This is a genomic window from Bacillus sp. EB106-04-02-XG92 (assembly GCF_058791995.1).
The window spans coordinates 109,848-167,518 of record NZ_JBYTEA010000007.1 but is presented as its reverse complement, the minus strand read 5'-3'; the positions used below and the strand labels follow the sequence as shown (position 1 = coordinate 167,518).

Sequence of the window (57,671 nt, the reverse complement as noted above, 5' to 3'; positions counted from 1 at the left end):
CTCTAAAACGATAGTAAGGCGTTCTAACGTATCATCTAACATATGCGGTGCTGCTCGTAATGACCATACAACTGATGAGAACACTGTCATGCCAACGTACACTGCATATAATTTCCAGAATTCCTCTGGTATTCGACCATTAAAATATCCTTCTATTTGTCCGATTGAGTATGGGATACTAATATCCCTTGCAAATAGTGCAATTTTCACGAAATCATGAAGTGGATCGCCCCAGTCGTAGCCATTAAAATCAACAACACCTACATATTTCCCATCACGTACAATTATATTTTCTAAATGAAAATCATCGTGTTGAAATCGATTTGGGCGATTCTTTAAATATATGTCATTTTCATCTATAAACTTCATGATTTTATCATCATTTTTTACTTTTATTCCACATGTTTTATATGCCTCTACATATTTTTGATGCTTTTTCATTGCTCTTTCATACCATGGAAGTATATCATTAGGAGCTTCATATGTATGCATTTTTGCTAAATCTTTTCCTGCCTCTATACCAATTTCATATTGTTCTTTTGGTGAATACATAGGCAATAGCTTCTTCGCATCTTCCCCTTCTATATATGAGAAAATACTATATACACCTTCTTCTTTCAATATACCTATTTCAATCGGCTTTTGTGCCTGTACGTTACGTTTTACCATTTCATTTAAAATTTGAAATTCTATCTTCCTTCTTTCATACTCTTGTAAATCGCCAATCCGTAACAAATATTTTTCATTATCAATTGTCGTAACTATATATTTCTTATCAGGTGAGAAACCTTTAGAAATTTCTTCAATATTAACTGCATCTTTTACTATTTGTATATTGTTTTGCCATGCTGTCATTGTTTTCATTTTTATTCCCCTTACATTTCTGCATTTGGTGTATAGGCAACTTCTACAATAAATCCATTCGGATCGTAAAAATCAATCGTATAGTAACCTTCCGAATAATGATTCATTTCAATTGGACCACGTATTACCTTCACTTTCGTACTAGAAAGAAAATCTGCTACTTCATCAACTACTTCTCTATGAATAGCTTGATAACAAATATGTCTAGGCCCTAACGTCCTTACGATTTCCTCATCTACTTCTTTAAAGTATATTTCACTTTCTCCTGTGCTATATGCTACTTCATTTAACTTTCTCCATCCAATTATTGAAAATAACATATCATAAAAAGAAATGGACTCCTCTAAATTCGCTACCCAAAATTCAATATGATGAATACCTACTCGAAGTGTATTCATATTAAGAATACGCCCCTTGTACTACTTGCACAATTTCCATCGGTGTATTTACCATATAATCTGGTGCATCTTTTTTCACTGTTTCAATGACATCATACCCCCAAGATACCCATATTACATTCACCCCAGCCTTTTTACACGCTGCTACGTCTCGCTGTTCGTCACCGACGTATAACATATCTTTCTCAGTTATTTTTTTCGATTTTAAAAATCTTTTTATCATTTTATCTTTACCGAACAAATTTTTAGAACAATATACTTCTTGTATATTTTCTATATCATTATTGTGTAAAAATGCCCGAATATGCTCTTCTGAGTTCGATGATATGACTGCAATTCCGTAGCCTTTTTTATGTAACTCATCTAATACATCCTTCATCCCATGGAACAAAATAAGATCTTTTATGGCAGGTTGATACAATTTATAAAACTCTAGTGCTAATATCGGTAGTTTATACAATGGTATATCGAGTTGTTTACATCTCTCTGGCATCGTTAATTTACGTAAATACTCAATTTCTTCTTCCCTTACCATTTTATATCCGTTCTTTTCAGCAATTTGATTATAAATTGGTACAAATATATTTTGTGAATCTACTAATGTGCCATCAAAGTCAAAAACAATATATTTTTGCATTCCCATACTCCCTTTTCTTCTTTTTTCTAAACCTATCTTATTCAACACCGTAGTTGTCTTACCCTTCTATACACATAAAAAAAGAACAAGATTTTCTCTTGTTCTTTTTAAGAAAGCCACTTTGGTGGTACATTCGTATTCCAATAAATATTCCCTAACTCATAGTGTCCAGAGTACCCATCATCAAAACGGTGATAGTGGAAATTAAAATAGTAACCATCTTGCGGTGGATGATCTCTCCTTACATGAAATCGCAATAAGTCATTTCCTGATTTCGTGTCATAAACGTGAAAGATTTTTTCATTATTCCCACCAGCTGGTTTTTGGGAAATCGCTAATGATTGTAGTGAATCTTCTGGTACATCATTGGCAAGCTCAGCAATTGCCTCTTCAATTTTCGGTAATATTACATCTTTAAATTCATCTTCAATTACTGGACCAATTTTAGTCCCAAACTTTTGCATCGACTGCTTCTCTGCTTCTTGCATTGCATACGTAATAAAAGTATCGGTGGTTAACCTGTCATTCGTTTCTTCATATGTATAGGACGTACTCTCCAAATTTTGTTGCCCAGCTGTGCTCGTAGGCTTGTCCGCAGCTTTGGCATTATCAAGCAATATGGAAGGAGGCGTCACTAAACCAAATGTAAATACGGTAATTAAGGCGACTAAGGTTTTTCTAAACCAATTTGGCATGTATGTTCCCTCCCCTTTCACTCATTATATTTTATATAACAGTTGTTTCTTCTATTATACAAAATGATTGTAATTTTTGCACTTTACAATTTTGTTAACGTTCACATATTTTTCACTTGAATATGAAATTGTAAGATTTCATACAATAAAATACAACAACAATGAGGAGGCGATCATATGTCTTTAGATGTCATGTATTCCGCCGCAAGCATACTCGTTTTAGCATACTTTCTTTATCAATGTGTGACAGATTAGAAAAAGAGCCATTTTCCGGCTCTTTTTTTATGGTAAAAATACAACCCAACCAATCCATACTATAAAAATAATCCCGGCAATTGCAGCTGGTACTAAATAAAAATGAGAAAGGATAACCAACCCATATAAAAGGATTACTGGAAGTAATAAATATCGATCTGTCTTCCATCTTAACAATAGTAATTTTCCTTCATCACAATATAAATGAAGAAACATTTTTTTCGTAAATTCATTCCAATAGTCGCGCGCATAACGGGAAATTGCAACTAAAGCAAATGCAAGAATGATAGCGGCAATCCACTTCGGACTCATAATAATACTTACAGTACTTATACATACAATTTGAATATAAAATATTCGTGCACTACTTGTACGGAAAAATTCTTTTAAAAAGGATTCAACAATACGAGAATCCTTTTTCTTCCCTAAAAACTTTTTAGAACGCGGAAACATCCACGGTTTTTTATTCGAACTACTCGGTTTAGCTGAATGACCACCAACTTGCATAATCCCACTCGTCCAGCGCATACTTTCTTCTTTCTCTTTCGCAACTTCTTTAAAAAAACAATTTTTATAACTCAATTTTTCTTTTATCAATACGATAATTAGAAAAACTGCTAGACCGATACATAGTATAGAATACAATGGATTTTTATAAATAAGAAACAAACTCAATCCGAAAAAGGATAGACTTATAGAAAATATTACATTTTTTATAATCCATAGTAGCCATCGTTTCCCCACACGTACATGAATAAATCTCGTTAATAACGACAACAGAAATCGAAATACAGTAAAGAATAGCCAAAATAATACTACTTGTATCTTCGTCAATCCAATACTTTTCATCAATACTGGTAACATCGCAACAACAACTACTACATTCGTTATTGCTATTCGAATAAACGTATATGTCATGCCATACTGGATTAATTTTTGCATGTGAGCGGGATACGAAATTAAAAATAAACTATCCGCTTGCTCAAAAAATGAGCGAACTCCTCTTCCATATGTAATCACATAAAATACGAGTAGACCTAATCCGAAATAAACAGTCTCTCCCATCGATAATTCTTCCGTCCATAGTGAACGATAATAAATCCCCATAAATATAAATGCTGGAATAATAATATATAGCGCAACTGTCCAATCCGTTATAGAACTTATGGACTTCCATTTGCGCCCCAGTTCATGACGCAATCTTTTATAAAATTGTTGTTTAATCATGTTGTTCACGCCTTACAATTACATCAAAACAGTCTAATAATGAACTCCCTGGCATTTCTGCTAACTTTTGGATTGCTTCTAAATGTCCATCTGCGACTAATGTACCTTGTGAAATAAGTAAAAATCTCTCACAAATTCTTTCAGCTGTGTCTAATACGTGCGTACAAAGTAATATACCTGCACCACGATCTTTTTCTTTATATAAATAACTTAAAAACTCTTTCGTAGCTACTGGATCTAAACCGATAAAAGGTTCATCAATGATATAAAAATCTGGTTCAGTTAAAAAAGCCAAAATGAGCATCGATTTTTGTTTCATACCTTTTGAAAACTTTGATAAATAATCATGTTTATGTTTATCCATTCGAAACATATGTAATAACTCGTCCGCTTTCCTTTCCCAGCTTCCTACTTCGTTCTCGCGAGCAGCCATTAATAATTCAATATGTTCCCAGAGCGTCAAATAATCATAATAAGTTGGATGTTCGGGCACGTATGCATACGGATTTTTCTTTTCACCAAATGATATTTCACCATTCACATTTACAAGTAACCCAAGCATCGTTTTAATCGTTGTACTTTTCCCGGCACCATTTGCGCCAATAAGAGCAACTAATTCGCCTTGCTCAATCGAAAAGGCAATATCATGAATTGTTTTTTCATCTATTTCATATCCAGCAGAACGGATATTTACTTCTAACATACATTCCCCTTCTTTCCATTTCCAATACAAACTAGGAAAAGAATAATATATAACTATCTATATATCATTATAAAATATTTATTTTCATAGCAGGAATAAATATTTTTTAACAGAATACTTAATGTTTGATTACATTTAATTGGAGTGGATAATATGTCTTTTCAAATTCGTGAAGCTACGATAGACGATATAGATGCACTTTGCTCTTTAACAACAGAACTAAAAGGTTCCTCTATTTCGTATGAAGATATGAACAGCCGATTACAATTCGTACAAATGAGTCCTTTTGATTTTTTATATGTTTATGAAGAAGAAGACACTATATGTGGATTACTTGGGTTTCGTATACGTGAAAATTTAGAAGATGTAACTCGTTATGGGGAAATTTCAATTATTAGCGTTGATTCTACAATACGACGGAAAGGCATTGGGCAAGTATTAATGGATTACGCAGAGCAATTAGCAAAGAAGCATAATTGTATCGGCACATGGCTAGTCAGTGGAACAAAAAGATTAGAAGCACATCCTTTTTACAAAAAATTAGGATATGAAGTGAATGGATATCGATTTGTAAAACATTTTTAAACTACTTATAAATGGAAAGGACTAAAAATATGACAAACATCGAAGCTATTTTTATTGATCGTGACGGTACAATTGGTGGTGACACTACAATACATTATCCGGGATCTTTTACATTATTTCCGTTTACAAAAGCAGCTCTGCAAAAACTAAAAGCTCAAAATATAAAAATTTTCTCTTTCACAAATCAGCCAGGTATCGCAGATGGGATAGCGACTGTTGCTGATTTTGCACAAGAATTAAAAGGCTTCGGCTTTGATGATATATACGTATGTCCTCACAAACACGGTGATGGTTGTGAATGCCGTAAACCAAGTACAGGTATGCTGCTACAAGCAGCAGAAAAACATGGGCTTGATTTAACAAAATGCGCTGTAATTGGTGATCGCTGGACTGATATCGTTGCAGGAGCAACTGTACATGCGACGACGATATTAGTTCAAACAGGCGCTGGACATGACGCTTTACATACGTACCGAGACAAATGGGCACATATTGAGCCAAACTACATTGCAGAAAACTTTGAAGATGCTACAAATTGGGTTTTAAATCAACTATAATCATATAAAAAGAGACGTTTTCATTGTGAAAACGTCTCTTTTTATATGATTTTTTAAAACGTTAATTCATAATGGAAATAACGATTATCTCTCAAATATCCATTTTCAGCATATAATCGCTGTGCTGATAAATTATCGATCTCTGTTTGTAATTTTACACCCTTTGCACCATTTTCTAAGGCAAATTCTTTAGCCGCTTCTAATAATTTTTTTCCTGTTCCTGCCCCGCGCTTAGTAGCTTGTACAAACAGATCATTTAAAATCCATAATTCTTTCATCGAAATGGAAGAAAATGATGGATATAATTGTGTGAAGCCTATATATTCACCGTCTTCAACTGCTACGAAAATAACGGATTCTTTTCTCTCGATTCGATTTCGCAAAAATACTTTTGCTCCGTCTATATCGGAATCTTGTCTATAAAACATACGATAGTTATTAAAAACTGATGCTAGTCCATCTAAATCTGCAAGTGTTGCCTCATATATTCTCATTTTACTCCATTCCCCTTCCAATACTGTTTCATTATATCCGTTGCCCATTTAGGCTGTACAATTTCTTCTTTCGGCATAAACTCTTTCATTACCGGCTTTATATCCAATATAGGGGTGCCATCAATAGCATCTAACCCCTCAACAATAATTGATTTACCTTCTCTTTTGATCACCTTTACAATTGTTGCTCCTATGCGATTTGGACGATTTTTCCCGCGCTGTGCAAAAATCCCTACTTTAGGATAATCATTATTATTTCTAGGATGTCTAGCAAAATATTGAATTTGTTCATCCGTTACTTTATGAAAATAAAAAACAACTTCAATATGAGAAAAATCTTCAATCCCTTGTATACTTTCTTCTGTATACATTTCAGTTAAAGTAATATAGGATCCTACTTCTCCCCACTCATCATCTTTTATTTCCTTTCTTTCATTATGTACAAATGCGATTGGTTGAACTGAAAACATACGCATTCCCCCTTAAATGTAACCACTTACATTATAAAATATTTTCTGAATGTTTTCCACATACACGAACTAAGTTACATAATATAATTATAATCTATTTCGTAAAGCGAAATTAACTGCTTCAACTGCATGTATATGAGTTGTGTCAAATATTGGAACTAATACGTCTTCTTGCTTTATTAATAATCCTATTTCTGTACAACCTAATATGATCCCTTGGGCCCCTTCTTGTACTAGACCTTCTATTACTCTTTTATAATACTCCCTAGATTGAGGTGTTACCTTTCCTAAACACAATTCTGTATATATTACTTCGTTTATCTTTTCTCTATCCTTTTTTGATGGAATCATTACATTTATATGATTTTCTTCTATGCGTAACTTATAGAAATCTTGCTCCATTGTATATTTAGTTCCAAGCAAACCAACCGTTTGAATGTCTTTCCTTTTCATTTCTTTCGCTGTTGCATCAGCGATATGTAAAACTGGAATATGTATATTCTCCTTTATTTTCTCAACTACTTTATGCATTGTATTCGTGCAAATAATTATAAAATCCGCTCCACCGCTCTGTAACGCGTATGCTGCATTCCCTAATACTTCTCCTGCGCCATTCCAATCTCCGTTAGACTGGAATCGTTCAATCTCTTCAAAGTCCACACTATAAATCATACATTTTGCTGAATGTAATCCTCCTAATCTCTCTTTTATTTCTTCATTTACGATCCGATAATATTCAGACGTTGATTCCCAACTCATACCACCAATTAAACCTATTGTTTTCATAAAAACATACACCTACCTCACACTATTTTTTAGCTAATTAAAACATTTTATTATATATATTATACATAATAAAACAAGACTTTACGTTTAAAATATAAAGTCTTGTTTTAACTATTTCCAAGGGAATTTTATAAGAATATTCTGAAATTAATTATCTAATGTTTTTATAGAATCTTCATATTGATAATGAAAACATTCTCGATATAACTGTTTAATTTTATCATATGATGGCACACGTGGATTATTTGCTGGACTTCCACTTTCAATTGCATCAGACGCCATTTTAGAAATAGCTTTTTCAAACTCAACCTCACCAATTCCGTATTCTTTTAAGTTTGGGATACGAAGATCAAAACAAAGTTTTTTTATTTCCCTCAGCGTGTAGTCGGCTACTTCATCATCACAATAGGAATACATATCTTTATTGAAACAACGTCCAATTTCCGCTAGTCTTTTTACTGCACTCACTTTTGTATATTCTAAAACTGTAGGTAATAGTATCGCATTTGATATACCATGTGGTACATGAAATAACGCTCCTACTGGTCTTGACATTCCATGAACTAATGTAACAGATGCATTTGAAAATGCGATTCCAGCTTGTAAGGATGCTATCATCATCGCTTCTCTTGCCTCCATATTCTCTCCGTCTTCATATGCAATACGTAAATATTTCATAATACTTTCAATGGCGGAAAGAGCTAGTACATCTGTAAGTGATTGTGAAACTCTAGAAATATATGCTTCGACTGCATGACATAAAGCATCTATCCCTGTTGCTGCTGTAATATGAGGTGGTACCGAACGCGTTAAAATTGGGTCAATAATCGCTACTTGTGGGGTAAAACTTGGATGTTTCATCATCATTTTTACATGTGTTCGTTTATTCGTAATTACTGCTACACTTGTTACTTCCGACCCAGTACCAGAAGTTGTTGGGATTGCAATAAGTGGTAGCGGATCATTGTCTATTTCCATATCCTTTTGGACATAATCTTCCACTTCTCCACCATTAGTATATAACACCGCGACTGCTTTCGCTGCATCGATACAACTTCCACCACCAATACCGATAATAAAATCACACTTTCTTTCTTTACAAATAGTTAACGCTTCTAACACGTGTATATTGGTAGGCTCAGCATTTACTTTATTATATGTAATAACTGTAATACCTTTCGTATTTAGTTGTTGTATACACCTCTCAACATATCCTAACTCCTCCATAATTGTATCCGTAACTATAAACGCTCTTTTCCCCAACTTCTTAGATTGTTCCCCCAGCTTTTCAAGCGAATTTCTTCCATATAATACAGACTTCGGCATACGAAACTCAGCAACTTCTTGCAAGTACTCCACCCCTTCTTACCCTAATTAATATTTTAGTTTATAAAATATCGACTTAATAAATTCCTGTTACTGTATAGAATGCAATAACTAAAAATACAGCAACCGTTTTCAAAACAGTAATTGCAAATATATCTTTATATGACTGTTTATGTGTTAAACCTGTAACTGTAAGAATAGTAATAATTGCTCCGTTATGTGGTAATGTATCCATTCCTCCTGATGCCATTGACACGATACGATGCATTACTTCTAATGGAATATCGAATTGATTGGCCGCTGCAATAAACTTATCTCCCATCGCACTTAAAACAATCCCCATTCCTCCTGATGCAGAACCTGTAATTCCAGCTAAAATATTCGTCGTGACTGCTCCATTCACAAGAGGATTTGTGAATGTGGCAGAAATACCATCTCTCATAATCGCAAATCCTGGAAGTGCTGCGATGACACCACCAAATCCAAACTCAGCTCCTGTATTCATCGTTGCAAGTAGCGCTCCACCAATACTTGTATTTAATCCAGCTTGAAATCCTGTTACTACACGTTTCCAATATAATAATAACGTTGTTACTATACCTATAATAAGTGCCAATTCTACTGACCAGATTCCAACTACTGCACTTAATTCTACTTTTCCAAATGATTTCATACCAATAGCTGAAAAATCAAAACCATTTGGATACCACTTCGGTATCATAATAGTAAAAACTTTATTCATTACACCTACTAAAATAAGTGGTATAAAAGCAATCACTTGCTGTGCTCTTGTAATTTCAATATTTTTAACCAGCGGCATATCTTTTTGTTCTGCTTGTAAAGAAGCTGCCATTTCCGTATTCCCATCGTTAAAACCAAAATATCCTTCTCCTGCTGCTTTCGCCTTCTTACGTCTATTCTCTAAATATAGTAATCCTAACGTAAGTACAAAAATTGCCCCTACAATACCAAGTATCGGCGCAGCATAAATGTCTGTTTTAAAAAACGTTGTAGGTATTACGTTTTGGATTTGTGGTGATCCAGGTAGCGCATCCATCGTAAACGTGACCGCTCCAAGAACGATTGTTCCAGGAATTAAACGTTTTGGAATATTCGCTTGTCGAAACAACTTAGCTGCGAACGGATATACAGCAAACACTACTACATAAACACTAACACCACTATACGTTAAGATAGCACCCATTAATACAATCGCTAATATTGTACGTTTTTCACCAACTAACTCTATAATTGTCTTTGCAATCGAATCTGCAATTCCTGACATTTCTACTACTTTTCCAAAAATTGCCCCAAGTAAAAATACAGGAAAATACAGTTTAATAAAACCTACCATTTTCTCCATAAAAATATTCGAAAAGAAAGGTAATACAAAACTAGGCTCTGTCAAAAATACTGCAAATAATGCAAATATCGGTGCAAATAAAATAACAGAAAATCCTTTATACGCTACAAACATAAGTAAACTAAGTGCTAATAATATAATAACTAGCTCCAATTATACCCCTCCTTTAAACTGAAAATTCAAACTTTTATTGATATAGTTCTACTAATCTTTTATTTCTGACATCCCTCCTCTAATTCATACAAATTTTTCATGCTAAAAATGTCTAATTATAAGTATTCGATTACATATGAAAAATCCCTTTAAACATAAACGATTTCATTGTCATACGTTATAAAGGGATTTTCAGTCTCTATATTTACTTCTTTATCAAACTATTTTCTACCAAGAAATAATGTAATTCTTTTACATCATTTACTATATGAGTCGCACCAACTTCAGTCAATTCTGTTTCACTACCATAACCGTATAAAACACCAATTGAAGCAATCTCATTATAATTCGCACCGATTATATCATGCTTTCTATCTCCAATCATAACAATTCCTTCTTTATTAAGTTCTTCATTTGTTTGTAAAATATGAGCAATGATCTCTTCTTTCTTTATTCTTGTACCATCTAAATTACTTCCAACGATATCTTCAAAATAATTCGTTAATTGAAAATGATCTAGTACTTGTTTTGCAAATACAGTAGGTTTTGAAGTTGCTATAAATAAACGATTTCCGGTATTTTTTAATTGTTGTAAAAGATTTGGAATACCATCGTATACATTATTTTCTAACAATCCACGCTGCTTTAAATACTCACGAAAATAAAAAACCGCTCGTTCAACTTCTCCTTCCCCCATATTATATCTCTCTATGAATGATTGCTGAATCGGTGGTCCAATAAATGAATCTAACTCTCTTATATGTAATTCTTCAATCCCAACCTTTTTTAATGCATACAGTACTGAATTAATAATCCCTTCTTTCGGATCAGTCAATGTTCCATCTAGATCAAATAGAAATGTTGTATACATGTTTTCTTCCCCCACTTATTCCACTGTATATATAGCATTATTTCCCATATCTTTATTATACCATCATTATTCTTTTTTCTGAAAATTCCTTTTCCTTTGTCACATACTTTCAGTTACAAAAAATGATATATATGATAAAGTAAAAAAGTTACAATTATTTTAATAGAAATCGGTGAAACAAATGTCTATTACATTAATATTTATTATGGCCTTTACAATTATAATTCACGCAGTCGAAACAAGTTCTTATAGTATTCGATTAGCAGGGGTTCGTTTGAAAAAGATCGCTGTTGCATTATCTGTCGTAGGAATGGTATTGCTTATTTCAAGAACATCAAACTTACTACAAGCCTTTTTAATAGGTGGCATTGTCGATGATGCAAAACTAGATTCTTCTATTAATTTAGAGCATATTATACGACTTGTACTATTATCTGCCTCTATCGGTACATTACTTGCGATTATACTGTATCCAACTTTAACAAAACTATTTGGATACGTCATACAAAACTTTGAAACAGACGGTTCTTTCATTCGAATGATGAAAACGAATAACATTCAAAAATTAAAGTATACAAAAAAATATGTACGCTTCCCAAAATTAGAAATGATTCATAGACTGCGTATCGGTGGTATTCCAAAACGTATTATGATTATTAACATGTTTGCTACTGCTATTTATACAGCTGGTGTTCTTTCTGCCCTTTACGCTTCATTTCTAAATCCAGACTATGCAACAAACGCAAGTACAGCTTCTGGTCTAGTAAATGGTTTTGCTACAATTTTATTAACCGTACTACTCGATCCACGCATCGCTCTTTTAACAGAGCGTGCTTTACAATCAGAGAATGGTGCTGAGTCTATGAGTAAAATGTACGGTTGGCTAATGATTTCTAGACTTTTCGGTACGTTATTAGCTCAACTACTATTTGTACCAGGTGCTTACTGGATTTTATGGATTATTGAACTACTACATTAATTTACTAGAAAGGTGAATGTATCAATGAATATACAAACAGAGCAAGATATAATTCGCTTAATAGAAAACGATGAATGGATGATGAATGTATTACAAATGGCAAAATCACTACAACTACCTGATTGGTGGATTTGTGCCGGGTTTGTCCGTTCTAAAATTTGGGATACTGTACATAACTACGAAGTTCGAACAGCTATGCCTGATGTTGATGTAATTTATTATGATAGTCTACATAAAGATGAGATGTACGAACAATCATTAGAAAATAAATTAAAGAATATTGATGCTACAATCCCTTGGTCGGTAAAAAATCAAGCTCGTATGCATGTAGTGAATAATATGCCACCGTATTCTTCTTCTGTTGATGCTATTTCTAAATTTCCTGAAACTGCAACGGCTTTAGGAGTTACACTTGATGACCTAAACAAAGTCATATTAACAGCTCCATGCGGTATTGAAGATGTGATTTCCTTACAAGTGAGACCGACAACTCATTTTCTTGAATCGAAAGAGCGTATACTTATGTACAAAAACAGAGTTATTAAAAAGAATTGGCAAAGTAAGTGGCCTAAGATCACAATCACATATTCATAAATTTGAAAAGGGTGCTTCTCATTTATAGAAGCACCCTTTTCTTCATTTCAAAAAATGTAGGACTGTTTCTGCGAATCTATCTGCTTCCTCATAATGAGGTGAATGACCGCTCTCTTCAAATGCGATATACTTACCGTTTCGAGCATCTTTACTAAATATTTCAATTTGTTTTTCACAAGTTACTACATCATGTTTTCCTACTATTAATAACATTGGATTTTGTAAATCTTTTATTTTAGGTAATAATGAAGTATGAACTGCTCCCTCTAATTTTAATCTATCAAAATGGATCTTGGAGCGATTTGAAAATACTTCCCACTCTTCATCACTATATAAACTCTCGTCTGTCACATCTTCCTTATAATTGTAAATCTCCATTCTTTTTTCTTCTAGGTCATCACTTAATCTTATATAAGCTTCTAACAACTCTTCTGAACTAGCATTGCTAGATGAATAAGCAAGAGACTCTTCTGCTACTTCTTCTTTTCCATACTTTTTTAATAAGTTCCCTGTCTTTTGTAACAAAGCTCTACTTGTTAACGCAAAATCGAAAGTTGGCCCTTCAAATATTATTTTCTCTATTGAACTTGGATATATCGACGCATATAGCAACGCTACATATCCGCCGAAAGAATGTCCAATTACAGACCACTTCTCAATTTGTAATACTTTTTTTAGTTCCTCACAGTCTTCAATTAAATCTTTTAATCCAAAAGCTTCGTCCTCGGTAATTTCTTCTGAGCGACATACACCTCTTTGATCTATCATAATTATATATAAAGAATCTTTTAAACGTTCCGCTTGATGAAATGAAAAATCATAGCAACTTTCTCCCGGTCCACCATGCAAGTATAGAACCGGTTTATCTTTAGGATCTCCATGCGTTTCAACGTATAGCTTTTTCCCTCTAATATTCATATATTTCCCTGCTTCTATCAAATTCGCCTTTATGATCATCACCTTCTTTTTTACTGAATATTATAACATTAATTGTTAAATAATCCCTATTACATTTAAAAAGACGATGATGATTGCGAGCGGTGCTACAAAGCGAAGTAAAAATGCCCAACAAGTAAATACTTTCTTTCCATAATTACCACCTACAAAAAACTCTGCTTCTAATACCTTCTTTTCTATTTTGAATGAAACGAAGATACTAATAAATAGTGCACCAAGTGGCATTAATATATTACTAGATAAGAAGTCTACTGCATCAAAAATATTCTTTCCGAAAATCGTAATATCACTCCATACCCCAAATGATAACGCTGATGGTATACCTACTAAGAAAATGCAGAAACCGATCATCCATGATAATTTCGTTCTTCTTTCCTGTTCACCATTTGTCACTGCTGAAACAACTGTCTCTAATAATGAAAATGCCGATGTTAATGTCGCAAATGTAAATAGTGCAAGAAATACTGTTAAGAAAACCCCACCGAATGGTATTTGACTAAATACTGATGGCAATACGATAAATAGCAATCCAGGCCCTTCTGTTGGCTCCATTCCTAATGAAAATACGGCCGGAAAAATAGCAAGACCTGCAAATAATGAAACAAATAAATTCAATCCAACAATTGTTATTGCTGATTTTGGTAAACTTTCTTTTTTATTTAAATAGGAACTATACGTGACCATAATCGAAATACCGATACTAATCGCAAAGAATGATTGGCCCATTGCGAACAAAATACTTTCTGAAGTAATCTTTGAGAAGTCTGGTTGTAAGAAAAACTTTACACCTTTCATTGCGTTATCAAGTGTTAGTGAGCGAACAATAAGAGCGACAAACAAAACGAACAATGCTGGCAACATATATTTACTTGCTTTTTCAATCCCGTTTTGTACTCCCTTTGATACAACCCAAATCGTAATGAACATAAAAGCGAAATGGCCCATAATTGCCCAAGCGGGATTTCCAATTGTTTCAGTAAATAATGCTCCGTAATTTTCTCCCGGAGTAATAAGTTGTCCCGTTAGTCCTCTGAATAAATAAATTAAGACCCATCCACCTACAACACTATAAAACGAAAGTAGTATAAAACATGTTCCAACACCAAGGCGTCCAATCCAGTGCCATCCTGTATTAGGTGCGATACTTTTAAATGCGCCAACTGCTTGTTTCTGCGTACTGCGTCCAATCATAAATTCAGCTATAAGTAACGGCAGCCCAATTAGTACAGTAAATAATATAAATATTAGAAAGAACGCTCCTCCCCCGCTCTTCCCAGCGATATAAGGAAACTTCCATATTGCGCCAAGTCCAATTGCCGATCCTGCTGCAGCCATTATAAAACCTAATTTCGAAGTCCATTGCTCCGTCTGTTTCATCTTATTTTCCTCCTAATTAAATCATTTTATATAAATAATTAAATTTTACAAACCAATCTGAATAAACCCTCCATTTCTATTTCCATAAAATAAAAAAATGGCCCAACGTCTCTATATAAAGAGACGCTAAGCCATTTACTTAACGCGGTACCACCCTTATTGATTCCATTATGAATCCACCTTAGTAGTAATCGTTTGATTACAAACCTAATATCGAAGGTTAACCGTTAAGATTTACTAAGAATGCGATTCCGTTCCACCTTACTGCTCCTAGGCGAGTTCAGGATGTCATTTGGCTATGTCACACCAACCCATAGCTCTCTGTACAAATATACGACCTTACTACTCCTATTCAACACAATTAAATATTTAGAATATATTTTCTTTTGAAATTAATATGAAGTATATCGGTTATATTTGTAACTGTCAAGGGATATATTAAAATTTAACGAGAATCCGTTTATTATTGTGATTATCCTTCGCCATCATCATCTTGATCATCATTTCCCTCTTCTTGATCATCGTCATCTTGTTGCTGTGATGACTCCTTGTGCTGAATAGTGTTATTTACTGATGTAGTTGATATAATTTCTCCTGTTATTGTATGTACTCTTACATCAACCGTTTCTGTTTGTTTTTTTATTATAATTTGGTAAGTAGCCAAACCATTTATATTAACTACACTTACCTTCTCGATAAATCCACCTGGTACTGTTTGTAGCGCCACTTCTTTCGCCTGCTCTTCTGTTATAACTTTTTGTATTTGTGAAGTACCAATAAAAGCGCCTGTACTTTCTTCAATTTCTACTATTACATTCTCATTTGCACTTTTCTCTATTTCTATTACATATATATTTTTTTCGTTTTTTTGCTCTAGTTTTATCCCTTTTACACTCCCTGGTACTTGCTGCACTGCAATCTCTTTTGCTTGCTCTTCTGTAATTTTTGTCATCGGTTTCTCTAACAATTGAATTTTACCAGTTGTTTTTTCAATCTCAACTATTGTACTTTGATTAGCATTTGTTTCTACCGTTATAACAAACACTTCTATCCCATTTCTTTTTTCTAATATAGTTCTTTTAATGATTCCCTGCACTTTCTGGAGTGCCATTTCTTCCGCTTTCTCTTTCGTTATCGTATTACTATTTAACGATATTTCTTTTGCGCGTTTTATGTTACCACTTTGAGCATCTACTATTATTTCATATGAGCCTTTTTCATTTGAAAGATTTACTGTATATATATCTTGTTCCCCCTTGTTTACTAATTTCATATTTTTTATTTTCCCAGGATACTGTTCAGACACAATATTCTGAATTTGTTTTTTAGATAATATTTTTTCTCCTTGCTTAGAAACAATACGTTGTGATACAAACGCTACACTTACAAGTACAAAACAAAGTAACAACGCTACCTTCCATTTCTTTTTCATTTTCAATCTCCTATCTCTTTATAAAAAACGAGGCAAATATACAGTAACTTTCGTCCATTCTCCCTCTTCACTTTCAAGTAGTATATTTCCTTCATGAGCATCGATAATTTGCTTGGCAATCGATAATCCTAAACCGGTACCCCCTGTTTCCCTACTCCTCGCTTTATCAACTCGAAAAAAGCGATCGAACACTTTCTCTAAATCCTCCTTTGGAATTCCCATACCGTAATCTTGAATAGAAAAAAAGACTTTTTCTTTTTGTATTCCTACTGTCAAATCAATTGAATCTTTACTGTATTTCATTGCGTTATCCAATAATACTACTAATACTTGTTTTATTTTTTGTTCATCAATATTTACAACAACCTTTTCTTCATTTGTAACAATACGAAAATCCCGATTATATGTTTTTTCTAGTTGTTCCGCAGTCCTATTACATAATCGAACTAAATCTGATTCTTTCGTTTCCAACTTCCACTCTGCACTACTGTTGGCAAGCAGCAACATTTGATTTGTCATACCTTTCATTCTTACTGCCTCAGAGTATATCGCTTCTACAGATTCCTCTAAAACATCTTGTTTTTTCATTCCCCATCTTTTTAATAATTTTGCATAACTTTCAATAACAGTTAACGGTGTTCTCAATTCATGTGAAGCATCTGAAACGAACTGCTGTTGCTTTTCAAAGTTCTGATGTAATAAATCGATCATTTTATTAAATGTCGTTCCCATTTTATGCAATTCATCTTTTGATTTTTTCTCAAGTGGTATTTTTTTAAAAATCCCTCTATCTTGTATATGCTCCATCGTTTGTATTAAAGAATTTACAGGTTTTAAGATGAATTTACTTAACATTCTTCCCGCAAAAAAAGACGGAATTAAAACGAAAAGTGATGCAATAACTAATACATTTTTTAACATATTTAAATTATCTCGCAAACTATCTAAACGTTCTGTCATTTCTAACGAAACGATTTTCCCATCATTCCAAATGATTGGCATTTTTATATAAGCGAATTTCCCACCATTTTTCTCATAAATTCCCGCTGATTCTTTTCTTTCAAATTTCGTATTTACTGCTGGTATTGGTTTTGTATTATCTACTTCTTGTCTAATCATTACCTTTGAATTTTCATTAATAACTCTAATCATTCCGTTTGAAGGTAAATATGGTTGCAACAGATTTACTGCGTCTATTTCTTTTGCTGATTCTACATTCATTCCTTCTATAATATGTACTGCTTCACGTTTTAATCGTTCTAACTCCCCGTTCGTTGTAACTTTATAAAACAAAAAATATATAGAACTATTAATAAGTAACAAAATAAGTAGTAACCATACTGTAGAGAATAAATATATTTTATTTTTAATTTTCATATATTACACCTTTAAGACATACCCAACACCTCTAACAGTGTGAATAAGTGGTACGTCCACATTACAATCTACTTTTTTACGTATATATCGAATATATACATCGACAACATTTGTATCACCATAATAATCAAATCCCCAAACATTCGTTACAATCTGTTCTCGATTTAACACTTGATTTTCATGCTTCATTAAAAAGAGTAATAAATCAAACTCACGTGGTGTTAAGTCGACTAGATTATTACCTCTTTTCACTTCTCTCGTTTTCTCATCTAAATATAAATCTGCAATTTGATAACTACTATGTTCCTCTTCTTTTCTTACATTTGAAATTCTTAAACAAGCACGAATTCTCGCTAAAAGTTCTTCTATTTGAAAAGGCTTTGTAATATAGTCACTTGCTCCTTGATCCAAACCACTAACCTTGTCAACAACTGAGTCACGAGCAGTTAATAAAATAATAGGTATTACAGCATTTTTCAAACGTATTCTTCGAAGAACTTCTAACCCACTTATATTTGGAAGCATTACATCAAGTAATATTAAATCCCAGTTACCATTGCCGAACTTTTCCATTGCCTCTGTACCTGTTTTTGCAATTTCACTTTCATATCCTTCAAACTCTAATTCCAACTGCACAACACGAGCAATTTTTTCTTCATCCTCGACGATTAAAATCCTTTCTCCCATAAAAGCCTCCTATAATATATATTTGCACCATTTTAGTATAACAAGTAATACTTTCCTCCAAAAGAAATAATACCCAATATTCTGTCCGACTTAATGAAAAAAATCAGGAACAAAATATATTCCTGATTGTTAAAGAGACAATCCAACCCATTGCCAATATGCATAATAAAATAAGACCATTAGAAGCATATATATAACACTTAAATAGCTACTTAACTTTAATAAATCTTGCGGCTGAAAAGTTTCTCTATCACTTTCTTGAAATAAAAGTAAAGCTTTGGAACTGACCGGAAAGGTTAAACAATAATTCATTCCAACAATACCTAAAAATAAGACAGTTACTTCATTTAATTGTAGACTACTTGCAAAATATAGTAGTGGCGGAATAAAAATGACTGCTCTCGTAGTGTGAGATGTAATATATAAATGTGATGTAACTGAAAGAAGAACAATTACGAGTAATACGATGAAAATGGATTGCTTATTAATAAGTTCAGTTACTAAAAATAACTTTTGCATAATCCATTGCGCTGCACCACTCTCCATTAAAGATTTCCCTAATGCAATTGCTGCTCCAACAAATAAAATTAAGTTCCACGAGACACCTTTTAAACTTTCTTTCCACTGCATCACACCGACTTTTGGTAAAGTTAATAAAAACACTCCGCTTATCGTAACAGTTGCAATTTCCAAACCATGTAGCGACTCTGTTAACCAAAAAGCTACCATCGCTATTAAAATACTGATTGTATACTTCTCATTTCGCGACAACTCAAATTTAATTCTTTTCTGGTTCAGTTTTGTTTTTACTTCCTCTTTATCTAAAAATAAAAATAATATTACGCGACAACTTATAAAGCTCATTATGATTCCAAATGGGAATCCCCATATTAACCACTCAACAAATGTAATATTTTTATTATTGTATTCCTTTAACATATCTAGGGCGATTAAATGTGAGCCTGCCCCAATAATTGTAGAACTTGTTGAAACTAAAATTACAGTAGGCATTAAAATTGCTAATGCTTTCGTAATTCTTCTACTTCCTATTTCTTTAGATATAGCTTGAAAAACAGGTAATACAACCGCTGCACGTCCCGATGTAGATGGAATAAAAAAAGCGAGTATTTGAATAATCATTGTCAAAATCCCGCACAAGCCCGAAATATTTCGAGCACGATTTACAACAAAGTACGTCATTTTCTCAGCTAAACCGGTAACTTGAAGTGCCCTTCCTAAAATAAATGAACCGATCATAAGCCAAATGACATCTGAAGCTAAAGAATCAAATAAAAGATCTTGCTTTGCTGTTCCTGAAATAATTAGAAATAAGACAGAACCGAGTGCAATATAAGCTGAATTTATCGTTGTTGTTGTCCATAATATTATTGCACAGCAAAATCCAAACAAACTCCATTTTGCTTCCATCGTTAATGACGATGGAAGCAAAAGAACGATTTCTACAATTAATATAAGTGCTACAGACAGTACCCAGGATGACTTAATTTTCGGAGTATCATTGTTATTCGCATATAATTCCACTACATTCTTTTCAATCATGATACGTACCCACTTTTATTCAAACGAGAAGCGATTTGATAACCGACTAAAACTGTACGCATCGTACTCTCTGTACAATCACGAAGCCATTTCTCCGCATTAGAAAATGCATTTTCTAATGAAGATGGCATCGGTAATATACTTGTATACGCATCAATTCCATAATCGTAATTAATACGTGCCCCTTTACCAACTGTCCCTACTAACGCTATTACTGGTAATCCATATTTTTTTGCACATTTAGCCACCTCAGCCGGAATTTTCCCACGTGGTGTTTGAAAATCTATACTTCCCTCCGCAGTAAATACAAGATCACACGATAACAATAGTTTATTTAAATCCATATACTTCATAATAATATCGTATCTCGGATGAAGCGTTGCCCCAATTAAAGCTTGCAGTCCCGCACCAAGCCCGCCTGATGCCCCACTTCCTGGTGTATGATGTACATCTATCCCTATATCTTTTTTTATAACAGAAGCATAGCGCTCTAGTGCTTTTTCTAGTTCTATTACTTGTGCTTCATTTGCACCTTTTTGCGGACCGAACACTCGCGCTACTCCATGTTCGCCGCATAATTGATTAAACCAATTACAGGCAACATCAATTTGAACATGCCTTAACCTAGGATCTACTTGCGATGTATCTATTTTTGAAACTTGTAATAACGAGGTGCCACCTTGAATTTGTATTTCTTTTTCATCTTCATTTAAAAACTTTACACCTAACGCTTCAGCCATACCCGCTCCTCCGTCAGACGTACCTGAATCACCACACCCTATTAATATACGATTTACACCTTTATTTAAAGCTAATTCTATTAACTGCCCAACACCATGAGTAGTCGTTTTTCTAGGATCACGTAAATCTCTTGGTACAAGGCGTAGCCCAGCTGCTGCAGCCATTTCAATAACAGCTGTACGCTCACCATTTCTCGTTTCAAAAATACCAAAATAAGATTGTATCTCGTCTCCAACAGGTCCCGTTACTTGTACGTTATACATTTTTCCACCAGTGATATTTATAATTGCCTCTGTAAAACCTTCCCCGCCATCAACCATTGGTAAAGTCTCTACAGTAGCTAACGGCATTACTTTTAAAATCCCTTCTTTCATTACATCAGCAGCTTCCTTTGCCCCTAAACTTTCTTTAAATCCTGATGGTACAACTAAAATACGCATGTAATATTTCTCCCTTCACCTTGTATATCTCTTTCGTTTCTAAGGCTTATACTAAAGGTGAAAAAAGAGAGAACAATTAAGCTTACATTAAAATTTGGTGAGAAATTGCTGAATTTTACGAACTAAAAAATCCGTTGTACTATGAAATAGCACAACGGATACATTTCCTCCCCCTATTATTAAGGGATAAGTCTTGTACAATCCCTTGGAAAAGCACTCGCCTCTCGTACATTTGTTAATTCTAATAGTTTGTATACAACTCTCTCTAATCCAATTCCAAAACCACCATGCGGGGGACAACCATATCGGAATGTATTTAAATAAGATTGAAATGTATCTGGATGTAATCCTTTTTCTTTAAAAGAAGCGAGTAACATTTCATAATCATGAATGCGCTGTGCCCCTGAAGTTATTTCTAGTCCTTTATATAGTAAGTCGAATGAATCGGTAATAGATGGATTCTCTTTATTTGGCATCGTATACATCGGCCTAGCTTCTTTCGGATAATGTGTAATGAAAACAAACTCACTCTTATATGTTTCCTTCACATATTTCCCTAACAGCTTCTCACCTTCTGTATCTAAATCCCCAATTGGCGATTCTTTCTGGTACTTAGTTTTCAAAATTTCTTGCGCTTGTAACAATGTAATTTTCGGTATTTCTATAATAACAGGTACTTCTATTTGTAATAGTTGTAGTTCTTTTTCACAGTTTTCTGCTACTTGTTGAAACATATATCGTAAAACATCCGTTTCTAGTTGCATCACTTCATAAAAATCATGAATAAATCCAAGTTCTACGTCTAACGATATATATTCATTCAAATGACGGGAAGAATTATGATGTTCCGCTCTGTAAACAGGTGCAACTTCAAAAACACGTTCGAGTCCCCCAGCTACCATCATTTGTTTATAAAACTGAGGTGATTGTGCTAAATAAGCTTCTTTTTGGAAGTATGGAAGCTTAAAAACATTCGCTCCTCCTTCTGCCCCTTGCGAAACAATTTTCGGAGTAAATATACGTGTGAAATCGTTCTCTATAAGAAATTCACTAAAGCTCTGAACGAGTGTAGATTTCACTTTAAATATCGCCGCGATTCTCTCATGTCTTAATGATAATACCCGTCCATTCAGTAGTTGATCTAAACCAACTTGTAACTTCTTTTTATTTATTTCAAACGGAAGTGGTTCTGCGCCATTTAATATTTTCACTTCGTGAGCAAGCACTTCAACTCCTAACTCTGTTTTTGACGTCTCAACTATTTCACCAATTACGTGGACAACACTTTCTACATCGACTCTGAATCCAGCTAACTCGTTTTCTAATACACATTGAATTACTCCTGTTCTGTCCCGTAATAATAAAAAACTAACATTACCTAGATGACGAATCTTTTTTACCCATCCTTGAAGTAATACAACCTTTCCGCTTTGCTCCGTACATTCTTTTGTGAGTGAACGCTTCATCACATTTCCCTCCAGTAAATTTATATTTATTTACGTTATTGTTGTTGTCATCGTCATCATCCACGGTCACTCACCTCCCTTCAAAGAATACAAAAATCCGCCCCTATAAATAGGGACGGATTTTTCCGCGGTACCACCCAAATTGTCAAATGACCATCTTAGCCCTGATAACGGTAGGTACCGTTTGCTTTTACTAATTATCACGTTCAAAGCAACACTCACAAGTGTCTTTCCATCACGCGGTATCGCAATCTTCTCAGCAACCGATTGCTCTCTGTAGACCTTTGCATCATGTACTTTTCCTGATCATCACTTTTTATATTTACAGAGTATTCTATCTCTTTGTTTTATAAAAAGCAAGCCTTTTTACATACATTTTCATTTTTCATATCCAATTTTGTACAATCCCCTCTAAAGCCATACCACGTGAGCCTTTTAATAGTACAACATCATTTTCCGTTATAACTTTTAATACTTCCTCTGCTATCTTGTCTTTGTTATTAAATGACTGTACTTTTCCCGTATCATAGTTCTTTCTTGCTTCTTCCACTACAATTTCAGCTAACTCTCCATAAGTAAATACATATTGAATACACTCTTGATTTAACATTTTGCCAATTTCTCTATGATATGTTTCAGCTTTCTTTCCTAACTCCAACATATCCCCAATCACTATAATTTTTTTCTCATAGGCATTTAATTTCTGTAACGTCTCAATTGCAACCTTCATTGAAGAAGGACTGGCATTCCATGCATCGTTAATAATCGTAAAACCTGTTTTAGCAGTTATAAATTGAAAGCGCATTTGAGTAATAGTAACTTGCCGCAATGCCTCCTTTATTGTTTCTAAAGGGACTTTATAAAATTGACCTACAGCGATGCCGACAATCGTATTTAAAATATTATGTTTTCCATGTAAAGGAACATCGTACTGTATTTTTGAATCATTTAATCTAAAATGAACACCATGTCCATCTAATTCCACGTTTGTTGGAAACAAATCATTCGTATACTTTTCACCAAATGCCTTACAATTTATACTTGGTAGATTTTTATTTTGCAAAAGCAATGGTTCATCACCATTATATATAAACAACCCATTTTCTTTTAAGCCATCAATAATTTCTAATTTAGCGTTCGCAATCTCTTCTTTTGATCCAAGCGTTTCTAAATGCGATTGTCCACTCATGGTAATTACCGCAACATCTGGCTTTGCTATTTTTGATAAGTTTCGAATTTGTCCTTTTTCACTCATTCCCATTTCAAGTATTAAAAACTCTGTATCTCGTTTCATTTCTAAAATTGTTAATGGCAAACCGATTTGACTATTTAAATTCCCCTTTGTTTTATGCACACGATAAGTTGTACCTAAAATCATACTTACAATATCTTTTACCGTTGTCTTGCCATTACTCCCTGTAATTCCAATCACTTTTACATTTAGCTCTTTACGATAAAATTGTGCCAATTGTTGCAAAGCAAGCAAAGTGTCCTCTACAAATATAACTGGCATTCCTTTTGGCGGAGTGCCGTGAGACTTTTTCCATAAAGAAGCGACAGCTCCATTATCTATTGCCTCTTTCACATAATCATGTCCATCTTTCACCCTAATGATTGGAACAAACAAATTTCCTTCTTTAATGCTTTTAGAATCTATGCAGACACCATGTATATCTATATGATGAAATGATTTTCGTAATCCTTCTCCACCTACTACCTCTTCAAATTTTTTCAAATTCATCCGAATCAAAGTATCAACTTTTTCCATTTTATTACATAATTTCCGTTTTATTTACGCATATTGATAAAGTGAAACTTTAATCAGTGGGGATTTTGTTCCTCCCCACTGATTATCAGCCCTCACCAATCGGGCTGTTACGGTAAGCCCGCCTCCCACCTAACTTCTTTGCTTTCCCTCAATTTTGAGGTGGAGGGTCTTACTGCCCGTTAATGCGGGATAAAAATTTTGTAGCGAGGTGTTCTTATGAAAAAAGCGATTAGTTTCTTTCTTCTTTTGTTATGCCTAATTGTAGTGAATGAAACATATGCCTATTCACCAAAATCTTTACCAATCTCCCAAAACTCTGATCAATGGCAAGTGAATATTGATGAACCGAAGAACATAGATAAAAATATGCTTCAAGCTAAAAAAGATGAATTTCAAACATATCAATTTTCAGTTAAAAATGTCGGAAACAGTGAAGTATATAACGTACAAGTCGAAGTATTCCGCAATGAGCCAAAAACGAAAACGAAATATGAACTTTTCTCACGGAAGGAAAGTCGCTTAGCAAGTGGAAAAACTGGATTTAAACATGCTAATTTCCCAGTTGCTACAAAAGCAGATGTAGTTGATGTAATCATTACTTGGCAAGAACACCCTTTCCGCTCCATGAGAAACGGTCAAAAAGTGGAGTCTAGAAAATTTAAAGAGCATTTTGTTTTTAAAGACGAGAAAAAATAAACAAATGCATATAAAGTGAAACTTTAATCAGTGGGGGTTTTGTTCATCCCCCACTGATTATTAGCCCTCACCAATCGGGCTTTAATGGGCAGCCCGCCCCCCGCCTAACTTCTTTGCTTTCGCTACATTTTGAGGTGGGGGTCTTACTGCCCGTTAAATGCGGGATAAATTCACACTACCATTCATTTTGCTTACTTTACTAGTACCAGTTCATAAGCAAATTAAAAAGTCGTGGCTTATAAATGCCACGACTTTTTATATTAATTCGTACTAATTCCTCTCGCTGCCCAAATACGATCGATATCAGCAGCATGTTGTCCGCCATATAAAAGAGCATCCGCTTGCTTAATTGCTTTTGCTCCATCACTGAATTTAGAGTTTGGTGTTAATGACCAGTGTGATTGTAAAATAATTTTCGTTGCTACGTCACGTCCAAATGCTTGTGCCATTTCGTATTGACCTTGTGCCCAAATTTCACCATCATCATGTACCTCATTTGTAATATCTTTCGGATACACTTTATTCGTATCCAATCGGCGCAGGCATGTTGGATCTGAACTAGAATAAGCCGCCGCATCCCACTCTCCAACACATGCTTTTCCATATCCTGTAGTCGATACAGCATCTTCATACGTAGCACCTAAGAAGTCACCAAATCCTTCTCCCATCGCTCCGCCTTCTGCTGAACTACCAAAACCAGGTACTTGATTATCTTGAATCGAATGCCCATATTCATGTGCGATAATACCAGCATCTTCTGCATCATCTACTCCGCCAGTACCGAAAGTTAAAGCTTTCGTTGTCGGAGAGTAAAATGAGTTATCAGCTGTCGTTCCATTCACATTCACTTTAATGGAGCGATTGTTAATGTTTTGAAACCCAAGACTTTGAATGTAACGTTGCAATGTATCAATATGATAATATGACATTACATCTTCAAAGCTATCATTTGCACGTGTATAGTTGAATTGTAAGTTTGTAGATTTCGTTCTCGCTTTTGAAGAAATCGTTACATACTCTCCAATTAAAAATCCTGTCCCATCTAAACCTTTTAACGTAACAGTCTTCAATTGGTTCGTTAGCGCAGTTGAATCTGCATCGTTATTATCTTTTAATCCTGCTAAACTCCCGCTTGATACAACAGGGTTAGGTAAAAATACTTTTCCTGATCCTTCTGCTTTTCGGTTTATATCAACCTTTTTAATTAACTTTCCGTTTTCCGCATCAATAAATGTTTCCCATGCACCAAACGGGTTATTAGAATGGACTACAACTTTATATACTGGACGAGCAATTCCTTCTTCCACAATATATCCGAATTCTTTCTCTGTAGGAGCCCATAAGTTTTGCTCACTTGCTTCTCCAACATATGCCATTGATTTTTGTATTGCATCTTTTTCACTAATTTTTGTCGTTACTTCCTTCACACCTTTAACGGATTGATAATCAGAAACAGCAAGCACTCCTTTTCCCTCTCCGTTAAGAGTAACTGTAATTTGTTTTGAAAATACAGGTGCACCATTTACAACTTGTTGGAACCTAACATATGAAGCTACTGACGTTTCTGTTGTAGAAATATATTGTAAGTCTGAAAGGTCTGTTTTTAATCCATACTGAGCAGCATTTGCTTTTAAATATTCCGTTGCTTTTTTCTGCGGCGAATAAGCTTCTAGCTTTACTTGCTGCTGTTTTTCCAGTGCTGAAACCGTCGAAATCGTCCCCATTACTAACGGCACAGTCATTGCCATTGCCACCATTTTTTTATTAAACATAGAACCACTCCCCCTAATAAAGTAGCTCAACCTTACCCCATTACCACTAGGCAATCATTCCCCACAAAATGGGATAAAAATTGAATCTACGAGTAATTCTCTATAAACAATTCTATTACCTTTCCATTTAGGGTGAGTGAAATTTTCTCAATATTTATGTGTAAAATGAAAACAATACTTTAGAAAGAAATTTGCACAGTATTTTAATTAGCGTGGTGTGGAGAAAGAATTTACTAGTGGAATCAATCAAATGGATTATGAGGACATTAGCCGGATAAATTTCCATCATACAAAAAGGAAGTTGGAATCATACAAAAAGGAAGTTGGAATCATTCCAACTTCCTTTTTCTTTATTGAGCCGCGCTTAATTTAATACGGACTTTTGTCTCACCTAAAGATAGTTCCTCGTCTTCATTCGTTAAATGACCAAATTCAAATCTCTTAACGAGTAAATTTTCTTCCAATAAATCTTTATGATTCGTTAATGTTCGCTTTAGTTCTTCCTCTGTATCAAGAATAACATCGACTCGTAAATTAACCGGTAAATTTAGTTGCTTACGATATTCTTGAACCGCTCGAATAAATTCACGTGCTACTCCTTCTTGTAACAATTCTTCCGTTACATTCGTATCTAACATAACTGTATATTGTCCGTTAGTCGTATTAGAAAATCCTGATTTTGCTACTTTCTCTACTAATACATCTTCAGCCGTTACCACTACTTCTTCTCCTAGTGCAGCTTTGTAAACTGCTCTTTCTGTAGATACAAAGTGTTGTACTTCTTCTTTTGATAATTGTTTTAGCCAGCCATTTAATGCATTCACATTTTTACCAAACTTCGGCCCAGCTGTTTTAAAATTCAGCTTTAATTGATAGGACGTGTATTTCGTTTCATCGAGTTCAACATGGAACGCTTTGACATTTAACTCATCCATGACGATATCACGATAAGATTCCCAATCCATATCATTTTCATTATGTGCTAGTAATACAAGTTCTGCTAACGGCTGTTTTACTTTTAAAGAATGCTGATTACGGTTACTTCTTCCAAGTTCAACAACTTGTAAAACAGCATCCATTTCCGCTTCTAATTTAGGCTGAAGTAGCGATTCATTTACGACTGGATAATCCTCTAAATGAACGCTATTTCCAGTTAAATTCACATGAATATCTTCAGCGACAAACGGTGTAAACGGTGCAATTAATTTACTAATTGTCACAAGTACTTCATGAAGTGTCTCATACGCAGCTGCTTTTTCAGCATTCATACCAGATTCCCAGAAACGATTACGTGATCGTCTTACGTACCAGTTACTTACTTCATCTACAAGTGCCGCGATTTCACGAGCTGCATTCGTAAATTGATAATTATCAAGTGCAGTTCTCACTTGTTTCGTTGTGCTATGCAATCTTGATAATACCCATTCATCCAATTTCGTCCGCTTTACATCATACGTTTCTTTCGGATTATACTCATCTAAATTTGCATATAAAACGTAGAAGCTATACACATTGACTAACGTATCTACAAATTTAGATTTTGCTTCCAGTACTGTTCTTTCAGAAAAGCGCTTCGCATTCCACGGAGCACTATCAACGAGAAGCGCCCATCTTAAAGCATCTGCACCAAACTGATTTACTAAATCAACTGGATCTAGTGCATTTCCTTTACTTTTAGACATTTTCTGTCCTTCTTCGTCTAGAACATGCCCTAGTGATAATACTCGTTTATAAGGCACTTTTCCTGTGTATAGTGCTGATACTGCTAATAAACTATAAAACCATCCGCGTGTTTGATCAATGCCTTCTGCAATTACATCTGCTGGAAATTGTTCTTCAAATAACTCTTTATTTTCAAATGGATAATGATATTGCGCAAATGGCATGGAACCACTATCAAACCAAACATCAATTACTTCTGGTGTACGATTCATTGTACTTCCGCATTTTTCGCAGCATACTTGCACTTCATCTACATAAGGCTTATGCAATTCTAAATCTTCAGGTGTTTCTTTCGTACTATTCTTTCTTAATTCAGCAATGCTTTTCGGTGCGAATTGATGATCGCAACTTTCACATTCCCATACGTTTAATGGTGTTCCCCAATATCTATTTCGACTAATATTCCAGTCCACCATATTTTCTAAAAACTTACCGAAGCGTCCATGTTTCATATGGTCTGGATACCACGTAACAGAATCGTTATTTTGTAAAAATGTATCTTTAATTGCAGTTGTTCGGATTAACCAACTCTCTCCTGCATAATAAAGAAGTGGTGAATCACAGCGCCAGCAATGTGGGTAGCTATGTTCATACTTTTCTTTATGGTATAGTAAGCCTTCCTTCGCTAAATAACGAACGATATCCACGTCACATTCTTTTACAAACTTCCCTTTCAAAAATGGAACTGCTTCTGTATACTCGCCTTTCTCATCTACAACATGCAAGAATGACAATCCTTCACTTTGCACGACTCTATAATCGTCCTCCCCGTATGCTGGAGCGATATGAACGAGTCCTGTACCACTATCAGCCGTGACAAAATCCGCTGCGATAACGTGGTAACCATTTGTAACTTCCTTCATTGGAAACGGCGGCATATAAGATGTATTTACTAATTCTTCGCCTTTATGAACAGATAATACTTCATAGTCTTCTTTTAATACATCTTGTACACGTTCTTTCGCAACAATGTATACATAACCTTCTTGTTTCGCTTTCACGTATTCCATATTTGAATGTACAGCGAGCGCAACATTTGCCGGAAGTGTCCAAGGTGTTGTTGTCCAACCTAGGAAATATTCATTTTCACTATCTTTCACTTTGAACTTAACTGTTGCACTTAAGTCTTTTACTGTTTTATACCCTTGTGCAACCTCATGTGAACTTAGTGAAGTTTGACAGCTTGGGCAGTATGGTGAAACTCTATGCCCTTTATACAATAATCCTTTTTCATGAATCGTTCCTAAAATATGCCATACACTTTCGATATATGGATTCTCTAACGTAACGTATGGATTATCCATATCGACCCAATAACCGATGCTCTCAGTGAATTCACGCCACTGCTTCTCATATGTGAATACACTTTCTTTACACTTCTGAATGAATGGCTCAATTCCATACTCTTCAATTTCATGTTTACCAGAAATACCGAGTTGCTTCTCCACACCTAATTCTACAGGTAAACCGTGTGTATCCCATCCCGCTTTTCTTAACACTTTATAACCAGCCATCGTTTTATATCTTGCAACTACATCTTTAATTGTCCGTCCAAGTGCATGACCTACATGCGGCAATCCATTCGCCGTTGGTGGTCCTTCATAAAACACAAACGATTGTGCGCCTTCTCGATTCTGAATTGATTGCTCGAAAATACTTTGCTCGTTCCACTGCTTACGAATACGTGTTTCTCTCCCTACAGCTGACTCTTTTACATCTACTTTCTTCATCTACAATCACTCCTTTGAATGTTTTAAAGCACACAAAAAACCCGTCCCTATAAAGTAGGGACGGGTTTACCCGCGTTACCACCCTAATTCTATTAGCTCTTCACTAATAGCACTTAGCAACGTACTATCATACGTGTTCTTTGTAACGGTAGACATCCGTCCGGGCTTACTCACTTTCAGCCTCGGCTCCTCGGAGATGATTTTCAAATAACGTCTGCACACCGGCTTTCAGCTACATACCGGCTCTCTGGGGAACAGTACACTATTTTACTCTTTCTCGTCTTCAGATTTGTATACTTTGTTAAAAGCTATTTTATGCCATTTTGCAATAAATTGTCAACTAATTCTAAATATATTTTATTTATACCCTTTTTTCCTATTCTTATACAATTACTTTTCAAATTCTCGCAATGCTGCTAAATTTTCTTCATCCTCGATAAGTTCAGCAAAAAATCCCGACTCATCCTCACGAAGTACAATTTCAAGTTCTTCCTTCGCCTCTTCATTTCTGTTTAACTGCGCTAAATAACAAGCACGATCGTATCTCGCTAACAAATCATTCGCATCAATTTTTAATGCTTCATTCGCTATTTTCTCTGCCTTTCGTGTTTGGCCGGCACCATGATATGCAGATGCTAACGAAAGAAGAATCGCTGTTTCATTTGGATGATGTATAGAAGCATTTTCTAATACATGAATTGACTCTTCAAACCGTTCTTGACTTTGATATATTTCTCCTAAAACAAGAAACGCTCTATTTACAAACGGTGTTTGCTCCGTTAATTGTAAGGTAATCTTTTCTGCTTTTCTTTCTTCCCCTGCTTTAAATAATACTTGTGCTTGTAAAAGAAGCGTATCATAATCATCTGGTAATTCTCGAACCATTTGCTTCGTTAATTCTGAAGCATCCCGTAACATATCTTCTTCCTCACACTCTATGAAAACATTTACAAGCTGCTTCGCTACATCGTAATCCCATTTATTTTCTAACGATGTTTGCAATACATCTATCGCCTCATTGTTCATCGTCACATTCTCGTAAAATAGTGCAAATCGCTGCGCTGCCATACTATTTTTTGGATTTAACTTTAACGAAATTTCATATAAATCAATGATTGTAGTAATAATCGAAATTTCTTTCGCACGGTTTTTCATGCGATAAAAAGCTCTCGTAATTATGGATTTCTTCGGCTGGTCATTTTGTTGACGTTCAATCCATCTTTCTGTAACCGCAGATGCAGCATACATAAATGCCATACTTCTTTCTGCCTTTTTCACTTTTAGTGTATGAAGAAAATCTCGTATATTAGACCATTTCTTATGTTGTTCTATCGCTTTTACATATACATCAAATATACGTTCATTATTTGCATCTTTTTGTATCACTTTCATGGCAATTTCAATTGCTTTTGCATTTCTATTTTTCACTAGTACTTTTGCATAATGATATAGAACTTCTGTATGCTCACCATCTAATTGTAGTGCGTATTCAATCTGTTCTTGTTCTTTATCTATTTCATCCATCGCTCCATACACATATGCAACCGCATCTAATCTCCATATTTCAGGTACTTCGTCTGCTAATTGTTCTAGCTCAGTCAGCAATTCTTCCTGTAGATTCATTTCTACTGAAAGCTGTGCCAAATATTCCATATTAATATGCAATGGCTCTTCTTTCATCGCCTGTACCATATGACTTTGTTCTTTAGAACGATTTTCTTCTTTTTCGTATATTTCCGCAAGCTGTAAATGTACACCAACGAAATTCCCATCAAGCTCTAAACATCTTTCATACGCTTGTTTTGCTTCCGTCAATTGCCCTAATAGCATAAGTGTTTCACCAATTCGGTAATACGGTAATGCCGTTTCCTTTTGTTCTATCGCCTTATTATATCTTTTCATCGCTTGGCCGTACTGTCCAATAGATTCATATAAAATACCTGTATAACAACCGTATTCACTTACTTCATTTCTTTCTTTCTGTAACGTTCTTAAGAATGCTATACCTCGTTGTACAAATGCTGTTCCTTTAATTCGATTCACATATTCATCTAACGCACTTGCTACATTATATTCGCTTTGCTTTATACCACTCTCTAACTTAGTCAACGCTACTTTAAATCCTTCTTCATTCCCACCAAGTTCAACTTCTGCATCCCATAAAACCATCCCTGCGTTCATAAGGAAATCTTGACTCTTTTCAATTTGTTTTTCAATACTGAGAATATATTCTTTTGCTTCCTTATATTGTTCTCTTGCCATATAAACTTGCGTAAGTCCGAAGTGAGAGTATACATCATCATGATTTTCTTCCAAAGCACGGGTATACAATGTTTCTGCTTCTTCCAGACTATCATTTTGGAAATGGTAATCACCGAGTTTTACGTATAGAGGTGCCTTATCGTCACAATTCTCAATACCTTTTAATAAAACTTCTTTCGTACTTTCTTCATCCTTCAAATCAGATTCGTATATTTCCGCAAGTTTCGTATAAATGTATGGTGCATTACTATCCAAATGAATTGCTATTTTAAGCCCTTTTATCGCTAAATATAATTTCCCTAAATGATGCGCACATCTCGCTCGCTCATACCATACATGTGCTTCATTTTTATATTCTTTTAACAAATCATTAAAGATTTCATACGCTTCTTCATATCTTTCTAAATCTATTAATATTAACCCGTGATTCGTTAAAGTGAATCGTTCAGGGCTACGTTCCAAGGCGACTTGAGAAAACTGCAACGCCTTTTCAGATTGATCGATATACATATATGATAAAGCGAGAAAACTCCAAGCAATCGGCTGATCCGCGTCTAATTGTAACGAGGAACGAAAACTTGAAATCGCTTCTATATAACTTTCCTGCTCAAAAGCATACCTTCCGTTTATTAAATGATATAAAGCACGATTATTTTTCTTCTCAACACTCGCAAGCATTTGCCCCGCTTTTTCTAGTTCTTCAAGGCGAATAAAGCACTGTGCACCATGCAATTTAACAAAATCTGAGTTCGGAAACTTCTTCATTAACTTTTCAATACAACATATAATAAACTCATTATCTACTTCAACATCTAAGTGCTTTACCGTATACAACCACGTATTCGGATTATCACTCGTCTTTTTTAAAAATTGTACTAGCTTATGAATTCCCTCTTTATCTTGTTCATCTAAATGATCCGTTAAAGAAAAAATGGATTTAAAATAATGATGTTCTTCTTCATCTAAAAATGATAATTGTTCCTTCTTTTCTTTCGGAACAAACGTAATCGCTAAACACCCTGTATAACGATATTTTTCTTGTAACTTACTATACTCCACAATGACTGGTTCGATAAAGTTTGGATCTTGAACATAAAAAGCTTGTAACGTATCATCATACCCAGCTAACACTTGCACATGTGAAGCATGCTCAATATCAATACTTAATAAAACGGGAATTCCTTCACCGAGTAATCTCTTATATATTTCCTCATTCCCTTTAAAATAACGATATTCATAACCTAATTCTTCTAAATACGAAACAGTATCTGAAAACTTTGAGCCTGTCATATCAAAAATGAACTCTGCTATTTCATCTTGCGTACGTTTTTCTCCCCATAAGTGCAACATCATTTCTAAACTTGTCGGCACACAATAATTATCCTTTTGTACAATCGGAACTATCGGTAAGTGAACCTTTTTGCCATCTGGATTTTTTTCTAAATTATGATATAAAGACTCTTTTAAACTTTTTTCTTCTTTTAATAACTGTTGTAAATCTACAAGTTTATTCATTTTGTAAAGTGCTTCAGCACGTAAATGTACGAAGTAAGTTTTATACGCATGATAAGGAAGCTGATTATTTATGTTATCTATTACGTCTAACACTTCTTCATACTTCCCTAAATCTAATAAATATTTCACCTTTTCAAAATGAAAATATGGTACTTGCGGGAACTTTACAATTGCATCATCAATTAGCTGTAATGCACGTTTTTGTTCCCCTTTATTTGCATATAACTGTGCTAATAAATAAGTAGATAACTCTTCACAATCTTTATGCTGCATGCCGGCTATAAATTGTTCTTCTGCTTTCTCCCATTCACCTGTATGCATATAGACGTAACCCCATTTATCAAATACGGCACGTGCACTATACTCCTCTGCCTTTTGCATATAAAAAAGCGCTTCTTCATTTCGTTTCATTTCTAACAAACATCGTACTAACGTAAAATATGTTTTCGCTAAAAGATCCACTTCTATTTCTTCTTTATTTACCTCTTCTAATGAATCTTTTAACAACTGTTCTACTTCAAGTATTTTCCGCTCATCAATTAACTCATCACAATATAAAGAGAGCGTTCTCATATTTGGGAATTTTTTATAAGCGTAGCGAATGAGGAATGAACTGTATTGGTGCATAAGCCCTTCATCAGTAAGACGTATTAATATATCAAACTCCTCATGGGAAGGAATATTAGCAAGCCAACTCTTCAAATAAGATAAAGTATTCTTTTCTTTTATATATGAAATTTCATTATTTATTTCCTGTAATCCATCTATAAATCTCTTGTCTTTCAAACAAGCATCTAACTGCTTAAAATCTAGCATGTATTCACCTCGAATATTTATTTATACTGCTACTTGCTTAGATTTTACACATCATATTGTAGGTATTCAACTAAAATCTCCTATAATGGATAGTATTATTTAATATTATTCGAATTTATAACAAAATATAGTAAAAATGATTGTTTTTCTCTGTATTTTGTTTAATTAAATACAATAACGTTACATGCGGGTCTTATCTTTTGGAAGCCAAATTCAGTACATAAAATTATATCGGCGATAATTTAAATATATCAGCGATTCTTGAAATATATCGACGATTTTCATAATATATCAGCGATTATACGGCGGATATCGACTTATCGACAAAATTTTACACACTCCGACACACAGCTATCTTTCAACATTCTACGTCACCAAATGTAATTTTCATATTCGGAGCATATACTAAAGAGGAATGTAGATGAAACGATCTAAAAAATCTGAGTTCAGCTTCATATTGAGCTAGTGCATCACCATATATTAATCCTCTAATCATTAAACGTTCTATAAATCGCTGTTTATCACCTGGATCTCCTGCAATCCCCTCTTCTTTTAATGAGTGATACAACTTTTCTTTATCATTATGATGCATATTAGAATCTAAAAAGTTCACCTTATCACTTACTCTACATTGAATATTTTTTACGCCTAGTTCACTTAAATACATCGGTATTTTCATACCAATATTTCCATCTCTTCCGCTTCTCTGCGTGTCACTTTCAAATAGATTCTGCAAAGTGCCTAACCTAATAATTTCCGATTGACTCTCTCCATCTAAAAAGTATGAAGACATATTTGATATCCAATGTGGTTCAAAACAGATTATTTTTCCGCCCTTTTTAATTGAATGTATCATTTTTTGTAGCATCGTTTTTGGTGAACTCATATGTAATAAAAAAGCATGACAGATTGCCATATCGTATGTATCGTTCAATTCAATTTCTGTAGCATCTCCCTCAAGAAATTCTGCCTCATATGGTAGTAAATGAAACAACTCTTTCGCTTCAGCAAGTAATGTTTCTCCACTATCAACGCCTGTATACTTTGAACCTTTTGGAAGTAATGGCATTAGTACTAAGCCTAAATAACCATATCCACAACCGAAATCAACAATATGTACTGGCTTAGTAATCTTCCAAACTGTATTTACTAAAAAGCTTACATAATCGTCATTGTAATATAAATCTCTCGTGTTTTTTAAATATGTTAGTTTACTGTTCCAATCGTATGTTTCCAAGTTTAGCGCCTCCTTTATATATGACATTACAATTCTCCATTTAATGCGGACATTCCTATACTTGAATCAATTCTAGAAAAGTTTAGATTTAATTAAATAAAACTTCTACTTTCACATTTTCTATAAAAATAAATAGGCATACATATCTAATATGATACGTATACCTATTTGTTTTACATCTCCTCAGGAGCATCCACTCCAAGTAAACGTAACCCCTCTTTTAATACAACCGTCACAGCATACACTAATGCGAGTCTGCTGTCTTTCTCTTCGCTCTCTTCCAATATACGCACATTTCCGTAATATTTATTGAACGATTGTGCTACATCCAATACATATTTTGAAATGATTGATGGTTCATTTTTGTTGAAGGCTGCTTCAATTACTTGTGGGAACTTATTCAGTAATTTTACGACGCTCCAGCTATGATCATCTTTTAATGCAAACGTACACGTTTCAAATTCTACACTTTCTTTTCTTAAAATAGAGCACGCACGTGCATGTGTGTACTGTACGTACGGTCCTGTTTCACCTTCAAATTTCAGCATGTTTTCTAATGAGAATTCGATATTATGCATACGCTCGTTTTTTAAATCGTGGAAGATAACTGCGCCAACACCTACTTGCTTTGCTACTTCTTCTTTCTGTTTTAAGTTCGGATTTTTCTCTTCAATATTTTGTTTTGCAAGGTCAATTGCTTCCTCAAGTACTTCTTCAAGTAAAATAACTCTTCCTTTACGTGTCGACATTTTCTTACCATCTTTTAAAATGAACCCAAACGGTACATGTTCCATGCCGTCAACCCAATTGTATCCAAGCTTTTTTAATACCGTGAAAAATTGATTGAAGTGTAGACTTTGCTCCGGTCCAACTACATATAACGCTTTATCAAACGCATATGTGTTTTGACGATATAACGCTGCCGTTAAGTCACGCGTTGCGTAAATCGTCGCACCATCTGATTTTCTAATTAAGCAAGGCGGCATTCCCTCTTCTTCTAAATTAACGACTAACGCACCTTCTGACTCTTCAAGCAGATCATGCTCCTCTAAAATCCCAATAAAATCTTCCATTAAATTATTATAAAAAGCTTCCCCTTGAAAATTAGTAAATTCAACACCGAGAAGTTCATAAATACGAGAAAATTCTTTTAATGATTCGTGACGGAACCAATTCCAAAGCTCAACAGCTTCTTCATCACCTTCTTCTAACTTCTTAAACCAAGCGCGTCCATCTTCTTCTAATTCTTCATCGTCTTTTACCTCTTCATGGAATTGCACATATAACTTAAATAGTTCTCGTATTGGATCCTCTTTCACTACTGCTTCATTTCCCCATTTTTTATAAGCGGTAATTAACTTTCCAAACTGTGTGCCCCAGTCTCCAATATAATTAATTCCTACAACTTCATAACCACATTTTTCAGCGATATGTTTCAGTGAATTTCCAATCATTGTAGAACGTAAATGCCCCATTGAAAAAGGTTTCGCGATATTAGGAGAGGAATAATCTATAACTACAGTCTTTTCACATCCAAAATGATTTTGGCCGTACTCTTCTTTCTCCGCTAATACCGTTTTTAATACTACATCACTTACAATTTCACGATTATAAAATACATTTACATATGGACCGACGGCCTCTACTTTCGTAAAAAATGGATCATCTAATTTCTCCGCAACTTCCTTTGCGATTAGAGCTGGTGATTTTTTATATTGCTTCGCAAGTAAAAAACATGGAAATGCTGCATCACCGAATTCATCTTGTTTCGGCGTTTCGATTAAATCTAAAATTTGATTTTGCGTTAATTCATTCGTAAAAATATCGGATAAACTTTCCGCAAACTGCGTTTTATAATCCATACTATGTAACCTCCTTATTTTTTTAAACACAAAAAACTCGTCTCTAAAAAAGAGACGAGTTTAAACCCGTGGTACCACCCTTGTTGTTCATTACGAACCACTTTCCCGTTTATAACGAGGACAGGGGGCCTCGGCTTACTCTACTATTCGTTCAAGAAGCATCTCCGAAGTGCGCTTCATCTTTTCCTTCCGCACTAGGCTCACACCATCCCTAGCTCGCTTTCCTTCTAAAAAAGACTACTCTCTTCATCACCGACAGTATATTTAATTAATTATTGCTTATTATACATCTTTTCAAACAATTAGCAAGGGTCAATTACACCAAAGTGAAACTTAGCACTTTTCCTTTTGTATACGTGAAAATTATGTTTTTCAAATCTAGAACTACGGAAATGATCTTTCAGAACGACACGCTTTCTCGCCACACGCTTCGCTTCCGCAATTGTTTCGTCAGTAATATCATGATACAAAGCGAAGTGTTTTAATCCTTTTATTCCATCTGATTCTATAACAGTTTCTTCAAACATTGGATCAAGGTAAACGACATCATAACTACTATCTTCACATTGTTTTAAAAATGCGTAATGCTCCGTTTGCTTCACATCAATTCGTTGCATCGCCTCATCGATTTCAGAAACGGATGAAGACCATGTTTTTAAACCATTTTCCATAATATAAGCCATATACTCATTACCTTCAAGTCCCGTTACTTTTCCGCTTTCACCGACAATATAACTAGCTACAATACTATCTGATGCCATACCGAGCGTACAATCTAACACTGTCATTCCGCTCTCTAATTGCGCGGCTTGTACAAACGGATCGTGTTCTCCGCGCATTAATCTTTTCACACGAAACATCGCTGAGTTTGGATGAAAGAAAAACGACTCCTCCGTTCCTCTTGGATATATAGCTAACCGGTTTTTCCCTACAACAAGTACATCTTGTTCATACTGCTCATGTAGTTTATGTACTGGTATATCATTACGTTTAACGAATGAACCATTTAATTCTGCCGCTACCTTGTTTGCATAATCTGTCATTTCTTTATTTGTTCTTCCTGCTGTTGTTACGATCATTGTTTCACCTCTATATAAAGAAAAGAGGGAGATTTACTCTCCCCCTTCTTTAGCAATTCTTTTCGAAAGCTTGTTCTAAGTTCGTAATAATTTCGTCCATAGTTGCACCTTCAATTTCATGACGGTGAATGAAGTGAACAACTTCTTTTCCTTTTAATAATGCCATAGATGGTGAAGATGGAGGAATTTCTCCGAAGTATTCACGCATTTTTGCAGTAGCATCTTTATCTTGACCTGCGAATACAGTTACAAGATGATCAGGTTGTTTTTCAGCACGAACAACTGCTTGACCTGCTGATGGACGTGCTAAACCAGCTGCACAACCACAAACAGAGTTTACAACTACTAAAGTTGTACCTGTCGTGTTTTCCATAAATTCTGTTACAGCTTCTTCTGTAGTTAACTCTTCAAATCCAGAACGCACTAATTCTTGGCGCATTGGAATTACCATTTGGCGCATGTATTCTTCATAAGCATTTGACATCTTGTAATCTCTCCTTCAACTTTCATTCCAAATTCATCATATCACGCTCTATTACTAGGTGCAAAAGAAAGATTACGATGATTTCATTTTTTTGTAGGGATTTCACAAACCCCACCGCGGCAATGTCCAACTGGGACAAGTTTTCTATTGTTAGCGATATAATCGTATACTTTACTTCCAAATCCGAGTGCGATAGATAGTTTTATAAAAGGAACGGCAAACCAATAAGATGGAACGGCCTTTGCTAATACATGTATGCTATAAATTCCGTCATACCACTTATTATTTTTTAAAATATACAATCTTTGTTCCATCTTGCTTTGTAGTTCTTGAGAAAGTTCATACTTCTCAACTACATCTTCATCTCGAAATGAAACAAATTTCATCTTACCCTTTTTATCTAATTTTTTCGTACGTTCTGCAACCGCCGTACACATCGGACACCAACTATCATAGAAAACAATCATACATTATTCCCCTTTACGAGACTCCGTCATTTGTTTCCATACAGAACCTTTTGCTTCTTCTCCGCCTTCAATACGCTCTAATGCTAGACGCGCTTGCATCGCTACTTCAAACTCTGGGTCATCTTGCGCTGCTTTTAATGCCGGAATTGCACTTTCATCTCCAAGTTCAAATAAGAACATCGCTGCACGCCAACGTACTAATTTACTTGAATCTTTCAGAGATTTAATCATAACGAACATCGCTGCTGGATCACCTACATCTGATAAACAATCGCCCGCTGTACGGCGAACACTTACTGAACGATCTAATAGCGCTTTATATAATAACGGCAATACTTCATCACCTTTTACCATACCTAAATACGCTGTTGCTAAACGGCGAATCGAAACTTTTTCATCATCTAACGCCATCTTCAACACTGGAATATCTTCTTCAGTAGGATCCATTTGTTCTAATGCTGCAAAACGATTTTTCCAGTCAGCATCTTTCATCATCTCTTCTGTTACTTTATATGGCTCACGCTTTTGAATCGTTACTTCAACAGCACCTGCCTGATTTAATAATTCTTTAACCGTTTCATTTACACGTTCTTCCGAATAAGCAGCAACAATTTCTTCTACTACTTCTTTTCCGATTTCTTCAAAGTTACCGTAACGTGTACTTTGTTCCACCCATTTACGTTCTTTTACAACGTTTGGTGCAGACATTTGCACTTTCATAATTGATTCTTTAAAACGATCTGGTAAACCAACACGTTCTTCTGTCGTTCCATCTGTTAACTTTACTTGCATTGGAATTGTAAAGAACATTTGAACAAACACTTTCACTTCCCCAAAATGAGCAAGTTGTTGTTCTTCACTTTCTTCTACTACTTCTTCGCCGAATACAGCACGAACTTGTTGTAATAAAACTTTCCAGTCATACTTCGCATTTCGCTCCACTGCTAAAAAGTCGGCTACATGATATACACCTTTAATGCCTTCAATTTTCAAAATTTCTTGCACTTGCATTGGCGCTTGTTCTTTATTTTCATTTGTATAATTATTACGTGCTCCTGATGGTAATACTTCATTCAAAATAACTTTCATTGTATTTGGACTTGGCGTCGGTTCAATTGCTTTAATCTTCACGTAAAAAACTCTCCTTTATTGCATGTTCTTAGCTGTATTGTAACATGTTACCACTCTATACTCCTACTGGGATGCTTTATTTTGCTGATTTCTTTCCACCATCATACTTTAAATTCCTCAAGTCCCATCTTATTATGATGCACCCTCCCGCCTTTTCTCCAAAAATGTAATATTTTCAATCACAACTTCCGTTACATATATTCTCTTTCCTTGATCATCCTCGTAATTCCTCGTATGAATACGTCCGGTAATTCCAACAAGTGAACCTTTCGTACAATATTCAGTTACATTCTCAGCTGACCTTCTCCAAATTACGCAATTAATAAAATCTACTTGTTGTTCACCTAAACTATTTCGAAAACCTCTATTCACAGCAACACATACTCGTGCATACGCGACACCTTGCTTTGTGTAGTATAATTCTGGCTCCTTTGTCAATCTACCGATTAATACAACTCGATTCATCATAAGTTATACCACCTCACATATTTTTCTTCATTGTAAATAAAAATGTATGAAGGGTAAAAAGCGTAAAATAATATATTTTAAAGTAAAAAAGATTATTTTTTATGCTATAAAAGAAAAAAAGAAACCTTACATATTTTAAACATGTAAGGTTTCAAAATTTATCCCGCTTGAACTCAAGTTACCGCCATCCATATTATACCATATCATCAATTTACCTTTAAAAATAAAAAAATCCTGCATTTTTCATGCAGGATTTTTTATTAGTCATTTTTCGTAAAGTAAGAAACGAAACGAAGAATTTCTAAGTATAACCAAACTAATGTAAGCATTAGTCCCATTGCAGTGTACCACTCCATATATTTCGGAGCTTGACTACGTACACCATTTTCGATTAAATCGAAATCTAGTAATAAGTTTAATGCAGCAACTACGATAACAACCGCACTAATAATAATACCAATTGTACCGCCTTGGTGAATGTACGGAACCGTTACACCAAACATGTTTAGTAGAAATACGACTAAGTACATAACCATAATTCCAAGTGTCGCTGCCATCACGCCTGTACGGAATTTATCCGTTACTTTTACTACGCGTGTTGCATATAACACTAACATTGCAAATAGAATTGAGATTGTTAGTAATACAGCGTTTAAAACGATAGAATCGCCAAACTTCATTGTATAAACCGCTGAAATACTACCTAATACAACCCCTTCTACCGCCGCATAGATTGGTGCACCAAAAGGTGAAATACGCGGGAAGAACATAGACGCAAATGCGATGATTGCCGCAACGATTAAAGCACCAATTAATACTGGCATCTTCATCGTCCCCTGCATCATCTGTATGTATGAATAGACAGACGTTGCAAGTAGCAAGATAAGCATAATAAACGTTTTGCCTACTGTTCCGCCAATAGTCATCGCAGAAGCACTTGCTCCCTCTTTACGGAATGCCTCTTTTTTCAACATTGGATTAGATGTTCTCATTTTTTCCCTCCTAAAATAGGTTCTACCAATAGTGTAAAGTTTTTCTCTTTACTTTTCAATATATGCAGCTTGTTTTTATTTTAATCCTTCAACAATATCAGATAGTTCGCTCCATCTTTCCATCGTTTTTTCTAGCTCTTCTTCTGTTTTTTGTTGTGCTTCAGACAATTCTTGAGCTTTCGTAAAATCAGAACCAACATTCGCAAGCTCTTCTCCGATTGACTCAAGTTTTTCTTCAAGTCCTGCAATTGTATCTTCAATTGTTTCCCATTCGCGCTGCTCGTTATATGAGAGTTTACGCTTACGTTGATGTTTCGGTGCCTCTTCTACTACTTTTTTCTCTTTCTGAACTTCTGCTTTCTCAATAAGTTCTCTCGTTTTTTCCATTTCTAAATAATCTGTATAACTACCTAGAAATTCGTGTACTTCTCCTTCTCCCGTAAAGATGAACAATTCATCAACTACTTTATCTAAGAAGTAACGGTCATGCGATACAGTTAAAACAACACCAGGGAAATCTTCTAAATAATCTTCTAACACTGTTAATGTTTGTGTATCTAGATCATTCGTAGGCTCATCCAATAATAGTACGTTCGGTTCTCCCATTAATATACGTAATAAGTATAAACGTCTTCTCTCGCCTCCAGATAATTTACCAAGCGGTGTACCATGTGAATGTGGCGGGAATAAGAAACGTTCTAACATTTGAGATGCACCAATTACTTTTCCGTCTGTCGTATGAATGACTTCTGCGATTTCTTTAATGTATTCAATCATACGTTGATTTAAATTCATTTCTTCATTTTCTTGTGTATAGTAAGCGATTTTTACTGTTTGCCCAACTTCAATTTCACCACTATCAGGAGATATTTTACCTGCAAGCATATTTAATAGAGAAGATTTTCCGCTTCCATTCGCTCCAATAATCCCGATACGATCGCCTGGTTTCACAATATGATTAAAATTGTTCAGTACAGTTTTACCACCAAATTTTTTCGTTACATCTTTTAACTCAAGTACTTTTTTCCCAAGGCGGCTACCACTAAGTGCAATATCAACAGACTGTTTTGCAGCTGGGCCTTCTTGACCTTTTAACTCATCAAAACGTTGAATACGTGCCTTTTGCTTAGTCGAACGAGCTTTTGCACCACGACGAATCCATGCTAGTTCGCGGCGATATAAGTTTTGACGTTTTGATTCCTGCGCAAGTTCTTGTTCTTCACGAAGTGCTTTCGCTTCTAAAAACGTACTGTAATTCCCTTCATAACTATACAGTTTTCCGTTATCTAATTCGAAAATACGATTCGTCACACGATCTAAGAAATAACGATCATGGGTTACAAGTAATACTGCACCTGTATAACGTGCTAAATATTCCTCTAACCATTCTACTGTCTCATGATCAAGGTGGTTCGTAGGCTCATCTAAAATTAATAGATCCGGTGTTTCAATAAAGCACTGCGCCATCGCAATACGTTTTTTCTGTCCACCAGATAAATTTCCAACAGTTGCTGTGAAATCAGTAATTCCTAATTTCGTTAATAACGATTTTGCATTCGCATTTGCTTCCCATGCGCCCATCGCATCCATACGTTGTTGGACTGCAAATAATTGTTCCTGTACCTTTTCATTACTTGGATCTTTTTCGATATGTAATAGCGCCTTTTCATAGTCACGAAGAAGACGAATTAAAGGTGTATCACCATGGAAGACTTGTTCTAATACTGTTAATTGCTCATCAAACTCTGGTTGCTGTGATAAATAACTAATTGTATACCCACGTGAATGAGTCATATCACCTGTATCAGCAATTTCTGCCCCTGCAATAATTTTTAATAACGTTGATTTACCAGTACCGTTTACACCGATAATTCCGGCACGTTGTCCTTCTGCAATACTAAATGATAATCCATCAAATAACGGTTTTTCTCCATACGATTTTGATAAGTTTTCCACAGTTAACATTTTCATATTTGTGCATTCCACTCTTTCATAAATTGTTCAATAAACTGTTCCATATAGCGATGGCGAACTTCCGCCTCTTGTTTTGCTGCGTTCGTATTCATTAAATCTTTTAGTTTTAAAAGTTTTTCATAAAAATGATTTAAAGATGGATCGTTATTTTTTCTATATTCATCTTTCGTCATCACTTCACGAGGTGGAATAGTTGGATCATACATTAATCTCCCTTTCGCACCACCATACGCAAATGTGCGGGCTATTCCAATTGCTCCAAGAGCGTCTAAGCGATCTGCATCTTGAACGATTTTCCCTTCAAGTGACTCCACTTTACCGCCATGACCACCTTTATAAGACATATTGGCGATAATATGAAGAACATGTTTACTTTCCCCTTCCTCTACATGTAACTCTTCTAACCAATCAGAAACTTTTTTCATTCCTGCTTCTTCACTTTCATTTAACTTCTCATCAGCCACATCGTGAAGTAATGCTGCCATTTCAATTATAAAACGATTTCCTCCTTCTTGCTCGGATAAAGAAATCGCCAGTTTATGTACGCGCTCAATATGATACCAATCATGCCCACTCGCATTTTTTTCTAAAATATGTTTTACAAAAGTAATTGTTTTTTGGATCTTTTCTTGTTTTGTCATTTTATCTTCACCCAATTACTTATTGTAACACGCCCGCATTTTTTCATCACATATTTTCTTGTCCGCCCATACACTAGGTGGTAGGCATCATCATGAAGGAGGAATAAACATGTTCTATAATAATCAACCGCCTTATCCACAACAACCATTTTACCCTCAGCAACAGGACCAAAGATACACAGAGCAATTTGAAGAACAAGAGCAACAATATGAACAAAATCCATACACAACACCGCAAAATCAAGAGCCACAATATCAGCAAAACGCATACGACACACGTCCAAATTATGAATACCCTCAAAACCCATATGCAGCACCGCAAAATCAAGAACAACAATATCAGCAAAATCCATATGTAGCACCACAAAATCAAAAGCCACAATATCAACAAAATCCATATGCAGCACCACAAAATCAAGAACAACAATATCAACAAAATCCATATGCAACACAACCTCAACAACCACAATATCAGCCACAAATGTATCAACCAAACTATGATGCGCGTGTTTCACCGCCTAAACCACCAACACTTGATCCTACGCAACCACAAATTTTACCGCCTGGCCCTACAATCGATCCTACACAACCACAAATTTTACCACCTGGACCAACATTTGATATTACACAACCGCAAATCTTACCACCTGGACCGATTACAGAACCAACGCAACAACAAATCCAGCAAGTTGTCGGTACACAGTTTTTACCTTTAAAGAAACCTGTATTAGATTTCGTAAAACCTTGGGTAGACTACGGTTTAAATGAATCAAAACATACATCACATAAACACGCTTTAACAGAAGTTGCTGCTATTATGTTTTTAGTTGGGAAAGGCTTTAATCCGACGATTGCGCATTATATTGTGGAATCTTGGGAGAAGAATGAGCAGTTTTAGGGGTGTTCATTTCATTTTAAATAAAACAAAAAAGTGTCACAAATGCCTGTTTTATAAGCATTTGTGACACTTTTGGTTTGTTATGTTAAATATCATTTCAATAGTGAATTACTGCAGTTACCTTTTCTTTCTAGGACCAATAATCAATTTAATCGCCGTTCTTTCTTGATCATTAATCGTAACCTCTTGAAATGCTGGAACAAAGGCTAAGTCAATACCACTTGGAGCAACAAATCCTCTTGCGATTGCTATTGCTTTAATCGCTTGATTTAAAGAACCAGCCCCAATCGCTTGAACTTCTACATTTCCACTTGTTCTTAGTACACCTGCTATTGCACCTGCAACTGAATTTGGGCTTGATTTTGAAGATACCTTTAATATATTTTCCATATAAGTTGCTCCCTCTATTATTTAATTACTCTTTTGTTACCGTATAAAATATTTCAACGTATCTTTAACTACTATTCACACCAAAAGCAAACAATACTACATATGTACATTCATTCGATACTTTTTGTCTTCTTCCTGCCCTATTACGTAAATAAAGAGCAATGACTATAAACTCTAATATACAAACATACAAACAATCAAGGATACTGGTTTTACTTATACAGGTGTAACCTTAAGCCTCTATTAAACCTACCAAGAGACTCCTTTGATTTTTTCACCAAATCATTAACCTTTTCTTCTTCAAAAATGGTCACATCTTCTATTCTATTACTATATTTCTTTCATCGTATTAGCACTTTATACTCCAAATCTATCACCTTTTATATAAGACAAGCATAAAATACTATGAGTATACACTTCATTCATAATAGGGGGGAATATATTGGGTTCATACTATCATTCTTCAAACTCCACTAAAAAATGTTCATGCAACTCTTCTTCCAGCTCATATAAAAAATGCTCGTGCAACTCCTCTTCTAGTTCTTATAAAAAATGTTCATGCGACCATTCACATAAAAAAAACTGTCCGGCATACGGTACTTTTTGGCAAACTGAGTTTATAACTGTTCCGTTTGGAGAGCCTTTTCCATTTAATCACGTTGGCCCTATAGCAGGAGGAGTTTCCTTACTAAATCCTACTACTATACAATTTAGTCAAGCGGGTGATTATAGAGTTTCTTTCATTTCAACGATTAACACTACTGTAAATCCTGTGTTTCCACATATTCCAGTCATGACTATATTTCTAAATGACAATCCACTTGCTAATAGTCAAGGTGACTTTGCTTTTCAAATGAATACTTCATCAAATAACGAATGCCTTCAATTAGCAGGTGAAACGATTGTTACAGTACCCGCTAATTCAACTCTTCAATTGAAAAATAATAGTGGTTTCAATCGTCAAAGTATTGCAACTTGTGATAATGGTATCAATTCAGTTGAATTAACAGTTATTAAACTAAGTTAATAATCATCTTCACATTCAGATGCTATTTCAGCATCTTTTTTTATTGAATAATGCTTTTCTGTTAATCTAGTAAACATAAAAAAGTACCGAACTCTTATACTGCAAAAGTTCGGTACTTTTTTTATTAAAAGCTTCTCATTCCTTTTTATTTCTCCACATAAACTGACTTAACAATTGTACGACTATAGGGTTGTCCTTCTTTATTCATCCCTTTTATATCCATCGTAACGTTGTATACTCCTGGTTGCTCTATGTCCTTCAAAGCACCAGTAAATGTATTGTTATTAACATTTTGTAATTCATTATATTCAGAGACTAGTTTCCCTTCTTTATTCACGACTCTTACTGTTATGGAAAGATCCCCTTTCATTTCAGGTGCTACAGGTGATTTTTTCAGTTTATACTCGGATTTATTCGCTTTAACTTTTGTAGGCATTTGAAGAACAAATGGCGCGCCACTCTTGTAATCGCCTACAACTAAATATGCATCTTTCGACTGCTTCGCCATCATTTTAACTTTCCATTCTCCTACATCCATTTTATCAAATTTAAATGTTTTAATTGTCGCGCCACCAAAGAAAGATTCCCCTTCATCATTAGTTATAACGCTATCCTTATTTGTAAACATTTTTCCTTTTGGAGATATCATTTGTACTTCTACATCAGACGAAGCAGTTAATATAGAAACGATTCCTTCTGCCTTTTTATCAACTGTAACTGTTTGCTCAATCCACTGATTTTGTGGCAATTCTCCTCCTAAAATGGTTTGATTTGAAGTTGTATTTAATTGTTCTATATTTTCATTTGAACTAGTGCTGGATGCTACTAAGGCTGGTACAGCTACATTTGATGTACGTAAATATGGTTCAATGCGAGAGAAAACAGCAGATCCTTTTCGTATATTATCATGATCAAACTTGGAATCTGTAAATAAATGCGTTCCATACGGTAACTTAGCACTCCACTCATTTACTAATCCATCATTTGAACCGTATGATGACAAATAGAGACCGCCCATAGATAAAGCAGAAAATACTGGTCCCCAGCTAGTCCCAGTAGCCGTATAGTAACGATTTAATTTAGCTGCTGGATTATTATCAATCGTTGAACGAAATTTTGCCATTTCCCCCATTTGTAATGAATACGTACCATCATCTTTTTGACCTAATATAGAAGCAAGCCATCCTGCCCACCAACTATATGATAAATCCGCTAAGTTTGATCCATGATGTGGCGTCGCAAGTGTAATAACATTTCCGACAAATCGATTTGCACCATATCCTACTAATGCAGCCTGTGTATCGATACCGCCTTTACTATGTGCTACAATATTAACTTTTTTACCGAAGTGATTATATATTTCTTCTAATTTTTGTGCTAACAATTTTCCGTTGTCCCACTGACTAGCTGACCCTTTTCCAGCAGCATCATATAATTGTATAAATACTGTTTGATAGCCTGCTTTCAAAGCATAGTCATACATATCATTCATATCGTGATACACTGTCTTACCATACCAACTATCAGCATTCCCATTCCTTCCTTGCACAAAGAGAATTGGAGGTCTATTCTCATCATAATTAGCAGGTTTTTGACCTAAAAACCATTCTCCAGGTGTAAAGGCTTCTTGATCTGGAAAGCCTGTTTTAAGCTCTTTTACAACTTCTGCTCGCACATTTGTGCTAATCATTGGAACCACGATAAAAAATACAATTAGTAAGGCAACACATCTTCTCATCAATCGCATATTATTCCCCCCACTTTTTTTGAAAGAAGGTGCTCTTTGTAATATTTTTTTATCTTCTCTCTTAATACTAGATAATCTTTTTACTTAAACAAAATCTTGTCCCTATTCCCACGAGATTACTAGTACCCCTTCTTCCTTAACACACGTTATTCTCTTTGTTTCTATCTCTTCCTTTTGAGAGAACACTATAAAAAAGTTTCTCAATAATTGTGAACCGTACTAAATCCAAATATCTCTAAATCATTATTGTTTATATAAAGTATACAAATCTTGAAAAAACTTTAGTAAAAAAACACTTTATTACCACCTAGTTATAAAAAAGATTAATGAAGATATGTACTTTTATTTAATTTAATTCAAAACAAACGAATAAAAGCTTATACTGTAAGACTTTCCTACGATTAAATATTAAACTGAAATTTCTAAATAGATAGTAAGGTGTCCAGAAACATATATTATGATAATTTTCGCAGACTTGAATTAAACTTTTAGAAGTACTAACCTATCGGTGAGCAGAAGAAAATTCTGTAAAAAGAAAGGAGAATGCTTTATGATGACCAATTTACAAAAGGAGTTTTTTAAACGACTAAAAATTCCTGAAAAAGAAATAACATTTAATGATTTAGATGAAATTCTCTTGAAAATGGGCTTGATTCTCCCCTATGAAAATCTCGATATTATGGCTGGTACTATTAAAAACATCTCAAAAAATAACTTAGTAGAAAAGTTACTAATTCAAAAACGAGGCGGTCTTTGTTATGAATTAAACTCCTTATTGTATTACTTTTTAATGGATTGTGGGTTTCAAGTATATAAAGTAGCCGGTACTGTTTATGATCTTTACGATAATAAATGGAAACCCGATGATGGTCATGTCATTATCATATTAAATCATAATTATAAAGATTATGTTATAGACGCAGGTTTTGCATCTCATCTACCTTTACATCCAGTCCCTTTTACCGGAGAAGTCATCTCTTCTCAAACGGGAGAATATCGAATTCGCAAACGAACTACCCGAAAAGGTACACACATTTTAGAAATGAGAAAAGGAGCTAACGGGGAATCTACAAATTTCTTGCAATCTGAACCTTCACACGAATGGAAAATAGGCTATGCCTTTACTTTAGATTCAATAGATGAGAAAAAGGTGAATAACATTCAAAAAGTGATTGTAGAGCATAAAGAATCTCCTTTTAATAAAGGGGCTATTACTTGTAAATTAACTGATTATGGGCACGTATCATTAACAAATAAAAATTATACAGAAACCTATAAAGGCATCAAAAATAAACGACCAATAGAATCAAAAGATTACGCTCGCATTCTTCGTGAATCTTTCGGAATAACACAAGAAAAATATGTAGGAAAAACACTAGAAAGAGGATAGTTGACTAGAAGTATTTCATAATAAAGCAGATTCCATATTTAGAATCTGCTTTATTTTATATTTTGTTATAAAAAAATTTGTTTTGCTCTTACCCTTTAATTCTCAATTATATACTCATCATCATATTTATCGTATTGGAGCCCTGACCCTATTTTTGATTCCGTAACTTGATCTCTTAAAAACGGTGCAGCTTCCATTTTGCTAGTTGCAATTTCAATTCCATATTTTTTTGTTAAATGGGCTAATTCTATTAAAAACCACTCTCTTCGTAATGTGACTGGAATATCAAATGTTCTTCTTTTCATATATAATAGCACCTCTTTTATTTTCATAGCTAAAAAAAGATCACTGAATGTACTATTTAAAACTACCTTTCATCACAAACATCCAATGAAACATTATAGTATATGCATGTCCATTTTAAACGTGCTATTAAAAAAAGAATACTTCAGTTTACATAAAATAATTATGTATTAGTAGAAAGAGGCTTGTTCTCCTCTTTCTACTCTAGAAATTTAAATTAAGAACATCTTGGTACACCTAAAGCTAAGAATACACCTGCTACTCCCGCAGTAATCGGTACTTTTAACGTAATAACATCGTCTACTTTCGTTACTAAAAAGAAAGCATTACCTTCTTGTAATATACAAGTCACCAACAATTGGAACTCCATTCAAATCTCCTCCTTTCAATCGTTATATTATACTTTATGGATTTAATATAAAAATGTAATAGGAAATATATCCATTTTCTCCTATATACAAATAAATGTTCATCAGTCTATTAAAAATATTAATGTACTCTGTTAAATACCACTCCTATTATCCTCAAAACTGACACATTATAAGTGATTTCAATCACTACATTGTTTTTCAATTATCGCTATTCTTAATTTAGATATTACATTTAAACTTTATGGAGGCATTCATATGGAACATACATTTACTGAAACTTCAATTGTTGGTGAGATTGTTACACAATTTCCGAAAGCTAGTGATCTTTTTAAATCATATAGAATAGATTTTTGTTGTGGTGGTAATAAGCCACTTATTGATGCAATTCATGAAAGAAATTTATCGGCGGATGAAATAATTACAGAGTTAAATACGCTTTATCTTAATACGAAACAATTAAATGAATCTGAAATTGATTGGAAAAGTGCTTCTTATCGTGAATTGATTGATTATGTAATTCATAAGCATCATCGTTATTTAAATGAAGAGTTACCGCAGTTAAGTCCATATGTGACGAAAGTATTACGCGTCCATGGAGCAAATCAGCCTCATTTAGCTCAAATTCATAAGCTATTTCATGAACTTAAAATGGAATTAGAACAGCATTTAATTAAAGAAGAAACGGAAGACTTCCCATTAATTTTAGAATTTGAACAAAATCCAACTGATGAAAATTATGCAAAGTTACGTAAAGTAGTAGATGAACTAGAAAATGAGCACAATCATGCCGGAAATATTATAAAAGAACTTCGTAAAGTAACAAATGACTTTACGCCTCCAGAAGGCGCTTGCGGTACTTATCGACTTGTCTACCAACGTCTTGAAGCTCTAGAATCTGATTTATTTGAGCATATTCATTTAGAAAATAATATTTTATTTCCACGTGCCATTACAAGAGCATAAATTAAGTGCAGGACATGAGTGTAAATACTTATGTCCTGCTTTTTCGTTTTGCGAAAAATATCCACATCCCCTTCACATAAAACCGAATTTTAACAATTTGTGAATCATTATAAAAATGTGATAAATATCACATCTCCCCCTTATTTGATTTTCTATAATAAAAATATAATCCTTTGTTCAACATTTCACATAAAAAGGGGAAACGAAAATGAAAAAACGTTTAGTTATGATCGGAAATGGTATGGCTGGCATACGTTGTATGGAAGAAATTTTAAAACATAATAGTGATTCATATGAGATTACTATTTTGGGAGATGAACCGCATCCGAACTACAACCGTATTATGCTCTCTCATGTATTACAGGGCAAAACAAATATGCAAGATATCATTATGAATGAATATAGTTGGTACGAAGAAAACGAAATAACTTTGTATACAAACGAAAGAGTTCAAAGTATTAACCGAGAAGAAAAAATTATTACTACTGAAAAAAATCGTACTCTTACATACGACAAGCTCATTATCGCAACAGGTTCTAGTGCTTTTATTTTACCTGTTGAAGGTTCCACTCTTCCTGGTGTAACAGGATTTCGAACTATTGAAGATACACAATTTATGATGGATACCGCTAAAGAAAAGAAAAAGGCCGTTGTCATTGGTGGCGGGTTACTTGGTTTAGAGGCCGCAAGAGGTCTAATTGACTTAGGAATGGACGTACATGTTGTTCATTTAATGCCTAGCTTAATGGAGCAACAACTAGATACGAAAGCAGCTTCTCTTCTGCGTGAAGATTTAGAAGCGCAAGGCATGCAGTTTCTCATGGAAAAGAAAACTGTAAAAATTCTTGGTACAGATCATGTTGAGGGCATTCAATTTGAAGATGGTGAGGTTGTAGATTGTGATTTAATCGTAATGGCTGTCGGAATACGACCAAATACGCAAATAGCAAGAGATGCTGGTCTAATTGTCAACCGAGGTATTGTAGTCAATGACTATATGCTAACAAATGATGAATCCATTTATGCAGTTGGCGAATGTGCAGAACATGATGGTATCGCATATGGACTTGTTGCCCCTCTTTATGAACAAGGCGCAATATTAGCGAAACATATAACGAATTTACAAACTGATGGATATACGGGCAGTATCGTTGGTACGCAATTAAAAGTTGCTGGTTGTGATTTATTCTCTGCTGGCCAAATTTATGAAGATGAACAGACGAAAGCAATTTCAATATTTGATGAATGTAAACGTTCCTATAAAAAAGTATTAATTCGTGATAATAAAGTCGTCGGTATCGTTTTATATGGTGACACAGCTGATGGTACACGCCTCTTTAGCATGTTAAAGAAAGAAGAAGACATACAAGAATATACAGCCGCTTCCCTTCTTCACAAAGCTGGTGAAGAAAGTGAACTCGATGTTGCTACAATGAGTGCGGATGACACGGTTTGTGGATGTAATGGTGTTACGAAAGGTACAATCGTTCATGCCATTTTAGAACAAGAGTTAACTACTTTTGAAGAAGTAAAAGGATGCACGAAAGCCGCAGGATCTTGCGGTAAATGTCGCCCGCTTGTGGAACAAGTTTTATCTCATACACTTGGAGATGCTTTTGATGCTTCTGCGCAGTCTACTGGTATGTGCGGATGTACAACTTTATCACGTGATGAAGTCGTAGCAGCCATTCACGAGAAAGGTTTAAAATCGCAAAAAGAAGTACGAAATGTTCTTGGTTTTTCACATGAAGACGGCTGTTCGAAATGTCGTCCTGCTTTGAACTACTATTTACGGATGGCGATTCCAGAAGAATATGAAGATGATAAATCTTCCCGTTTCGTTAATGAAAGAATGAACGGTAACATCCAGCACGATGGTACATTTTCTGTTATTCCACGTATGTACGGAGGCGTTACAACAGCAGATGATTTAATGAAAATTGCTGAAGTTGCGAAAAAATATGATGTTCCTCTTGTGAAAATTACAGGTGCGAGCCGCATTGGCTTATATGGTGTTAAGAAACAAGATTTACCTAACGTATGGGCTGACTTACATATGACTTCTGGATATGCGTATTCAAAATCGCTTCGTAATGTAAAATCATGTGTTGGTTCTCGCTTCTGCCGTTTCGGCACCAAAGATTCATTAGGACTTGGTATGTTACTTGAACAATCATTAGAAATGGTAGATACACCTCATAAAATGAAGATGGGAGTAACGGGCTGTCCACGTAACTGTGCGGAAGTACTGACGAAAGATTTTGGCGTTGTATGTGTCGAAAATGGATACCAACTTTATATTGGCGGAAATGGTGGTACAGAAGTACGCGAAGCTGATTTTGTAATGATCGTCCCTACTGAAGATGATGTCCTTCGCATCGCTACAGCTTACATGCAATATTATCGTGAAACTGGTATTTACGGAGAGCGTACTGCCTACTGGACAGAACGTTTAGGCTTCGATCACATAAGGGAAATACTTCAAGATGAAAGTATGGTTACTACATTAAATGAACGTTTCCAAACAGCTCGTAGTACATATACGGAAGCATGGGGACAAGCACTAAAAACGAAGTCATTAAAAGCGATGTATGAAGTCGAAACTGTGAAATAAGGAGCTGTGATCTATATGATACAAACGAAAGAAAAAATAAAAGTTATGCGTGCGGAAGACCTTCCTATTCAAATCGGTAAAGAAGTACAAATGAAAGGTATATCTATCGCTCTATTTCGCCTGTCAAATGGTGATATTCGAGCTGTAGAAAATCGTTGTCCTCATAAAAACGGACCGTTAGCAGAAGGCATTGTATCTGGAGAATTCGTCTTTTGTCCACTGCATGATTGGAAAATCTCATTAATAACAGGTGAAGTTCAAAAACCTGATGACGGCTGTATTCAAACGTATGAAGTAGAAGTTATTGATGGTGACATTTATATATACATGTAATTTACGAAAGGAAGCCTCCTCTGGCTTCCTTTTAAATAAAAATTGATGAGGTGCGATGATGAACGGATATGTATATTTAGTTGGTGCAGGACCAGGTGATGAAGGGCTTATTACAAAGAAAGCGATAGATTGTTTAAAGCGTGCAGATATCGTTTTATATGACCGTTTATTAAACCCTTCCTTTCTTCGCTATACAAAAGAAACATGTGAACTTATTTATTGCGGAAAAATGCCAAAGAATCATATTATGCGACAAGAAATGATTAACGCCCATCTCCTTCAATTTGCGAGAGAAGGAAAAATCGTTGTCCGCTTAAAAGGCGGAGATCCATCTATTTTTGGCCGTGTCGGTGAAGAAGCAGAAACTTTAGCAGCAGCGAACGTTCCATATGAAATTGTACCAGGTATTACATCTAGCATCGCCGCTAGTAGCTATGCAGGTATCCCCCTCACCCACCGTAACTACAGTAATAGCGTCACTTTACTAACTGGGCATGCGAAAGGTCCTTTAACCGACCATGGAAAATATAATTCATCCCACAATAGCGATACAATCGCCTACTACATGGGTATAAAAAACTTACCTACAATTTGTGAAAACTTACTACAAGCAGGAAAGAAAAAAGATACGCCAGTAGCAGTCATTGAATGGGGTACAACCGGAAAGCAGCGCGTTGTCACAGGAACACTTTCAACCATTGTTTCTATCGTCAAAAACGAAAATATTTCTAATCCATCTATGACAATTGTTGGTGATGTCGTTTCATTACGAGATCAAATCGCTTGGAAAGAACGTAAACCATTACATGGGAAAAAAGTTTTATTTGCATCCGCAACAAATAAAACAAGTTCAATGGTGCAAAAGTTACAAGCAGCCGGTGCAGAAATATATCAAATTCCAACTTTCAAAAAGGTAGAATACACATTAACACTTGAACAAATCAATGAAATTTTTAAAGTTGATCGTCTTGTTTTTTGTTCAGCTAAAAGTGTAGAAATACTGATGCAATCATGTAGTAAACATCAGAAAGATATTCGTTCTTTACACGCGCAACTGCAATATATGAACATTGCCACTCAAGAAAAAATTATGCAATATGGGCTACTATGTAAACAAGCAGAGTACTCTTCCGATACTACTGTTTATTTAGGAAGAAATATTAATCGAATTGCTTTTATTCAAGAGAAAATTGGTGCCGGGTCATACATGATGACTCATGAGTATACAATTGACCATCGCTTCGATGAAGTGCATTCTCGTATGCTTTCTGAATTCTCATGGGATAGTATTGTGTTTGAAGGGCGTGCCTCTATTGATACATTTTTATCAGAAATAAAACGACTTGGCTTTAGCGATATTCTTACTCTTCCCTTCTCGTATACCGACATTCCAACTTTACACTATGCGAATAAGGTCGGATTTCATCATGTAGATGAGCAATTACAAAACATGATTATGAAGAAAGATTTGGTGGTACGATGAAAGGTATTGTATATGTTGGACACGGGAGTCGCTTGCAAGAAGGCAATGAACAATTCATTCACTTTATTCATTCTGTTATGACAGAACGTAACGAAGGGATTCAAAAAATAGCTTTTCTAGAACTAACAACACCTACCATTTTGGATGCAGTTACAGAAACGATACTAGAGGGCGCAACTGAAATAATGATTGTACCTGTTTTATTATTTGCAGCAGCTCACTATAAACGTGATATTCCTTTTGAAATAGAGCAACTACAAAAGAAATTTCCACAAATATCATTTTCAGTTGTACCTCCTTTTAGTACGCATCCACATATGGTGGAACTTGTAGTAAAAAGAATACGTGAAGCTACGCCAATGCAAGGTAGTAGTATTTTACTCGTAGGACGAGGTAGTAGTGATCCACAGCCGATACATGAGTTACAACAAATCGGAGCAGCTGCCGAACGAAAACTTGGTATGCCAGTATCGTGCTCCTTTTTAACGAAAGGAACGCCCTCTTTTACTGCTGAGCTCAAGAAGATAACATCGTCTGCGCCT

Annotated in this window: 51 protein-coding genes and 4 other annotated features (2 of these 55 cut by a window edge); of the genes, 13 read left to right on the top strand and 38 right to left on the bottom strand. The window is 34.8% G+C overall.

Going from position 1 to position 57,671, the window contains the following annotated elements; genetic code table 11:
- The 6 genes from AC3WVA_RS19030 to AC3WVA_RS19005 form a co-directional block, all read right to left on the bottom strand.
- Positions 1–864 carry the 5' portion of an aminoglycoside phosphotransferase family protein gene (locus AC3WVA_RS19030; RefSeq protein ID WP_341013633.1) on the bottom strand. 66 nt of this gene lie to the left of the window's left edge, so the window shows 864 of its 930 coding nt (coding positions 1–864); it begins with the start codon at positions 862–864; its stop codon lies beyond the left edge, outside the window.
- Positions 865–875: 11 nt separating this feature from the next.
- Complete coding sequence (locus tag AC3WVA_RS19025; protein WP_098520437.1) at positions 876–1,262, bottom strand: VOC family protein; 387 nt, start codon at positions 1,260–1,262, stop codon at positions 876–878.
- Between the two features lies 1 nt (position 1,263).
- The gene (locus AC3WVA_RS19020) at positions 1,264–1,899 is read right to left on the bottom strand and encodes an HAD-IIIA family hydrolase (RefSeq protein WP_141539496.1); all 636 of its coding nucleotides are present in this window, start codon (positions 1,897–1,899) and stop codon (positions 1,264–1,266) included.
- Between the two features lie 107 nt (positions 1,900–2,006).
- Positions 2,007–2,594 (bottom strand): YpjP family protein, encoded by a 588-nt coding sequence (locus AC3WVA_RS19015; RefSeq protein ID WP_098520439.1) that lies wholly within the window; start codon positions 2,592–2,594, stop codon positions 2,007–2,009.
- 282 nt (positions 2,595–2,876) lie between these two features.
- Positions 2,877–4,076, bottom strand: a complete 1,200-nt coding sequence (locus AC3WVA_RS19010; RefSeq protein WP_341013634.1) for an ABC transporter permease — start codon at positions 4,074–4,076, stop codon at positions 2,877–2,879.
- Positions 4,069–4,779, bottom strand: a complete 711-nt coding sequence (locus tag AC3WVA_RS19005) for an ABC transporter ATP-binding protein (protein ID WP_098520441.1) — start codon at positions 4,777–4,779, stop codon at positions 4,069–4,071. The genes AC3WVA_RS19010 and AC3WVA_RS19005 overlap by 8 nt, the downstream gene beginning before the upstream one ends.
- Positions 4,780–4,932: 153 nt before the next feature.
- Here AC3WVA_RS19005 and AC3WVA_RS19000 point away from each other — a divergent pair, with 153 nt between their 5' ends.
- Both AC3WVA_RS19000 and AC3WVA_RS18995 read left to right on the top strand, forming a co-directional pair.
- Positions 4,933–5,364: a GNAT family N-acetyltransferase gene (locus tag AC3WVA_RS19000; protein ID WP_098345793.1), complete on the top strand. Its 432-nt coding sequence runs from the start codon at positions 4,933–4,935 to the stop codon at positions 5,362–5,364.
- 29 nt (positions 5,365–5,393) lie between these two features.
- The gene (locus tag AC3WVA_RS18995) at positions 5,394–5,921 is read left to right on the top strand and encodes an HAD-IIIA family hydrolase (protein ID WP_417902454.1); all 528 of its coding nucleotides are present in this window, start codon (positions 5,394–5,396) and stop codon (positions 5,919–5,921) included.
- 53 nt (positions 5,922–5,974) lie between these two features.
- Here AC3WVA_RS18995 and AC3WVA_RS18990 read toward each other — a convergent pair whose 3' ends face one another.
- From AC3WVA_RS18990 to AC3WVA_RS18965, 6 genes are all read right to left on the bottom strand, one after another.
- A complete protein-coding gene (locus AC3WVA_RS18990; protein ID WP_088315702.1) occupies positions 5,975–6,415 on the bottom strand; it encodes a GNAT family N-acetyltransferase in 441 nt (146 codons plus the stop codon).
- Positions 6,412–6,885: an SAM-dependent methyltransferase gene (locus AC3WVA_RS18985; RefSeq protein WP_071758136.1), complete on the bottom strand. Its 474-nt coding sequence runs from the start codon at positions 6,883–6,885 to the stop codon at positions 6,412–6,414. Before AC3WVA_RS18985 ends, AC3WVA_RS18990 begins: the two co-directional genes overlap by 4 nt.
- Before the next feature lie 87 nt (positions 6,886–6,972).
- Positions 6,973–7,671 carry an aspartate/glutamate racemase family protein gene (locus tag AC3WVA_RS18980; protein WP_417902453.1) on the bottom strand — a complete coding sequence of 233 codons (699 nt, stop codon included), beginning with the start codon at positions 7,669–7,671 and terminating at the stop codon, positions 6,973–6,975.
- A gap of 147 nt (positions 7,672–7,818) precedes the next feature.
- A complete protein-coding gene (gene eutG, locus AC3WVA_RS18975; RefSeq protein ID WP_098345795.1) occupies positions 7,819–9,021 on the bottom strand; it encodes an alcohol dehydrogenase EutG in 1,203 nt (400 codons plus the stop codon).
- A gap of 52 nt (positions 9,022–9,073) precedes the next feature.
- Positions 9,074–10,513, bottom strand: a complete 1,440-nt coding sequence (locus AC3WVA_RS18970) for a GntP family permease (protein ID WP_417902451.1) — start codon at positions 10,511–10,513, stop codon at positions 9,074–9,076.
- 205 nt (positions 10,514–10,718) lie between these two features.
- A complete protein-coding gene (locus tag AC3WVA_RS18965) occupies positions 10,719–11,384 on the bottom strand; it encodes an HAD family hydrolase (RefSeq protein ID WP_492322096.1) in 666 nt (221 codons plus the stop codon).
- 181 nt (positions 11,385–11,565) lie between these two features.
- On the opposite strand from AC3WVA_RS18965, the gene AC3WVA_RS18960 reads away from it, so the two are divergent.
- Positions 11,566–12,363, top strand: a complete 798-nt coding sequence (locus AC3WVA_RS18960; RefSeq protein WP_492322095.1) for a lipid II flippase Amj family protein — start codon at positions 11,566–11,568, stop codon at positions 12,361–12,363.
- A gap of 24 nt (positions 12,364–12,387) precedes the next feature.
- Positions 12,388–12,957, top strand: a complete 570-nt coding sequence (locus tag AC3WVA_RS18955) for a nucleotidyltransferase family protein (protein WP_098345798.1) — start codon at positions 12,388–12,390, stop codon at positions 12,955–12,957.
- Between the two features lie 42 nt (positions 12,958–12,999).
- On the opposite strand, the gene AC3WVA_RS18950 is transcribed toward AC3WVA_RS18955, so the two are convergent.
- The 9 genes from AC3WVA_RS18950 to AC3WVA_RS18910 all read right to left on the bottom strand — a co-directional run bounded on the left by AC3WVA_RS18950 (position 13,000) and on the right by AC3WVA_RS18910 (position 24,762).
- Positions 13,000–13,914, bottom strand: coding sequence for an alpha/beta fold hydrolase (locus tag AC3WVA_RS18950; RefSeq protein WP_098520444.1), 915 nt, complete (start codon positions 13,912–13,914; stop codon positions 13,000–13,002).
- A 36-nt stretch (positions 13,915–13,950) separates the two neighbouring features.
- Positions 13,951–15,291, bottom strand: coding sequence for a sodium-dependent transporter (locus AC3WVA_RS18945; protein WP_098881034.1), 1,341 nt, complete (start codon positions 15,289–15,291; stop codon positions 13,951–13,953).
- A gap of 116 nt (positions 15,292–15,407) precedes the next feature.
- Positions 15,408–15,656, bottom strand: a binding site (T-box leader).
- A 107-nt stretch (positions 15,657–15,763) separates the two neighbouring features.
- Positions 15,764–16,723 carry a PepSY domain-containing protein gene (locus AC3WVA_RS18940; RefSeq protein WP_098881033.1) on the bottom strand — a complete coding sequence of 320 codons (960 nt, stop codon included), beginning with the start codon at positions 16,721–16,723 and terminating at the stop codon, positions 15,764–15,766.
- A gap of 18 nt (positions 16,724–16,741) precedes the next feature.
- Positions 16,742–18,100, bottom strand: coding sequence for a HAMP domain-containing sensor histidine kinase (locus tag AC3WVA_RS18935; RefSeq protein ID WP_098881032.1), 1,359 nt, complete (start codon positions 18,098–18,100; stop codon positions 16,742–16,744).
- A 3-nt stretch (positions 18,101–18,103) separates the two neighbouring features.
- Entirely contained in the window at positions 18,104–18,787 is a 684-nt protein-coding gene (locus tag AC3WVA_RS18930) for a response regulator transcription factor (RefSeq protein ID WP_098520445.1), read from the bottom strand.
- Positions 18,788–18,916: 129 nt separating this feature from the next.
- Complete coding sequence (locus AC3WVA_RS18925) at positions 18,917–20,347, bottom strand: SLC13 family permease (RefSeq protein ID WP_341013640.1); 1,431 nt, start codon at positions 20,345–20,347, stop codon at positions 18,917–18,919.
- Positions 20,344–21,528, bottom strand: coding sequence for a glycerate kinase family protein (locus AC3WVA_RS18920; RefSeq protein ID WP_166689310.1), 1,185 nt, complete (start codon positions 21,526–21,528; stop codon positions 20,344–20,346). The genes AC3WVA_RS18925 and AC3WVA_RS18920 overlap by 4 nt, the downstream gene beginning before the upstream one ends.
- 179 nt (positions 21,529–21,707) lie before the next feature.
- Positions 21,708–22,994 (bottom strand): aspartate--tRNA(Asn) ligase, encoded by a 1,287-nt coding sequence (aspS, locus tag AC3WVA_RS18915; protein WP_098345806.1) that lies wholly within the window; start codon positions 22,992–22,994, stop codon positions 21,708–21,710.
- Positions 22,995–23,102: 108 nt separating this feature from the next.
- Positions 23,103–23,313 (bottom strand) — a binding site (T-box leader).
- A 66-nt stretch (positions 23,314–23,379) separates the two neighbouring features.
- Positions 23,380–24,762: a UDP-N-acetylmuramoyl-tripeptide--D-alanyl-D-alanine ligase gene (locus tag AC3WVA_RS18910; protein ID WP_492322094.1), complete on the bottom strand. Its 1,383-nt coding sequence runs from the start codon at positions 24,760–24,762 to the stop codon at positions 23,380–23,382.
- 216 nt (positions 24,763–24,978) lie between these two features.
- Here AC3WVA_RS18910 and AC3WVA_RS18905 point away from each other — a divergent pair, with 216 nt between their 5' ends.
- Positions 24,979–25,458: a YozF family protein gene (locus AC3WVA_RS18905; RefSeq protein WP_048528803.1), complete on the top strand. Its 480-nt coding sequence runs from the start codon at positions 24,979–24,981 to the stop codon at positions 25,456–25,458.
- A gap of 260 nt (positions 25,459–25,718) precedes the next feature.
- Here AC3WVA_RS18905 and AC3WVA_RS18900 read toward each other — a convergent pair whose 3' ends face one another.
- The 13 genes from AC3WVA_RS18900 to AC3WVA_RS18840 form a co-directional block, all read right to left on the bottom strand.
- Complete coding sequence (locus AC3WVA_RS18900; RefSeq protein ID WP_048528802.1) at positions 25,719–27,230, bottom strand: M36 family metallopeptidase; 1,512 nt, start codon at positions 27,228–27,230, stop codon at positions 25,719–25,721.
- Positions 27,231–27,580: 350 nt separating this feature from the next.
- A complete protein-coding gene (ileS, locus tag AC3WVA_RS18895; RefSeq protein ID WP_098881029.1) occupies positions 27,581–30,682 on the bottom strand; it encodes an isoleucine--tRNA ligase in 3,102 nt (1,033 codons plus the stop codon).
- Positions 30,683–30,735: 53 nt separating this feature from the next.
- Positions 30,736–30,975: a binding site (T-box leader), on the bottom strand.
- Positions 30,976–31,072: 97 nt separating this feature from the next.
- Positions 31,073–35,275 carry a tetratricopeptide repeat protein gene (locus AC3WVA_RS18890; RefSeq protein WP_417902445.1) on the bottom strand — a complete coding sequence of 1,401 codons (4,203 nt, stop codon included), beginning with the start codon at positions 35,273–35,275 and terminating at the stop codon, positions 31,073–31,075.
- A 358-nt stretch (positions 35,276–35,633) separates the two neighbouring features.
- Positions 35,634–36,512, bottom strand: coding sequence for a class I SAM-dependent methyltransferase (locus tag AC3WVA_RS18885; RefSeq protein WP_098345811.1), 879 nt, complete (start codon positions 36,510–36,512; stop codon positions 35,634–35,636).
- Between the two features lie 173 nt (positions 36,513–36,685).
- Positions 36,686–38,374, bottom strand: a complete 1,689-nt coding sequence (gene argS, locus AC3WVA_RS18880) for an arginine--tRNA ligase (protein WP_098345812.1) — start codon at positions 38,372–38,374, stop codon at positions 36,686–36,688.
- A gap of 47 nt (positions 38,375–38,421) precedes the next feature.
- Positions 38,422–38,636 (bottom strand) — a binding site (T-box leader).
- A 40-nt stretch (positions 38,637–38,676) separates the two neighbouring features.
- Positions 38,677–39,453, bottom strand: a complete 777-nt coding sequence (locus AC3WVA_RS18875) for a class I SAM-dependent methyltransferase (RefSeq protein ID WP_098881027.1) — start codon at positions 39,451–39,453, stop codon at positions 38,677–38,679.
- A 49-nt stretch (positions 39,454–39,502) separates the two neighbouring features.
- A complete protein-coding gene (locus AC3WVA_RS18870; RefSeq protein ID WP_000063712.1) occupies positions 39,503–39,937 on the bottom strand; it encodes a BrxA/BrxB family bacilliredoxin in 435 nt (144 codons plus the stop codon).
- Between the two features lie 83 nt (positions 39,938–40,020).
- Positions 40,021–40,404, bottom strand: a complete 384-nt coding sequence (locus tag AC3WVA_RS18865) for a thiol-disulfide oxidoreductase DCC family protein (protein ID WP_098345814.1) — start codon at positions 40,402–40,404, stop codon at positions 40,021–40,023.
- Positions 40,405–40,407: 3 nt separating this feature from the next.
- Positions 40,408–41,535, bottom strand: coding sequence for a conserved virulence factor C family protein (locus AC3WVA_RS18860; RefSeq protein ID WP_071758118.1), 1,128 nt, complete (start codon positions 41,533–41,535; stop codon positions 40,408–40,410).
- Positions 41,536–41,667: 132 nt separating this feature from the next.
- Positions 41,668–42,003: a single-stranded DNA-binding protein gene (locus tag AC3WVA_RS18855; protein ID WP_048528795.1), complete on the bottom strand. Its 336-nt coding sequence runs from the start codon at positions 42,001–42,003 to the stop codon at positions 41,668–41,670.
- A gap of 260 nt (positions 42,004–42,263) precedes the next feature.
- A complete protein-coding gene (locus tag AC3WVA_RS18850; RefSeq protein WP_001260655.1) occupies positions 42,264–42,995 on the bottom strand; it encodes a Bax inhibitor-1/YccA family protein in 732 nt (243 codons plus the stop codon).
- A gap of 75 nt (positions 42,996–43,070) precedes the next feature.
- Positions 43,071–44,966: an ABC-F family ATP-binding cassette domain-containing protein gene (locus tag AC3WVA_RS18845; RefSeq protein ID WP_098345815.1), complete on the bottom strand. Its 1,896-nt coding sequence runs from the start codon at positions 44,964–44,966 to the stop codon at positions 43,071–43,073.
- Complete coding sequence (locus tag AC3WVA_RS18840) at positions 44,963–45,610, bottom strand: HD domain-containing protein (protein ID WP_492322093.1); 648 nt, start codon at positions 45,608–45,610, stop codon at positions 44,963–44,965. Before AC3WVA_RS18840 ends, AC3WVA_RS18845 begins: the two co-directional genes overlap by 4 nt.
- 109 nt (positions 45,611–45,719) lie before the next feature.
- Between AC3WVA_RS18840 and AC3WVA_RS18835 the strand changes: the two genes are divergently transcribed.
- The gene (locus tag AC3WVA_RS18835; protein WP_492322092.1) at positions 45,720–46,508 is read left to right on the top strand and encodes a hypothetical protein; all 789 of its coding nucleotides are present in this window, start codon (positions 45,720–45,722) and stop codon (positions 46,506–46,508) included.
- Positions 46,509–46,625: 117 nt separating this feature from the next.
- On the opposite strand, the gene spoVS is transcribed toward AC3WVA_RS18835, so the two are convergent.
- The gene (gene spoVS, locus AC3WVA_RS18830; RefSeq protein ID WP_098346543.1) at positions 46,626–46,898 is read right to left on the bottom strand and encodes a stage V sporulation protein SpoVS; all 273 of its coding nucleotides are present in this window, start codon (positions 46,896–46,898) and stop codon (positions 46,626–46,628) included.
- Between the two features lie 442 nt (positions 46,899–47,340).
- On the opposite strand from spoVS, the gene AC3WVA_RS18825 reads away from it, so the two are divergent.
- Positions 47,341–47,925: a preprotein translocase gene (locus AC3WVA_RS18825; protein WP_128974733.1), complete on the top strand. Its 585-nt coding sequence runs from the start codon at positions 47,341–47,343 to the stop codon at positions 47,923–47,925.
- A gap of 145 nt (positions 47,926–48,070) precedes the next feature.
- Here AC3WVA_RS18825 and AC3WVA_RS18820 read toward each other — a convergent pair whose 3' ends face one another.
- A complete protein-coding gene (locus AC3WVA_RS18820; protein WP_492322091.1) occupies positions 48,071–49,672 on the bottom strand; it encodes a lipase family alpha/beta hydrolase in 1,602 nt (533 codons plus the stop codon).
- A gap of 550 nt (positions 49,673–50,222) precedes the next feature.
- Here AC3WVA_RS18820 and AC3WVA_RS18815 point away from each other — a divergent pair.
- Entirely contained in the window at positions 50,223–51,062 is an 840-nt protein-coding gene (locus AC3WVA_RS18815; protein WP_098346540.1) for an arylamine N-acetyltransferase family protein, read from the top strand.
- A gap of 95 nt (positions 51,063–51,157) precedes the next feature.
- Here AC3WVA_RS18815 and AC3WVA_RS18810 read toward each other — a convergent pair whose 3' ends face one another.
- Entirely contained in the window at positions 51,158–51,367 is a 210-nt protein-coding gene (locus AC3WVA_RS18810) for a hypothetical protein (protein ID WP_000830253.1), read from the bottom strand.
- Positions 51,368–51,582: 215 nt separating this feature from the next.
- Positions 51,583–51,735: an exosporium protein ExsG gene (exsG, locus tag AC3WVA_RS18805; protein WP_098346539.1), complete on the bottom strand. Its 153-nt coding sequence runs from the start codon at positions 51,733–51,735 to the stop codon at positions 51,583–51,585.
- 256 nt (positions 51,736–51,991) lie between these two features.
- Here exsG and ric point away from each other — a divergent pair, with 256 nt between their 5' ends.
- The 5 genes from ric to AC3WVA_RS18780 form a co-directional block, all read left to right on the top strand.
- Entirely contained in the window at positions 51,992–52,699 is a 708-nt protein-coding gene (gene ric, locus AC3WVA_RS18800) for an iron-sulfur cluster repair di-iron protein (RefSeq protein WP_098346538.1), read from the top strand.
- A gap of 208 nt (positions 52,700–52,907) precedes the next feature.
- On the top strand, positions 52,908–55,313 hold the full coding sequence (gene nirB, locus AC3WVA_RS18795) for an NADPH-nitrite reductase large subunit (protein ID WP_098346537.1): 2,406 nt from the start codon (positions 52,908–52,910) through the stop codon (positions 55,311–55,313).
- A 15-nt stretch (positions 55,314–55,328) separates the two neighbouring features.
- Positions 55,329–55,646: a nitrite reductase small subunit NirD gene (nirD, locus tag AC3WVA_RS18790; protein ID WP_048528785.1), complete on the top strand. Its 318-nt coding sequence runs from the start codon at positions 55,329–55,331 to the stop codon at positions 55,644–55,646.
- Positions 55,647–55,704: 58 nt separating this feature from the next.
- A complete protein-coding gene (locus tag AC3WVA_RS18785; RefSeq protein WP_492322090.1) occupies positions 55,705–57,129 on the top strand; it encodes a uroporphyrin-III C-methyltransferase in 1,425 nt (474 codons plus the stop codon).
- Positions 57,126–57,671, top strand: the 5' portion of a protein-coding gene (locus tag AC3WVA_RS18780) for a sirohydrochlorin chelatase (protein WP_098521162.1). The gene runs 165 nt beyond the window's last position; only the first 546 of its 711 coding nucleotides appear in the window; the start codon lies at positions 57,126–57,128; its stop codon lies beyond the right edge, outside the window. Before AC3WVA_RS18785 ends, AC3WVA_RS18780 begins: the two co-directional genes overlap by 4 nt.

Bases quoted from the DNA above. Each gene is read 5' to 3' on its own strand.
- AC3WVA_RS18980 (WP_417902453.1), bottom strand. From the start codon at position 7,671: ATGAAAACAATAGGTTTAATTGGTGGTATGAGTTGGGAATCAACGTCT.
- AC3WVA_RS18925 (WP_341013640.1), bottom strand. From the start codon at position 20,347: ATGATTGAAAAGAATGTAGTGGAATTATATGCGAATAACAATGATACT.
- AC3WVA_RS18985 (WP_071758136.1), bottom strand. From the start codon at position 6,885: ATGTTTTCAGTTCAACCAATCGCATTTGTACATAATGAAAGAAAGGAA.
- AC3WVA_RS18955 (WP_098345798.1), top strand. From the start codon at position 12,388: ATGAATATACAAACAGAGCAAGATATAATTCGCTTAATAGAAAACGAT.
- AC3WVA_RS18905 (WP_048528803.1), top strand. From the start codon at position 24,979: ATGAAAAAAGCGATTAGTTTCTTTCTTCTTTTGTTATGCCTAATTGTA.
- ric (WP_098346538.1), top strand. From the start codon at position 51,992: ATGGAACATACATTTACTGAAACTTCAATTGTTGGTGAGATTGTTACA.
- AC3WVA_RS18945 (WP_098881034.1), bottom strand. From the start codon at position 15,291: ATGAAACAGACGGAGCAATGGACTTCGAAATTAGGTTTTATAATGGCT.
- AC3WVA_RS18865 (WP_098345814.1), bottom strand. From the start codon at position 40,404: ATGATTGTTTTCTATGATAGTTGGTGTCCGATGTGTACGGCGGTTGCA.
- AC3WVA_RS19010 (WP_341013634.1), bottom strand. From the start codon at position 4,076: ATGATTAAACAACAATTTTATAAAAGATTGCGTCATGAACTGGGGCGC.
- AC3WVA_RS18900 (WP_048528802.1), bottom strand. From the start codon at position 27,230: ATGTTTAATAAAAAAATGGTGGCAATGGCAATGACTGTGCCGTTAGTA.
- nirB (WP_098346537.1), top strand. From the start codon at position 52,908: ATGAAAAAACGTTTAGTTATGATCGGAAATGGTATGGCTGGCATACGT.
- AC3WVA_RS18850 (WP_001260655.1), bottom strand. From the start codon at position 42,995: ATGAGAACATCTAATCCAATGTTGAAAAAAGAGGCATTCCGTAAAGAG.
- AC3WVA_RS18815 (WP_098346540.1), top strand. From the start codon at position 50,223: ATGATGACCAATTTACAAAAGGAGTTTTTTAAACGACTAAAAATTCCT.
- argS (WP_098345812.1), bottom strand. From the start codon at position 38,374: ATGGATTATAAAACGCAGTTTGCGGAAAGTTTATCCGATATTTTTACG.
- AC3WVA_RS18995 (WP_417902454.1), top strand. From the start codon at position 5,394: ATGACAAACATCGAAGCTATTTTTATTGATCGTGACGGTACAATTGGT.
- nirD (WP_048528785.1), top strand. From the start codon at position 55,329: ATGATACAAACGAAAGAAAAAATAAAAGTTATGCGTGCGGAAGACCTT.
- AC3WVA_RS18870 (WP_000063712.1), bottom strand. From the start codon at position 39,937: ATGTCAAATGCTTATGAAGAATACATGCGCCAAATGGTAATTCCAATG.
- AC3WVA_RS18950 (WP_098520444.1), bottom strand. From the start codon at position 13,914: ATGATCATAAAGGCGAATTTGATAGAAGCAGGGAAATATATGAATATT.
- AC3WVA_RS18910 (WP_492322094.1), bottom strand. From the start codon at position 24,762: ATGGAAAAAGTTGATACTTTGATTCGGATGAATTTGAAAAAATTTGAA.
- AC3WVA_RS18935 (WP_098881032.1), bottom strand. From the start codon at position 18,100: ATGAAAATTAAAAATAAAATATATTTATTCTCTACAGTATGGTTACTA.
- AC3WVA_RS18930 (WP_098520445.1), bottom strand. From the start codon at position 18,787: ATGGGAGAAAGGATTTTAATCGTCGAGGATGAAGAAAAAATTGCTCGT.
- AC3WVA_RS18940 (WP_098881033.1), bottom strand. From the start codon at position 16,723: ATGAAAAAGAAATGGAAGGTAGCGTTGTTACTTTGTTTTGTACTTGTA.
- AC3WVA_RS18835 (WP_492322092.1), top strand. From the start codon at position 45,720: ATGTTCTATAATAATCAACCGCCTTATCCACAACAACCATTTTACCCT.
- AC3WVA_RS18875 (WP_098881027.1), bottom strand. From the start codon at position 39,453: ATGATCGTAACAACAGCAGGAAGAACAAATAAAGAAATGACAGATTAT.
- aspS (WP_098345806.1), bottom strand. From the start codon at position 22,994: ATGAAGCGTTCACTCACAAAAGAATGTACGGAGCAAAGCGGAAAGGTT.
- AC3WVA_RS18890 (WP_417902445.1), bottom strand. From the start codon at position 35,275: ATGCTAGATTTTAAGCAGTTAGATGCTTGTTTGAAAGACAAGAGATTT.
- ileS (WP_098881029.1), bottom strand. From the start codon at position 30,682: ATGAAGAAAGTAGATGTAAAAGAGTCAGCTGTAGGGAGAGAAACACGT.
- AC3WVA_RS18845 (WP_098345815.1), bottom strand. From the start codon at position 44,966: ATGAAAATGTTAACTGTGGAAAACTTATCAAAATCGTATGGAGAAAAA.
- AC3WVA_RS18920 (WP_166689310.1), bottom strand. From the start codon at position 21,528: ATGCGTATTTTAGTTGTACCATCAGGATTTAAAGAAAGTTTAGGGGCA.
- AC3WVA_RS18990 (WP_088315702.1), bottom strand. From the start codon at position 6,415: ATGAGAATATATGAGGCAACACTTGCAGATTTAGATGGACTAGCATCA.
- spoVS (WP_098346543.1), bottom strand. From the start codon at position 46,898: ATGGAAAATATATTAAAGGTATCTTCAAAATCAAGCCCAAATTCAGTT.
- exsG (WP_098346539.1), bottom strand. From the start codon at position 51,735: ATGGAGTTCCAATTGTTGGTGACTTGTATATTACAAGAAGGTAATGCT.
- AC3WVA_RS18810 (WP_000830253.1), bottom strand. From the start codon at position 51,367: ATGAAAAGAAGAACATTTGATATTCCAGTCACATTACGAAGAGAGTGG.
- AC3WVA_RS18965 (WP_492322096.1), bottom strand. From the start codon at position 11,384: ATGTATACAACATTTCTATTTGATCTAGATGGAACATTGACTGATCCG.
- AC3WVA_RS18855 (WP_048528795.1), bottom strand. From the start codon at position 42,003: ATGATGAATCGAGTTGTATTAATCGGTAGATTGACAAAGGAGCCAGAA.
- AC3WVA_RS19025 (WP_098520437.1), bottom strand. From the start codon at position 1,262: ATGAATACACTTCGAGTAGGTATTCATCATATTGAATTTTGGGTAGCG.
- AC3WVA_RS18960 (WP_492322095.1), top strand. From the start codon at position 11,566: ATGTCTATTACATTAATATTTATTATGGCCTTTACAATTATAATTCAC.
- AC3WVA_RS19020 (WP_141539496.1), bottom strand. From the start codon at position 1,899: ATGCAAAAATATATTGTTTTTGACTTTGATGGCACATTAGTAGATTCA.
- AC3WVA_RS18785 (WP_492322090.1), top strand. From the start codon at position 55,705: ATGAACGGATATGTATATTTAGTTGGTGCAGGACCAGGTGATGAAGGG.
- AC3WVA_RS19005 (WP_098520441.1), bottom strand. From the start codon at position 4,779: ATGTTAGAAGTAAATATCCGTTCTGCTGGATATGAAATAGATGAAAAA.
- AC3WVA_RS19015 (WP_098520439.1), bottom strand. From the start codon at position 2,594: ATGCCAAATTGGTTTAGAAAAACCTTAGTCGCCTTAATTACCGTATTT.
- AC3WVA_RS18840 (WP_492322093.1), bottom strand. From the start codon at position 45,610: ATGACAAAACAAGAAAAGATCCAAAAAACAATTACTTTTGTAAAACAT.
- AC3WVA_RS19000 (WP_098345793.1), top strand. From the start codon at position 4,933: ATGTCTTTTCAAATTCGTGAAGCTACGATAGACGATATAGATGCACTT.
- AC3WVA_RS18820 (WP_492322091.1), bottom strand. From the start codon at position 49,672: ATGCGATTGATGAGAAGATGTGTTGCCTTACTAATTGTATTTTTTATC.